The organism is Vibrio sp. Makdt, from assembly GCF_027587015.1.
In the GTDB taxonomy this organism is placed as follows: Bacteria; Pseudomonadota; Gammaproteobacteria; order Enterobacterales; family Vibrionaceae; genus Vibrio; species Vibrio chagasii_B.
In genome coordinates, this window is sequence record NZ_JAPPTH010000029.1 from 1 (window position 1) to 57,671 (window position 57,671).

Below are 57,671 nucleotides of genomic sequence, written 5' to 3' on the forward strand. Positions count from 1 at the left end.
CAAACTCTTCAATTTAAGATTTTGTGACTCAATGAATACTGATTACATTACATAGTAATGTTGAATTGACTGTGCCGAATCTTACGATTCGAATTGGTCACTCAGTTCATTGAAATCAAGTTGAAACCTAAGTTTCACATTTGCCTTTGCTTTTAAAAAGCGAAAACAAACTTGGTGATATTCATCAACGAGTGCCCACACAGATTGATAGGTTTAAATTGTTAAAGAGCTTTGCTTCTCAAAACTTTCTTTTTACAAAGAAACCTTTGAAAGCGGACGTGAATTCTAGCGATTTAATCTTAAGTGTCAAACACTTTTTAAAATTAATTTCTTTCGAACTTTCCGTCTTACTGATTACTGCTCAAGCCTTGTGGCGTCTGCCGTGTCAGTGAGGCGGCATTATAGAGATCATCGAAAACATGGCAACCCCTTTTTTGATAAAAATTCAAAAAACCTTCTTAAGTGGCTACTTTTGCGTCAAAAGGCTCTTTCGTCGCTCAAAGCTCATACAATAATGGGCATATTACTTAAAACTTTGCGATTAGATCTTTCGAAAAAGCCTCTATATCTAGTTCAATACTCCATCTCTCGCTCAATTCTAAGATCTTATCTAGCGATTGCTGAACTGTTTTTATCGTCAATGTGTTGTTGTCTAGGTCGTATACCTGTTTTTGCGTGGTGTAATAGAAGTAAAGTATGGTCAGTGCGTCTCGGTCGCCTTGTTCAGCTTTGGGTTGAATACGCTTGAGCTTACGATAGATTTGATTATGGATTTGTTTAAGGTTCCATACATAAAGCGCTTCTTTGAAGTAATCATGCCCTTTCACACGATTCGCGATAAATGCATTCAATGCAACAGATAAGATCACACCTAATACGTTCAAGTGGAAATTACCTGTCGATTCACCCGCGATTGATTGTCCTGAACCGAATAGTTCAATCAGTATGGTTCCGAATACAATGGCGAACACGGCGAGTGAACCAACCAATGAAACCAATAACAGGTTCATCTTCTTTCTATATTCTTCTTTATTGATCTTCTGTAACTTCATTGACTACTTCCTTTTGCAAGCTACCTAATAATTTGCACATACTATCTACGTTAACATTGGGTCGCTTCAACCTTAACCATCTTGTAATGTGGTCGTTATCTATTTAATAAGCAGAGTTCTTCTTGTTGTCACTATACGCAACTCTATTTGACTTCATTAATAGAAAAGAGTTACATACCGCCACAATTTTGGTTATTCATCAATTCATGTTGATAAGGCCGTTTCGCTTTATCACATACTGACAAGGTACATTCCATGCGTTCATTCGTATTACGCGCTCGCGCAGCCCCTACAGAGAGCAAGCTTATCTTAGAAGGTGTTGGGCAAGATGCTCATACTGAGATTCTGGCTCATACTCTGATGAACACGATCTTCGTTGCTCAATCTCACCGTGAGAATGTCACCGTGCACCTTGTATTAGAAAGTACTAAAGACTTTTCACGTACGATTACATTCGATTCAAACGAGATCACCAACATTGGTGGCTTCCACGAGTCTGCATTGTTATCAGCGGTAGTAAGAGCGGTTGACGCTTCTCAAGGTATGACTAAAGAACAGACGCGTCAGGTTGAGCCGGGCATCACTGTTCGTACTATGAGTTTTGAAAAGCTGGTTAAAGAGCTAGCTGAAGACCACCAGCTGTACATGATGGATAAGAAAGGTGACTTTATCCGTGATGCAGAGATTGCTGAAAACCCATGTTTCCTTCTCACTGACCACATCCCTATGCCGAAGAAAAGCTACAACAGCTTAAAGCGTCTGGGTACAGAGAAAATCAGTTTAGGTCCAAACATGCTGTTCGCTTCTCAGTGCGTCGTGTTGATCAACAATGAGCTTGATATTCGCGGTTTCTAAACCACAGGAATGCTAAAAAAATGGAGCGTTCATAGCTCCATTTTACTATTCAAACTAGTTACTGTCGTGACTAAAAACGAGCTTCAACAGTCATCCCTTCAACCCAATACTCTTCTGGCGGTGCTGTAATAAAGTCCAATACAACTTTCAAATACGCAGGCTGACCTTCAAACGGGCTTACTAACTGGCTTGGTAATTTACTAACAACTTCCACCGAATCGGACACTTCAGCCTCAAAAGAGCTACCGTTAGGAAACTTTACCAACACATTTGCTCCTTTTACCGCGTCTTCTAAATATTTAGGGTCTAAGTAAGCCACGATATGAGGAACGTTATTTTGGGCTATTGTCACAAGCTCATCGCCTTCAAAAACACGCTGCCCCTCGACAACATGTATATCAACAACACGTCCTGCATATGGCGACTTTATTGAAAGCTCTTGCTCTTCAACACGCTTGAGCGCAAGGTCTTTCATTAATGATCGTCTAGCCATACTTACAGGCCCTGCCAACTTTCGCTCCTTTTCGGCCAATTTAGCATTGTGATAATCAAGCTTTTGTTGGTTCAGTTGATTATTTAGCGAATTACCCATCCCTACAATGCTCGCATAGTCAACATCAGATACTTGACCTTTTTTACGATATTCTTCATAGCGTTTCTGAATCTGCTGTACTTTAATTAGATTCCGACGTGTTTCTGCCATACCATTCAAGTGCAATGCTTCCATTTCGCTTGGTAAATCATCATTTAGTCCCAAAAGTTCCGCATGTATAAACTCAATCTGTGCTTCAATTTCCAAATTCGTCAATTGAATTGCAGTCTGTGCTCGATCCACTTGAGTTCCGTCTTCTATCGGAATCGGCCCAACAATGCCTGCAACCTTAGCAGTTAGAGTAACTGGATATGATGTAACAATAGCCGGAGCAATCACGAGAAAGTTTGTCTTCAAGAAAAAATAAGCCACGAATAAAAGCGGACTTATTACCAAGCTCAATATCAAATACCAACGAAAGCGATAGCCCCCTCTTTTGGCTTGTCCGTAAGCAACCTTTACACCGTCATCCGATTGAGGCTTGTTTTTTTTATCCAGATGAAACTTTACTTTCATTGCTAAAACCTTTTGCCTTTTTTCAATACCCACCAAGGAGCCATACTCGACTCTTCGTGACTTCTTCTAAATAATTCATTAATCATGGAGAACGCAGTAATCAAGCGCATAAAAAACTGATAAAAAGGATACAGGGGTAGCCATTTAGCCATTCTTAGATCCTCTTTCTCCCTTTCAGAAACTAAACCAATGTAAACAGTAAAAAATAGAATTACGGTAAACAAATACACGCAGTAAATTAGAATCATCAATGCAGTAACAAAATCAATTGAGTAGACCCAAAATATATAGAACATGAATACTGATACTAGAATCGGCAGCAATACATTTTGCAAGACACCATAAACGAGAGTGAAGATGAAGTTCCCCCAACCCAATAAACGGGGAGTTAGTCCTTCATTGTGTTTCCTCAAAAACAGAAACAATAAATCTCCGTCCCACCTAAGCCTTTGCTGTACCAATCCTTTCAAGGTATGAGGAACATCAGTATGACCGACAGCTCTTGGTGCAAAAGCCAATCTATTATTTGGGTAGCGTTTCTTATATTGCTTAAGCCTCATCGTTAAATCGAGGTCTTCAGCCGTATGCGTATCCCAACCTCCAACTTGTTTTAATACATTTTTTCTAAATGCACCAAAGGCTCCAGAAATATTATTTAGCACTCCCCAATTTGAGAGGCCTGTTTTCCCTGCTTGCATAGACAACATATACTCTAAAGATTGCATACGAGTAAGTAAGTTGTCCTGCCAATTTCTCACACGCAACGCGCCACCCGAAGCAATCACATTCTTGTCAGTAAATTGCTTCATCATTTGCAGTGCCATATCGTTATCAAAAGAAGTATCGCCATCAACATTTATAATAAAATCGCCGGTGGCATTATCTAAACCAGCATTCAACGTTGATACTCTTCCTCCTCTTTGCCACTTGGGTATAACTCGAACATTGCGATTTTTTACTGATTGATGTCTCAGCTCACCTCGAATCGCAGCTTGATAAGTATCTTCATTCTGAGCTGCACCATCAACTACCGCTAACACTTCAATCTTTCCGGGATACAGTTGCTCAACTAGTGTGTCTATCGTAATTCCAATTGCATCCCCTTCGCCATAACAAGTAATAACGAAAGATATGCTCGGGTATTCTGTTATCTCAATATCAATCTCTGAATAAGACCAACGAAATACGCCTGTTAACACGAGTAAAAAAAGTGGCAGTTCAATAATAACCATCATGGGGAACAACATGAGCCATAGCTTCTTTATTTTCGAGTAACATCCCCCAAAAATATTGTTGAAGATTGAGACTATTCGACAGCATAAATCTCGCCGACCTTACTCTCTAACCATACCCCTACGTCCTCTTTAACCATAGGGTCAGGAAGACTCCAAGCGAACACATTCAATGTGAAATCATCGTCTTCAATAAGTAGACAAAGGGCTTCTATTTTTTCACGCAAAACATTGATGTGTTCCATCTTAGCTTTGGGCATAAATACGAAAAGAACATCACTTTTGTACTGACAACAAATATCTGAGTCTCGAAACAAACCGTTAAGGCGTTCAGTAATTTGCTCGATCAATGCAAACATTTTTGCATCACCATTCTTAGATACATATTGAGCTAAATCAGGGAGGTGTAGCCCTAGGAGAAGGTGCTCTTCTTGATGACGGATAGCGATACGATTTACCCAATCAAGGAGATTTGAAAAATACCCACTGTCTACTTTGCCGCGCAACGTAAGTTCCGGTGCAGATAATTTCACTCCGTGACGGAATATATACTCGCCCTGCACACCTAATTTTAATGAATAGATTTTTCTGACAACCAACTGAGCAACATCATTTTTGGCGTCACAACTAAAACAAACAGCCAGAGTCTCTGCTTCAGAAAAGGAATGAGAACAGACGTTACATGAATGAGTCTCCAACGGGCGATCATAATCCACACCGATATGACGAAGTTGAGTTAAACATTTAGGACATTCCAGTTTATGGTTACGTTTAAATTGCCCTTGCTCGGCTACATGACCACAGGTGAAACAATGTAGTGAGACACGCTCGGTAATATCAATGTCTTTACATGAAGGGCACACTTCGATGTAATTCAAGTGAGCGCTAGCACAGTCAGAACATACACGGACTCGGTTGATCAACTCATCATATTCAAACGTATCACGCTTGGTCTCTGACAAAACAAAACGATATGTAGAACTTAACTCTGGATAATATAAGTCGACTAAAGGGTATGAATATATCGATTTCAGAGCAAGGGACCGATGAGGGACCAGTCGTCGATGTTGCTCTAACCCTAACCACCCAATTAAAGGGTCTAAAGCGTCCATCGATTCAGAAACACTGTTCAACGTTCTATTATGTTGGAGCAATTCTTCTTCAATAGTCTCTTGATTTAAAAATCCATCAGATAAACAAGCTGATAATTCGCTAGTTTCAAAGACATAGATCTTCCAAGACCAAAACTTTCTGCAACGATGAAGTTGACTTAATGCATCATCTTGTACACTGGCTTCTGTATTTATAACAACTACACCACCTAACAACTCTGGTAGTTGGTCAATATCACTTACTTGTTCAATATCAAATCGGTCTTCCGTATCAACGATTGGGGCACCAAGACAGTAAATTTTTAATTTATCTCTCATTCATTAACTCCATAATTTTGACACTTCCACCGTCAAATAAACGTAACATTCTGAATATTAATGAATGCTATTGGATTGATCGACCTTATACAAATACTAGATATCAATGTAAAAACAATCCAATTATTAACTTACGGTATAAAATATCGACATCATTACATTGACAATACAAAAACATAACCATCAGTGATGACTTTAAAGTTATAGATAAAAAGTACGCTAGAATTGAATAGTGATATATTTCCCAGGCTAATTACATCAACTTTCGGAACTACGCTTCTCTAACTCATTAAATCTTATAAATTTCTCATATAACATCTATACTGATTCTAATCTCTAATTATTGGTGTTAAAGGCAAAGGATGAGCATATTAACCGTATTCTTCTGTGGAACAGGATCCAACTCAGAAGATAATAACCATAAAAACTATGTGTCTGGCGAGCTGATATCAACATTGGCGAAGAATACTACAGGGCGAGACATGATTGACTATATCCAGGTAGACGGCGTTGGCAGCGGAAACCAAAACGAATGGTTAAAGCAAGGCAAGGACGATACATACTCTGCGATCAGAGGGACTCTGCAAGGCAAAGGTATCGATAGCAACATGCGCCATGTATTGAACATCATACGCGGTAACCAACAAGACAAGAATGATTACCTCAAACGAGCTAAGGGGTTGCTCAGTGAATCCCGTCCAGAGAAATCTGCTTGGCCTTTTGTAACCAACCGCAAATATCAAGATTGGCTCAAAGATTCAAAAGAGTTAGCCGCAGATCTAAAACACGGTATTGCCGCTCGTCAACAAAACATAGCGATCGAGCGCCAGAGTAAACCGATCAGCCAAGTGAACATTGTTGGATGGAGTCGGGGTGGTGTCAGTTGCTTTGAATTGGCAAACCGTATGCTCAAAGACCCGGAACTTAGCCATATCCCAGTCAACATTTTTGCTTGCGATCCTGTGCCAGGTGGAATGAACGCGTTCAAGGATTACAAGTCACTTGGTAAAAACGTAAAACAGATCGTTTGCGTATTTGCGGAAGACGAACGTTCTCTAGCGTTCAAAGCAAGAATGCCCCGCCTATCTCGCTCAACCCAATATTACACAACCTATATGCCAGGTCGACACGGTACCTTAGTTGGTAATGCCAATACTTCTGGCGGAAGCAAAGGTGCAGGGTTACTCACAGGCCCTGGCCTCGTCACACGAGACTTTATGGAAAAGGTATTAACAGGATGGGGAACCAAGCTTAAAGGCAGCTCAACACTGAACTTTTCTAGACAGCGTATTATTGAGTTGTACGAACAGATGCGTAGCCACGAAGAATACTTCAATAAAATGCACGGCATGACTTACACTGCCAAGAATCGACTGCTTTGGACAAGCAAAGACCGAATCGGGCAGCAGAGAGAGCGTCGCTTTGGTATTCCAATGTATCGTTTTCAATTTCCCGGTATCACCAACAACTATGGCGATGCAATTAATCGTCACCACTGCGATGTGTTGGCAACCAATGCTTTCGCGACTCAAGGCACCTCTTCTGCACTGCCAAACCCTGTGTGATATTTCGCTGCTACTTTCCTTTAAAAACAAAAAGAGCTCAACAAGGTGAGCTCTTTTTTATTAGCTATATTTTCGTATCGATGGTGTTATCTAAGATTAACCAAAGATGAAGGTGTATAGGTAACCTGCACCAATCGCCATACTTAGTATTACGAATAGGAAAGCCGCAATCATCTGATTTTTGAAGATAGACTTAAGCAAAATCACTTCCGTCAAACTTGCGCCCGCACTACCAATGATCAATGCCATTACTGAACCCAAGGCCATACCTTTTTGCACTAGGGCTGCACTCAGTGGAATCACAGCTTCAGCACGGATGTACAGTGGAATACCAATTACCGCTGCGATTGGAATCGCGTACCACTTGCCTTCACCTGCATATTCAGCAATCAAGTCAGTTGGAATGAAGCCATAGATGAATGAACCAATTGCGATACCCATCATCAAGTAAGGGAAAACTTGTTTGAAGTCTTTCCAAGTCGAGAACCAGATTCTCATCCAGCGGCTAGGCTCTTTCTTCTCAACGACTGTTGCCGTCGCTGTGCCATCAGCTGAGCAGCATGATACTTCTACTTTCGGCTCTTCTTTCTTAGTACCACAGCATGCACTTTCTTTTGCCATTACTGGTGCAGGTTCACCACATGCGCTTGTACCACAAGAAGATTCCGCTTTTGCTGGTGCTGCTTTCTTAGGAGCAGAGTCTCCACAGCTAGTACCACAGCTTGAAGAAGAGCCCGTTGATTCATACGCTTCAGGTTTAACGTAACGCTCAAAGCCTAGTTTTTCCAATGTGTAACCTGCAACTACTGATACCGTCATTGCCACTAAGAAGTAGAACGCTGCAACTTGCCAGCCGAAGGTAATCACAAACAAACCAATGATCACTGGGTTCAATAGTGGACTACCAAATAGGAACACCATCATTGGACCAAAACCCGCTCGTGCACGCAGTAAACCTTTTAGGAAAGGAATCGTCGAACATGAACAGAAAGGTGTAATCGCACCTAATAGTGCGGCAATCACATAGCCCTTACCGTTGCGTGAGCTCAAGATAGATTGAATCTTCTCAGGCGTAAGGAACTCTTGCAGAATCCCAACAATGTAGCTAATTGCCAAGAAAAGGATGATTAGCTCTACTGCTAAGAAAGCAAACATATCAAGCGCGTCTTTTAGCATTGTTAACATTTCATTGCTCATAATTAACTCCAAACAGGATTGAAGGTCGAACTCTATGAGGAAAGTACCCGACCCTTAATTTCGAATATTCTCGAATTATAGAAATAAATAGTTACAGATCAAGCTTTATTTCGACAAAAATCGAATTAATTTTCAAATCAACAAATTTTCAATGACTTACGTATTCACTGTTTTTGTATTTGAATTCGACAGTCATTTCGACTATTATCGAAATTAAATCTTGAGGAGTTAATATGAACTTAGAAGTCGTAGCAAAAGCACTGAAAGAGCTGGGCCACCCTATTCGCCTTAGTATCTATAAAAGTGTCGTTAAAGCTGGCTACCAAGGCATTGCGGTTGGCGGCCTACAAGAAGAACTCGGTATCCCCGGTTCTACTTTATCTCACCACATATCAAGCCTTGCATCAGCAGGCCTCATAAGCCAAAGACGTGAAGGCAGAACTCTCTTTTGTGTCGCAGAATATGAATGCCTAGAAGGGGTTATTGGTTTCTTACAAGACGAGTGTTGCGTAAATGAACAGTGCAAATAGCACATCTTTAGACTTAGAGCAGGTTTGGGCTGAATATCAGCAGACATTAAAAGCATTCCTTCACTCTAAAGTAAGTAATTCCGCCGATGTAGATGATTTGCTGCAAGAGATCTTAATCAAGACTTTTCAGAACCTACACAAGGTGCAAGATGCGAGCAGTGTTAAATCGTGGTTATTTCAATTAGCCAACAACACAATTATCGACTTCTATCGTAAACACGCTCGCCAACAACGTGATAGTAAAATTGATGCGGACGATTTGTGGTTTGCAGATTTAGACCACAATGAAGAGTTCAAGCAGAAGTTGTCTTTATGCATTGAACCCTTCATCCAAGCGTTACCTGAGCAGAGTGCCTCGCTATTGCTTGCCGTTGATATCAAGGGTCAGAGCCAGAAAGCGCTAGCAGAAGAACAAAACGTCAGTTATTCGACCATTAAATCTCGTGTTCAGAAAAGCCGTGGCGATCTTAAGAATCTATTTGAACAGTGCTGCAACTTGTCGCTAGACAAACAAGGGAATGTGATTGATTGCGAGCTCAAACCGGAATCCGGTTGTGGCAACTGCTAAGTGTTGAATGACTATTTTCATAGAACAAAGCCAGCTATTGATGCTGGCTTTGTTGTTTTCTATTGCTTGTAATATAGGCTTAGACTCAAGTTCGCTAAGCCGCTTCCGCTTTTACAACCGGTTGGTAGCGCCCAGGTTTATGATTCATCGCGAGAATCAGGTTGGTGACTACTGCACCCAATACAGACAAGAGTATTAGTGGGGCATCAACGATAAACAGTGAAAGCACCACAATAGTACAGTCCAATGCCATCTGGACCTTGCCTGCTCGAATCCCAAAACGCTCTTGTAAGAACAGCGCCAGAATATTAAAGCCGCCCAAGCTCATCTTGTGACGGAAAATCACCAACATACCAGTACCAATTAATCCGCCGCCAAGTAATGCTGCATACAGTGCATGAATCTCCGCAATTTGAATCACGTGATATAAGTGGTCCACTGCGAACGAAACTATCGAAACGGCAATAAAGGTGTTAATAGTGAAACGCCAGCCCATACGAGCGACCGATAAAATATAGAAAGGTAAGTTAAGTGCAAAGAACACTTGGCCAAAGCTTAGATCTGTCACTTTGGTGATGAAGATCGCTAGACCAGCGGTTCCTCCGGTGAGCAAACCGACTTGATTGAAAAAGATAACGCCAAGTGAAACCAGTGCGCTTCCTAAGATCAATGCGAGCAAGTTTTCGCGAAAGTTATGATCTTTATCCATGTGAATGACTCTCCCTGAATCTTTTTACATCGTGTTTCAGTCATGTTGAAACGATTTAGGCCCAAATTTACGATGTTTAACAGATAAGTCGAGCGAACAGCCGATCTTCTTAGGTGACTAGTTTGTATATTAGTTTTTACAGTTTTGTGAAAAAGCTCACTAAAGCAGACAGTTACAGACACGATACTAAGTATCCATATTGAATTGCAGGCTTTTACGTCGGATTTAATGAGTGCCGAGTTTTCTCATATTTTTGTCACGTTTTACCCTCAGCCCGGCAACGTATAAGTCTATGCATAAAACGCATAGACTAAATCACAAATAGTCATTTGATACATATCCCACCCATCATTATGATGCGCGACTTCTTACAACATAGAGCGCATGTAAACACCTTATGTTTTCACAATCTCTTTTTGCCCAACTGGCCAGAATGACGTTATTCCTCGTCATTAGTTTGGTTATTGTGCATCACAGTCAGCCACTGATTGATCTTTTGGCTCAGCACGCCGTGAGTAGTGGCTGCCACCAGCAATCAGGACACGAGCATCACCATCATATGACTGAACAAAACATGTCTGCGCAAGACCACTCACATCACCATCATTAAATTAAGAGTATTAGAATGAGCATTTTCCGTTTTCCTTTACTGGTATGGCTTGGGATCGGCACACTTATTATCAGTCTAGGGATCAGACAATCATTCGGCATTTTCATGATGCCAATTTCAGAGCATTTCGGCACGGGTCGAGAGTTTTTCAGCTTCGCTATTGCTCTACAAAACCTATTGTTTGGTGTGTTCCAACCTTTTGTTGGTATGGCCGCTGACAAATGGGGAGCAAGACGCATCATTATTGCAGGCGCATGTGCTTACGGTTTGGGTTTACTTCTTACCTCAATTTCGACCGAATCAAGCATGCTTTACGTTTCATTAGGCGCACTGGTTGGCCTTGGACTAAGTGCAACAAGCTATGTGATTGTATTAGGTGCAGTAGCGAAAGTGGTACCTGCAGAACACGCCGCTAAAGCATTCGGTTTAACCACAGCTGCCGGTTCATTTGGTATGTTCGCGGTAATCCCGGGCGCACAATACATGCTGAACGAGTTTGATTGGCAAAGTGCGATGCAGGTGTTTGGCGTGCTGTGCTGCGTGATGATCTCATTTGCACTGTTCATGCGAGCACCAAAAGTCGCAACGAATAAACAGACGCAAGTTGAAAACAATCAAACATTGAAAGAAGCACTATCAGAAGCCTTCTCTCACAAAGGTTACTGGTTAATTCACGCTGGCTTCTTCGTGTGTGGCTTCCACGTGATGTTCATTGCAACGCATTTACCAAGTTATCTAGCTGACAAAAACTTACCAGCGAGCAGCGCAGCAATGGCATTGGCTTACGTTGGTATCTTCAACATCTTCGGTTCTTACTTCTGGGGTGTGATGGGCGACAAGTTCAGCAAGCGTCATGTGATGTCTGCACTCTACTTAGTTCGAACTGTGGTTATCGGTGCGTTTGTCACTCTGCCAGTCACGGAATCGACCGCAACGATCTTCGGTGCTGCAATTGGCTTCTGTTGGCTTGGTACAGTTCCACTCACTTCTGGTTTAGTTCGTCAGATCTTTGGAGCTCGTTACCTATCGACTCTGTACGGTTTGGTGTTCTTCACTCACCAAGTAGGTAGCTTCTTAGGTGCTTGGGTTGGTGGTCGTATTTACGATTACTACGGATCTTACGAACCAATTTGGTGGTCAACGGTGGTATTGGCATTTGCAGCAGCACTTATCCATTTACCAATCAATGACAAGCCAATTGAGCGCATCAAATTGGCAATGGCTTAACTTTTAATACTGACTCCCCCAATCAGTAACAGAGATAAGCAACCCAATGAGAGAGTGGATATTGAATGGACTAGTTCCTGAGATATCCGCTCTCTTTTTTATTGGACGCAAAAACTGAATACGTAACTAACGAAACTTGCATAAAGCTCACTGAATAATAAGACTATTTCTACCATTTTAATTTATAGTATCCATTCGCCCCTTTTGAACTTATTCGCAGGCTTATGGAATACCTAGATCAGACCGCCCTTATCGCGATGGCACTCATTTTTGTCGGCTCGTTTGTACAAACCGCCATCGGCTTTGGCTTGGCTATTGTGGCTGCCCCGTTGTTGTTTTTGGTCTCGCCTGACTATGTACCCGCGCCTATCTGCCTTGTTGGTCTGTTCATTTCTGTATTCAACGCGTTTAAACATCGAGCAAACATCTCTATTGGCGGATTAAAAATCGCACTGTTAGGCCGTATTCCGGGTTCACTGGCTGGCGGGGCTTTACTAGTGATGGTTTCTACAAGCGTATTATCCCTGTGGTTAGGCTTATTGGTTGTATTCGCCGTGATTGTTAGCTTACTGCCGTTTAGGTTAGAACCGACGCCTGCCAAAATGGGTATCGCGGGATTCTTCTCAGGGTTCTTTGGTACCAGCTCTGGTATTGGTGGGCCGCCAATGGCACTCCTGCTTCAACACCAAGATGCCAATCAACTTCGTGGTAACCTATCTGCGTTTTTTGTGTTTAGTTCTATCATTTCATTACTGGTACAGATCCCAATTGGCTTCTTCACGATGCACCATTTGATCATCACAATCCCGCTACTTCCTGCCGCTTGGTTGGGTTACAAGGTAGCGTTATTGACGACACAAAGCATTCCTAAAGAGAAGATACGTATCGGCTCTTTGTTACTATGTTCTATCAGCGGCTTCACTGCTATTTGGCAAGGCTTAGCTGGCTAGCTAGAAGCAGAAACATCATAAAACAACAAACACACAGATCCACCACCAAACTATGAAAGGGCGTTCTATGACATACGACGAGTTCAATGCATTCTGTGAATCACAAGCAGCCACTAGCTACGTGATGCAGTGGAATAACTCTCACGTTTGGAAAGTGGGTGACAAGGTGTTTGCGATTGGAGGTTGGGGACCAAACGACGAGCCTGCATTTATCTTCAAGGCATCTGATCGGAATTTCGATTTTCTCAAAGAAGAGCCAGGGTATAAACCTGCCCCCTACTTTGCTTCACGCGGAATGAAGTGGATTCAGCTGTTTGAGAGCACACCAGAAAGGGATGACGAGTTGAGATACTACCTGACGGAGTCTCACCGAATCGTCTCTTTGGGACTAACCAAAAAGAAACAAGCAGAACTCGGGCTCAATCAATAGCCAGAGATTCCGCTTGCTAAACGAAAGCCAAATTGCTTTGGGGGAACTAACTTGCTATTAAGAACTAAGTTGCTTTTAAGAACGAAGCTCTTCTTAAATGTTTAATCCGTTCTGAGAAACTTAGGCAACAAAGGTTCTATTTTTTGCATTGGCACCAGTGGCACTAATAGGTAGATTAAGCCTGCAAAAGCGATAGATGCCGCTAAGTCTTCAGGGCGATGCATACCAAGCCAAACGCGGCTATACGCTACACCACCAGCCCAAGCTAACATGCCACCTACAAGGTAAAAACGCTTCGCTTCTAAGAACAACCCACCAAAGAATGCTAAGCAAACACCCACGAAAATCATGTGTCCAGACGGGAATGAATAGTCTGTTTCGCCAAGCCAATGACGTGTTCGCCATTCACTGACCTTATCTTCTACTGACTCAATGGCCACGTTCTTTTCTTCTAGTGGCAGTTCATAAAACAGCTCCGGCATATCAACCACTTCTTGGGTAACTAAGTACTCAGTATATGGGCGTGGACTCTCCGTTGATGATTTAAGGAATGTCTTTGCTGCAAAGCTTAACACCAATAAAATACCAAGCTGCAAACAAAGGCTCACTAGCTTTGCTTTTGAGAACTTTAATGTCAGCACCAACAAAGAGAGAATCGCGAGTGTGATTAGGAACCCTTGATTACCCGCTGAATAAGTCACGAATGTCATCACAGCACCATAGAAAGGCAATACAGCGCTTCCAAGGTCGAAGTGAGATCCAAAGATCAAAAAGGGAACGAGAGAATACAAGCTTAAAACGAGCAGTAATAAGCCTTTGGATTTGTTAGAGAACAGAGAAGTCATGGCTAAGATCTTTTGGATAAAGTGGTCGGATGCTATCGTAGCTTAGCATCGCCAATATCAATTTTATGTAAAAACGAGCGGTTCGCCGTCATGATGTAACAATATTCGATTAGTGCGGAGCCTGAGTATTGATTCGGTGAACCCTCACCTCATCATCAATAATCTTTACCGTCCACTTATACGCTTACCGACAGGAAAACCAACTAAAGACCAGCAGGACCCTGACTAAACACAACGGCATTGTGTTCTGCTGATAAAGTGAACACTCAGGCCAGAATCTAAAAAACTTTGCTGTCAGTCCTTTAAATCCACTATTGAAAGGATTAACATCTGGTCTGCTTTCAAAGCAAAACAGATTATTAATTTTTATTCTCAGGGCGGGGCGAAATTCCCCACCGGCGGTATGTCCTTAGCAAAACCTAAAGATAAGCCCGCGAGCGCTCGATTCGTCGAGGTCAGCAGATCTGGTGAGATGCCAGAGCCGACGGTTATAGTCCGGATGAGAGAGAATGGAAAGACACTCGTTTAAGTTGGAAAGGCGTACCTATTTATTGGGTTCATGCCTCCAACTCAGACGTGTGCATTTCGTTTTGGATAAAACCATGATGAACCGACTTATAATGAGTTGGCTTTGTTGTGCTCGTTGAGATCCCTCATACAGCCCTGATTCTGGTGATATTTTAGGAGTTTAACCATGAATCAGTCTTCACTACTTGCCGAATTTGGCGAACCAATCACTCGCGTTGAAAACGCACTGCAAGCTCTACGCGAAGGTCGTGGCGTACTTTTACTTGACGATGAAGATCGTGAGAACGAAGGCGACATCATCTACTCAGTAGAACACCTAACCAATGCTCAAATGGCGTTAATGATCCGTGAATGCAGCGGCATCGTGTGCTTGTGTCTAACTGACGAACAAGCAAACCAACTTGAACTTCCGCCTATGGTTGTTGATAACAACAGCGCAAACCAAACTGCGTTTACCGTAACTATCGAAGCGAAAGTCGGTGTAACGACCGGTGTTTCTGCTGCTGACCGTGTAACAACGATCAAGACAGCGGCAAACCCAACGGCTAAGCCTTCAGATCTAGCTCGCCCTGGCCACGTATTCCCACTGCGTGCTCGTAAAGGTGGTGTACTTGCTCGCCGCGGCCACACAGAAGGTACTGTGGATCTGATGCAAATGGCAGGTCTTCAATCGGCAGGTGTACTGTGTGAAGTAACCAACCCAGACGGCACAATGGCAAAAGCGCCAGAGATCGTTGCTTTCGGTAAACTGCACAACATGCCAGTACTGACCATTGAAGATATGGTGATGTACCGCAACGAGTTCGACCTTAAGCTTGCATAACGTTTAGCCCTCAATGCTAAACACTTAGTCGTTAAGTCAACTACACTGCGACGTGAACATTGAAAGGCCTCACTCTTACTGCTTTTAGAGTAAAAGCAGTAAGAGTGAGGCCTTTTTAATTTGCGTAGCTTGAAACGAGCCTGAAATGGATCGCCAAAGTGTCTCTACTTACCGAAACCTCCCCAACCTATCGTTAGAAAAGCGTAACCTCTCAAAAAATCCTGCAAAATATGAGAAACATTCACTCGAATGGTGAAGTCATGCACCATGATTGATCATCCATAATTTGAGGGAAATCATAACTCAATGAAATATAACACTTATTTATTTTGGCATGGTGTCTGCACTACCACTAAGTAGGTATACAAATGTTAGGAGTTGAATATGTTTGTAGTTATTTCAGTGGGTTTATCCCTATTAGTACTCGCGGCCCTGTTTCATTTCTCAAGGAAGAGACAAACAGCGCTATCACACAGGTTTGAAACCTTAGTTCTGCTTAGAGAATTATTGTTGTTATCACGCAAACATCGCGCGGCAACGCACTATGCTCTAGCTTATAAGTTGTCTAGCGACTCGATTCGCAAAGTGAACGAGATTTACGACAACATACTTGAAGTATCTGAACTGCTTCAGTCCCACGTGTCGTTTGATAGCCGCCCTATGTATCGCATCTATCACCTTAAGCTCATTGCCATGCACAGCGACTGGCAAAACCGCAGCTTGGTGCGTAACCAATCGATTCATGGCAAAACAATTCGCCATAGCATGTTCTTGATGGATGAAGTGATGATCATCTGGCTGATTCAGTCTGAACGAGAAGACATGAGCCGTGAGTATCACATGAATTGGCAACAAATCTTAGACTGCATGGAAATCCTGACCAAGTTACGCATGTGCATACCTGATATGGAGAAGCCTGAGGAGTATGCGAGATTCAAATTCTACGCATCTCAAACACACCGTAAACTTAACCAATTATCGATTATCTGCCCGATCAGCAGTGGGTCACCCATTTGCACACGTGCGATGCATGCACTCACCGAAATCGCATCAAGCACTGAAGCGACCCAACCAGCAGATAGCATGTACGAATTAACCAGTGATATATCTACTGTGGTATCGCAAGTTTACGACCAAGTATTATCCGACATTACTAGAAACTTGTATCAGCCTTTACCAGACGTAAACGAAAAGGTGATAAATACCCGACTATCCGTACATCATTACATGTAAAGACTTCGTGAGAGGAGAGCGTGCTGGAACTCTGAATTATTGAGTTCAAATCCGATATCACCTTTGATATCGGATTTTTGTATTTATGGGTTGTAGATTTATGTGGGTAAGCATTTATGCCACTTCAAACATCCCCAGACTTGATATCGCTAGACCAAGCTTCTGCGGCAAAATCAATGAACTGACGAACAACCGGCAGCTGATAACTACGAGACAAATACACCGCCCAAAGCACACTACTCGGTGAAACAAAATCATCCAAAATTCGTTTCAATTTGCCATCCGCAATCAGTGGATTGGCTAAATCACAGGGCAATCGAACAACCCCTTTACCATGCTGTGCAGCGCGGGTTAATACCCCAACATCATTGGCTTTGATAGTGCCAGACACCTCAACCGAAAAATGCTGATTATCCTTAACGAAATCCCACTCAGAGACACTCAAATGGCGAAAGCAATTGTGTTGTCGAAGCGCTTCGACCGTTTCAGGTTCACCATGTTTATCTAAATAAGCTTGCGATGCACACACCACCGAATCAATTTCCATTAGCTTACGAGCAATCAAGCTATCGTCAGGTTGATCGGTATAACGCAGCGCAATATCGATTCTGTCATCCACCAGCTGAGCAAAACGGTCAGAAGCAAAAAGTTCTACCGTGATATTGGGATGAAGCTCTGTGAACTGTTCGACCACATCCAACAACATATGCTGAGTTAACCCGATGGGGGCTGCAATTCGAATCGTTCCAGAAAGATCATCGGTTTGATTGAGTGACGTAATTTCTAACTCAGCGGTCTCATGGAGGATTTTCTCACAGCGCTGCAGAGCGATTTCCCCTGCCGCCGTCAAGCTCACCTTTCGAGTCGTCCTATGTAATAGCCTCTGCTTCAGCCACCCTTCTATCTCTTGAACATGACGTGAAACCTGCAACCGACTCATGTCCAAATGCTCAGCTGCTTGGGTGAAGCTGGCACAATTCGCAACTTCGACAAAGCTACGCATTGCCGTCAACCTATCCATCACACTCTCCTTGAACTATTTCGCAGCTAATCGAATCTTATTAGATCACTATATAGATACAATCTACATCATTTTACGATATTTATCGCAACCTAGTGAGCTATTAGACTGCAATGGCTGTCGAGAAAACGACTCAATAAATTAGATAATTGGAGAGACATTATGAAAATTGCAGTATTAGGTGCATCAGGTTGGATTGGTAGTCACATCGCTCAAGAAGCTCAATCTCGTGGTCACGAGGTCGTTGCTGTTGTAAGAGATGCAAGCCGGGTGGAAACCAAAGTCATTGAAGTTCGTTCATTTGATTTACAAGATGAAGCTGCAAGTCTAGCAAACGCACTATCCGGCGTTGATGCAGTCATTACTTCGATTGGCGGACGTGCTCTGGGTAATCACCACATCGTAAAAAACACTGCGACTAAATTGCTGGCAACATTACCGAGCATCGGTATCGATCGCCTACTTTGGGTTGGCGGAGCTGGCTCATTAGAAGTAGCGCCAAACGTACCGCTAGTGACTGTTCCTGACTTCCCTGCGGATTACAAAAACGAAGCGCTAGCACAGGGCGAAGCTCTTGAAGTGTTCAAGCAATCTAATAGCGAAGTTAACTGGACGTTCGTTAGCCCTGCCGCAGAAATATTCCCGGGCGAGAAACTATCGACCTACCGCACTGGTGGCGATCAACTGCTCACCGACGAAGATGGTAACAGCAAAATTTCAGTCAGCGATTACGCTATTGCGATGATTGATGAGCTCGAAGCTGGCAAGTTCCCGCGCCAACGTATTGGTGTTGCTTACTAGTCAGCTCATATATAAAAACTATAAAAGCCGCTTGTTCAAAACAATGCGGCTTTCTCATCTTCGTATTGAGCATTCCTTTAATCCAACGGTAGATGCCCTGTTTTCACTAAGATAACGGTCTCTTCTTCCACATAAGGGAAATGCTCGCTCATGTGAGGGCTGCGCATCCATGTGTGTTTCGGATACTCGCCGTGTTCATCTTTGAAAGTGCCCGACAATACAAAGATCTCTTCACCACCAAAGTGACGATGTGGTTGAAAGCGCTCGCCGACAGGCCACTTCACTAAAGCTACATGTTCGTGCTCAAACTCATGCAATGGCATGACTTGTAAGCCACCAATGCCCGGAAGCCACTCCGTTTCTAGTGTATTGATACGGACTTGAGTTAAGTCTCTCGCATCAAACTGATTAAGCTTAACTAAGATCGTGCAGCCCTCTTTACTCGATGGGGAATGCGCGCTGCCTGGCGGATTACGGATATAAGTGCCAGCGGGGAAATCGCCAGTTTCATCTGAGAACACACCGTCTAATACGAAGATCTCTTCTCCTTTCGGATGTGGGTGTTCAGAGAATGAAGATTGAGGGTCGTATTTCACCACGCTAGTCGTGTGACCTGATTCTTTCTCTTCTCTTTCTAGGGGCTTACGCCACACTCCTTTAGCAGGGCTTGCAACCCAATCTAGTTTATCGGTTTCGATAACCAATCTCTTTGAAAAGTCCATATTGAGCATAATGACGACCTTACTCTAAATATTGTTTTAATTATTATTGTCTTGCTAATGTCTATTCTACGCGAGAAACGAGCGAGGGGGAGACTTCGCTGCTAGTTGCTAATTGCTAATTGCTAATTGCTAACAAAGCATCCCCCATATTGAAAACTCGGCTCGATTAATTGCGGCCTGCGATCACACCACCATCAACATCCCAGATTGCACCCGTTACCCAATCGGCACTGTCAGACAGTAGGAAAGAGATACTGTTTGCGATGTCTTTCGGTTGACCCACTCGACCAATAGGGTGGAATGCGTTGAAGCCTTCTAGCGCTTGATCTACTTCTTCTGGCTTAATGAATGATTCGTAGATCGGCGTTTTAACGACGGCTGGAGACACCGCATTCACGCGAATGTTGTGGTCTGCAAGCTCCATCGCCATATGCTGTGTTAAAGCGTGTAGTCCTGCCTTTGCCATTGAATACGCAGAAGACGGCGTCGCTTTAATAGCTTGTTTCGCCCACATAGAGCCTACATTTACCACGTTTCCGCCACCGTTTTTGATCATCAACTTACTGACAGCTTGAGTGATGAAGAAAGTCGCTTTATTAAGCTGCATGTATTGCTCGTAATCCGACTCCTGATGCTCGATAAACGCTTTAGGGTTAAAGTAGCCAGCCGCATTAACAAGGTAACCAATACCCTCTTCAAGTGACTCTAGATGCGCAATAAGATTCGACACACTTGCATCATCATAAAGATTAGCTTGCCAGCCAGTAGCGTGGCCCAGCGACTGAAGTTCTGATACCGCTTTATCTAACTTAGTTGGGTTATTGCCGACAACCAACACATGGATGTTTTGAGCGACTAACTGCTTCGCTGTTTCAAAGCCCATACCACTAGTGCCACCGATTACTACTGCAATACCATTTTTAGTGAAGTTCATTTTGTTATCTCCTAAGTCATGTGAACGTGGTAATCTTAGGCTTTGAACTAACACTATGAATAGTAAGTACAAATCGGTTAGGTAGGTACTTATTGGTACATCTTTATGAAAAATCAGGAAAACTTTTTTTCAAGAAAATCAGCACCAGAGCGTTCCGCTCGTATGGTTGAAACCATCTACGGCTGTAAATTGTCACTCACGGTTTACCAATTACTGGCAAATGGCATCAATCGTTCCGGTGAAATGGTACGCTCGGTCGAAGGGTTATCGACCAAGGTCTTGAATGAATGTTTAAAGCGAAATGTAGAATTTGGGATTCTAGATAAGCAAATGTTCAACGAACTCCCACCAAGAGTTGAATACCAAGTGACACCCTTTGGTGAGAAGTTTTTACTGATTCTGGATCAACTGGAAAGCCTACAAAACGAAATCGACGAGATGTAAGCCCAAACCAGTCAAATGCGCAGCAGATACAGCAAGCACGCTTAACTCACGGGCATTTGCTCAAAGCGATCTTTTACGAAATCAATGAAGGTTCGAATTCGACTTGGTTGATAGCGATCTCGATGGTAGATCGCTGAAAAGTCCACTTTAGGTACTACCCACTCATCAAACACCTGCTCTAATTGCCCATCATTAAGTTCTTGTAAGCAATAGATAGTCGGTACACGAATAATCCCGTTCCCGGACTTCGCACCCTGCACCAACACTCGGCCATTTTTACATTGCAGCCTACCCGTCACATGCACATCGAGTGTTTTCTTGGTGTCATCAAGCGCTTGAAAACTCCATTTACGCACCGAGCCGGTTAAGCAGTCGTGATGGATCAACTCTTTAGGGTGGTTAGGCTTTCCTTTGCGAGCAAAATACTCAGGGCTCGCCAGTGTTCCCATCTCTATGTCCAATAGCTTCCTCGCAATAAAGCCCGCATCTTCAAGGCTCCCCATACGAAAAGCGATATCGAAAGCGTCTTCAATCAAGTCGACTCGGTTACTGCTGAAATCAAGGCTAATGCTGATATCTGGGTAGAGCTGCATGAACTCATTGACCAGATCCGCGATGATCACCTCCCCCAAATAACCGCCAACACAGTTGACTTTGATGTCACCGCGTAACTCTTCGACATCATCAACCGCAGCAATCAGCGCTTGGTCTATATTATCTAAGGCTTGTTCACATCTCGTGTACAAATCTTGCCCTGCGTGAGTCAGCCTCAAGGTTCGAGTAGTGCGGATAAACAGCGTTACACCCATCTGCTTTTCTAGGCTACTTACTTGGCGTGATACGTGGGAGCGCGACACATCCAACTCCTCCGCCGCTTTGGTGAAATTACCTAAACGAGCGATCAGCACGAAAGAACGAATATCAGACAGGTTAATTTGATTAAGCATAGTCGCCAGCTTACTAATGGAGTTATGAGATAGACGCTTTATTGTTGCACCACAGCAACAGTGTTTCAAGTAAAGCGCTATATATCAACAATGCTATTTTCCTTAATATACCTCCATCGCAACGAAGCAAGGCAACAAGCACTTGATTCGAATGCACTTAAACAATACGTCGTAGCCAACCGACGCAATAAAAGTACAGAGGAAATAAAAATGAAAAAACTAATCGTAATTACAGGTGCAAGCTCTGGTATTGGTGAAGCAATCGCTCGTCGTCTAAGCGATGAAGGTCACCCTCTGCTTCTTTTAGCTCGTCGTGTTGATCGCCTTGAAGCACTGAATCTACCAAACTCACTATCAGTGAAAGTAGACGTAACAGACAAAGCGTCTTTTGACGCAGCTATCGCACAAGGTGAAGAGAAATTCGGCCCTGTAGATGCGCTTATCAACAACGCTGGCGCAATGCTTCTTGGTCAAATCGATACTCAAGACGCACAAGAGTGGAAGACAATGTTCGATGTGAACGTGATTGGTCTTCTAAACGGCATGCAATCTGTACTTGCTCCAATGATGGAACGCAACACAGGTACTATCATCAACATCAGCTCAATCGCGGGTAAGAAAACATTCCCAAGCCACGCAGCTTACTGTGGTACTAAGTTCGCGGTACATGCTATTTCTGAGAACGTTCGTGAAGAAGTGGCCGCTTCAAATGTTCGTGTTACGACTATCGCACCAGGTGCTGTAGAGACTGAACTTCTGTCTCACACAACATCTCAAGAGATCAAAGACGGTTACGATTCTTGGAAAGAAGACATGGGCGGCGTATTGGCAGCTGACGACATTGCTCGCGCTGTATCATTCGCTTACCAACAACCACAGAACGTATGTATCCGTGAGATTGCTCTAGCACCGACTAAGCAACAGCCATAGGCCTTTGCTATCGCGACTAAATAAGCTATGAACTAAAAAAGCGCCACGACTTAACAAGTCGTGGCGCTTTTGTTTTGATTCAATCTGATTGCTAGCAATAAGCGAGATTAGAACTCAACGCGGTAAACTGATGTGCTACCGCTCACTTCATTGCCTACAGCGATAAAGTGGCTACCTGAACGTGTAAAGTACTTAATTGATTCAGGGCCTAAATCACCCGCTTTCGAGTTGTAAGTATCGTTGTCGCAATCACCGTCTTCATCAACCTTAGTGCACACTGTTTGTGTAAAGTCTCGGTTGTTCAAGTAGCTGATGAAACTTGCGTTCTTAGGCTGTGTTACATCGTAAACCATGATGCCACCTTGGCGCTCAAGGCCGATAAAGGCATAGTGCTTACCGTTGATCTCAGCCACTTCGATAGCTTCAGGTTCTACCCCTTTATCATCGCTGCGATCGTCACCACTTTGGTTGTTATCATTGGTGCTGTTGAAGTTTGCAGGATCTTGATCAAGAACGATTCGAGCAAAATCATCGCCGCTATCAAACACTAACTCGCCTGACTCATCCCAGATAGAGAAAGAGCGGCTACCGAATGCTTGAACCTTTTGGTCAGCAGCAAGCGTGCCTTGTGGCTTAATCACCTTTAGGCGAGCCAGTTGCTTATTGTCTTTCAATGCACCAGCCAATGGGTGGTTAGCGTCAACATCTAACTTTTTACCACGTACTTCATCAACATAAGCAATACAAAAGTCTTTCTCTGTGGTGTAGTTTTCGGTGCCTTTATAGTCATCGCCATCCCACTCAAAGCCTTTATCGTCACACTCTTTTTGCGTCGTCTTGATGCCATACTCGCGGCCGTCACCTTCGTTCGCCGTCACGATGTAGGTATTGCCATCGACACTGTAGCTAGTGATGCTGTCTGGCATGTAAAGTCCTTCTAACATCGCGTAGTTTTGTAGGTTGCCGATATTTTTGTCTTTATTCGACGCATCCAATTGCGCGCTATCCCAAGGTTTGCCGCCTAAGCCAAGAATCGCATCCACCTCTGCCGTTGCGACATCAATCGCTGCTAGTGCGTTGTTCTCTTGCAGGGCAACGTAGAGTTTGCCGTTGTCAGCAAACGTTAGGTATTCAGGCTCTAGGTCTTGAGCGACGGTCGCACTAGGCCCTGAAATTCGAACCTTATCGGTTAATTCCTGGTGACGAGGCTGACCTTGGTTAAATGCCTTGAAATCAATTTGAGTAACTGTCGCTTGCAAAGGACCATTGCTTAAATCCACCAGCGTTACTGAACCTTCAGGATCAATGCTGTAATCCGCATTCGGCTCACCTTCATTTGCAGAGGCAATGTAGCGACCATCTTTCGAGAAGCTCACCATGTCTGGTAATGCACCAGCCGTATAAGTAGTGATCAGCTCTAACGTGTCTGAACGATAAAGTGCAATGATGCCGTTGTGTTGCTTGTCGGCATTTTCAATCGCGACAGCAACTAATCCTTGATGAGTCGACACACTGTTCGCTGCACCAATATCAATACCAGAAGCTGCAGCCGCTGATTGAAGATCAATAGAGCCCGCAGATGTTGGTGCGCTGTCAGAATTCATTGATAACACGTCGACTTTCTGAGCTTGAGCGTTCACAACATAAAGCTTGTCGGTACATGAATCGTAGCTGACGATTTCGGCTGCAGAAGTATCAAACGGGGCGTCGGCAATTGAACGACCAACTAGGCTGATTCCAGTTACCTCAGCATTGGAAGCGTTTGGCTGCTCGATGGATTGGCATTGAAGGCTAAAAGCATCAAGTGACGTTTGAGCTGTCGTTGGTGATGTTGATTGAGAACAGCCTACTAGAGCAGAACTTACCGCGATAGGTAGCAATAATGTCAGCTTATTAAATTTACGATTCATATATCCTCCATAATTTGAATCGCGATCATAGAGGGCTGTTATGGCACTTATCTTTCCCTTTTGTTAACAATAGGTGAAGACAATCGGTTTCTTTTACCCATAACAACAGAAGGTTAGAATGAGCATTTAATTAACAAGCACACAAAAAAGGCGCACAAGCTGGCTGGTGCTTGAGCGCCTTAGTAAACTGAATCGTAGGTTAGAAGTTGTAACCACCACCGATCATGAATACCCATGGGTCGATATCAACGTCTGTAGAATAGTTGTTCCCATTAATATCAGAATATTTAGCTGTAGTACCGATGTCAGCATACCAAACCGATGCGTTTAGGAACCAATCTTCATTGATCATGTAATCGATACCTATGTTCGCAGCAAGTCCCCAAGAGTCATCCAAAGAAACATCCGTTAGGCCTGCATTTTTTCCGTTAGCATTCAATCCTTCATCAAAGAACACTGTGTAGTTAAGGCCCGCACCTACGTAAGGACGGAAGTCGCTGTTCGCTTCACCAAAGTAGTATTGAACCATGAACGTTGGCGGGAGGTGTTTCGTGTCGGCAATTTTGCCTAGACCATTAACGGAGATACTGTGAGAAAAAGGGCTCGCTGCCAATACTTCAAAGCTGATGTTGTCAGTGAACATGTAACCGAAAGTCAGGCCAAGCTGAGTATCAGAATCAACTGAGAATTCTAGGTCAGGGTTATTAAGTACAGCGCCACTGCTGTCGTTTGGAGATACTGTTGCTGCTCCTGCACGGATGATGAAATCACCTTCTTTATGAGCAAGAACATTCGTCGACATAAGAGCCGCAATAACCGCAATACCACATACTGTTTTTTTCATTATTATTTCCTTGAGGGCTTCATTTAAATGGTGAATGAGTAATCATTTCTTATTTTGCGTGCAAGTTATCACAGAATACCCCTACTTTATTGATGGAAATCAATTTGTGAAAGGTTATGATTATTTGTGTAAATTTATATCGACCCGATCACTTTATTCCTTCATTTTATTGACAGTTTTGTAATGCGACTTTTCCGTGCATCATTTTGTTAACCCTACCTTTTCACTTTGCTCGGATCTCTTTGGATCAAAATAGAGCAAGCCAATATCTCGTACGCATCAATTTGGTGCAGTCCCGAAAAATTCATTGCCACCTTATTTAATATTCAATGAGTTATATTTGGCTCAGTGCTTGCAGGACCATATGCATAATCATAAATACATTGAGGTTCTGACTATGCAAGACACTCTAACAATCGTTCTGGCCGGCGGTGTTGGCTCTCGGCTTTCTCCCCTAACCGATAACCGCGCAAAGCCTGCGGTGCCTTTTGGTGGCAAATATCGAATCATCGATTTCACGCTCGCGAACTGCCTACACTCTGGGCTTCGCCAAATTTTGGTGCTGACTCAGTACAAGTCTCACTCTTTGCAAAAACACTTACGTGATGGTTGGTCGGTGCTTAACCCCGAGCTCGGCGAATACATCACCAATGTTCCGCCGCAAATGCGCACAGGTGACAGTTGGTATAGCGGCACGGCCGATGCGATTTATCAAAACTTGTATTTGCTGTCTCGCAGTGAAGCTAAGCATGTGGTGGTGTTATCTGGCGACCATATCTATCGTATGGATTACGCCCCAATGCTTAAGCAACATAAGCAGAATGAAGCTGACTTAACGGTAGCCTGCATGGAAGTGTCGATTGATGAGGCCAAGGAATTTGGTGTGATGGAGATAGATGAGTCTCTACAAATCAATAACTTTACCGAGAAACCACGTTACCCCGCGTGTGTACCCGGTAGACCGACCCGAAGCATGGCTTCAATGGGGATTTACATCTTTGATAAAGAAGTACTGACACAGGCATTATTAGCAGACGCAGAAGACCCAGACTCAAGCCACGATTTCGGTAAAGACATCATTCCGAAGTTGGTCGGCAACAACAGTGTTTACGCATATAAGTTTGGTGATGAAGAAGGACGCGTAACTCAAGACGCTTACTGGAGAGATGTGGGTACAATCGACTCTTATTACCAATCGAATATGGACCTGTTAAAGCCAGCCTCACCTATCGATTTATACCAACCTGATTGGGCGATTCGTACTTACGAACCACAACTACCACCCGCACGAACCATTGCTTCGGTAGAGGGGAATCAAGGGATTTTCATCAACTCGATGATAGCGAATGGTGTTGTAATTGAAGGCGGCTCGGCGCAAAACTCTATCTTCTTCCCTAAAGTGAAAGTCAGTAATGCCGCGATTGTGATTGATAGTATTTTGTTTGAAGATGTTGAGATTGGAAAAAATTGCCACATACAAAACTGCATCATCGATAAGAACGTTAAGGTGCCAGATGGAACCCAGATCGGTGTTGATAGCCTTGCCGATGCGAAACGCTTCCACATATCAAAACAAGGCGTGATTGTGGTGCCCTCTTCTTACCAATTTGAAGAGTAATCTTTGACGTTGGCGTAGCTTTTCTTTAAACGAAAAAAGGCAGCGAATTCGCTGCCTTCTTATTTACTCACACGGCTTCAGTTAAGCTTAACTGTCCATGTATTTGATTAAAAAGAAACCTTAGAAAGGCCCTAGCTCAATCATTTGAGCAATCACAACTGAAATCAAAGCGCCTACCGACCAGAACAAGAACAGTGGTAAGAAGAAACGAACCCACTTGGTGTAAGGCACTTTTGCAATAGCCAATACAGCCAGCAAGCCACCATTGGTTGGGTAAATATAGTTAGAGATACCATCACCCAATTGAGAAGCCAGTGCCGCCACTTGGCGAGTCACTTCACCAATATCTGCCAACGGAATAATGATTGGCATGGTGATCACCGCTTGGCCACTGCCAGACGGAATGAATAGGTTGATCGCAGCCTGCGAAAAGTAGATCCCTGCTGCTGCCACAAGTTTAGAGCTACCAGAAATGATCTGTGCAAGATAGAAGATAATAGAATCAACAATCTTCGCGTCTTCCATAATGGTTAGCACTGAACGAGCAAAGAAGATGATCAGTACCGCAACCAATACATCGCTAACACCTTTGGTCCAGTACTCACAAATCTTGTTCGGAGATAAGCCCGCCACCAAACCTGGAATAATCGCCATCGCCACGAATGCACCTGCAATCTCAGTGAAGCCGAAACCCATCGTCAACGTGCCGAAGATCATGTATGCGAACACGCCCAAGAACGCGATGCCCGCAAGCTTTTCACGTGTGGTCAGTGTTTTCGCTTCAACGTTCGATTCGTAGTGGTAACTCGTGCCGTGCAACAAGCCTTTGGTCGGATCTTGCTTAACTTTGCGCGCGTAGTTAAGCACATACCACGCACCCGTTAACAACATGAACATACCAACAATAAAGCGGTACCACATGCCTGAGTACAAAGGCAGTTCAGCGATAGTATGTGCAATACCCGTGAAGAATGGGTTTGCCAACGCCGCAGCAAAACCTGCACAACTTGCCAGTAGAACAACGCCTAACGCTGTAATCGCATCGTATCCAAGCTTGATACAGATCGGAATCATCAATGAGATGAAAATAACATCCAGTTCACGCATACCGGTGAAGGTCACGTTGAAGAAGATCGCCGTCATGATCACTGGCGCGATCACATATAAGCCTTGTTTCTTAAGCTTAGTGGTGAGGGCAACAACCGATGCGTCTAGCAGACCCATGTGTTTGATGATACCGAAAGCACCACCAACAAACACCACAACACCCATCACGCCAGAAGCGGATTTGAAGCCTTTAAAAAATGATTCGAAAAAAGAGGCTAATGTTGTTGGGTTGCTTGCCAATAGTGTATAGCTGTCTGGGTCGATCACCGTGCGGCCATTCATAACCACTCGTTCAAACTCGCCTGCAGGGATAAAGTAGGTTGCGATTGCTGCAACGATTACCATGATGACCAAAGAAAGAAATGGATGGTTTACTTCTTTCTCTGTCGAAGCTGTATTACCAGCTGAAGATGTAGGTACGGATGTAGATACCGTAGACGTCATATAGACTCCTTACTTGTCAGCAACCAAGCAAGACTTGGCGCCAGGGGGATTTTTGGAAAAACGAAACCCTTCACGCAGAACGTAGTTCGCGCTAAATAGGCTGTTTCTAAAAGGCCTTTGATAGATGGTGCTCTCAAATGTACATAGTGAAGTAGTGAGAACTACTCTCTTTGCGTCCGAGCAAAATGCAGATGTTCAGCCAAGTTAGGCCAAACTGAATGAGGTCATTACAAGCAGATAAACAGAAAACTCTGTTTGGGTAATGCGTTTTTTATCAATTACAAAGACAAGCGGCGCATACTAGCATAACGAGCGGTAAAATGTCAGAAAAGTGTGAGTTAAGTCATATTTTGGTGGGAATATAAAAAGCGCCCTGCAAACCAGAGCGCTTTTCGGAAATGGAATAAAACTACTTAGGGGCTAGCTCGTAGTTCTCTTGCATCTCATGAGGGGCAATACCGTACTCATAATCCGCTAAGTAACCGTCCTTATAAACCTTCATCCCTTTTTCATCCCAGCTCACTTTGATCACGGCTGTTTTGCCATCTTCGCTGCCCATTAGCTCAAGCATTTCAGCGTCAATCTTAATGGCTTTAATGGTTTTAATTCGCTTAAACGGCTTGAACTCAGCGGTCGACGTTGGCAGTGAACCATAACTACTGATCCACGTCTCTTTTGGCACCAACCATTGGTTGAAAACATCATCAACAATCGCCTTAGGCATGCTTGCAATAACTACATCATCCGTCATCACGTTGTTGGTTTCTAAGCTGTAACCACCCTTTCCGTCAGAAACGTAGGTAGGGAAATCAGTGCCTATTTCAGATTTAGCAGGCAAACGCCCTAGAGTCACTGACTTTTTGACGTACAGCTCTGCAGTTTCAAATTGCTGCATGATCTCTGGAATTTTCTGAAACTCAACAGGCGCAGCAAAAGCATTAAAAGCGAAAGAAAGTGAAGCTGCGACAGCAGCCAATTTAACAGGCATTTTCATGGTAACGGATCCAAATTTAACGAAGGTGTTATGGTATCCCGTACTAACAGATACCTCAATAAACTACCGCAGCCCTTATTTGTAATTGTGATACTGAGTGACGAATTCATAAATTAATCGTTTTTAAGCTCTCCAAGCTCCCTCCTCTTTTACCGTACTGTCAGCCTTATGTCAGTGGCGCAAAATGGTAAGACCCGAATTTGAACAAACCTAAAATGAGACCTCAATCATCATTTTGAGGCTTTCATGAAGGCTATTTACATCATTACTGCTGCGTTATTGCTGAGCAGTTCTTTAGCACATGCAAACGTGCACAAATGGAAAAATACCGAATTTCAGACCTACTCCGACAAGACTCAGGTGAGGTTTTTACTGGTAAATCGTTACACCAAACAAGCGGATTATTACCTGCGGATTGATGACAAAGAATTCCCAAACAAAATCCAACTCGATGCGAATCAAGAGATAGAGCTGGATATCAATGTTAAGACGCCAGCCGCTCAAACGACCAAGAAAAAGATCTGCACACGCATGGTGACGGACTCTCCGAACAGCTACGAAGTGTGCACCAATCTTAAATTCAAGCGCTATTAACCCAATTCAGACGGTACTGATAATGAACAACATCACTACAACGCTGCGCAGAGCTTTATTGACTGTCGTGGCACTGGCTATCGCTTCATTGAGCAGCCTTGCTCTAACGCTACCCGTTTATGCGAACCCGATACCGAGTGTATCTAACCCATCAGGAACCGACCGAGTTCGTACGTCTGAGGGGGCTTCTTGCGAACAAGCGATCTCTACGGGCAAAACCGTTCAGTTCGGAACTTACGGCTCAACAGGTAATGAGGATAGCGATAGCTATTACAACAATTATTACTACCAAAATCAGGATGAGGCCGGCGTATACGCTGCTGTCACATTTCAGTTTGGTGGTGAGGAACGAGTTGACTGTCGTCGACTGTATGAGTTCGAGCTTCGTGAGCGAGAACGTTTAGAAGAGCTGGCTCAAGCGGAACATGAGCTCAAGCTATTACAAATCGAAGCAGAGAAATATCGACTGCTGAAGATGAAACAAAGCAATACCACTTTTTCGGAGTAAAAAATGCTTAATAAAAAACCATTACTTGGTCTAGCTGTTGTAGCTGCGCTAGCCACCAATATATCTGTCGCGTCCGCAAATGACGATGAAGCGAGCCATCAGCCAGTTTCTGGTGATGTCATATTTTCAGGAAGTGTTGATTCTCAATGCGGAGTTTATGCGACACAAGATAGGGCTGACCTTGCTTTTGGGGAAGATTACAACGAATCTCACGCAACTGTGAAGTTAATTAGTAACACAGATAAAAAGGTCAAACTATCCGCAACGGATATAGATATATCCTCATTTAGTGAGCAAATTGAGAAGAAAGATATCCATATAGAGTCAACCGGTACCATTAATGAAGACAAAAGCTTGGATCATTGGGAAAGAGGATTTGATATCGAACGTGATGAGATCGAAGACGAAGACAATCTGAATTTATATGCTCGAGTAGATGTTGATGAAGGTGATCTTCAGTCAGGCATTGATTATCAAGTTAAAACTACATGGACAGTCGAGTGTAACTAACCATCATCTCTCCCACAGAAAGCCCTCTACTCAAGAGGGCTTACTGACTCAGAGGCTTTATGAAAACCTTACTATTATTCTTATCGATCTTATTTATCGCGCCCTACGCTGTGAGCACCGGCTTCGATAGACAAGAAGTCGAACAGTTCAATCAAATATGTGTCGATGGTTCAGAGAATCATGAGCGTCGAATTTTTGATGCACTTTCAAATTCAGAATACATCGACTGGTCGAGTATCGAACTCATCGACACAGAAAGCCGTGTTAACTACACCGATACCACGACGGCGGTAAAACAAGCCGATCGTGTCACCTGTGATCTCATTGTTGAGTACAAATATCACCATACCGATATCGTACTGAGCTCGAGCTATCAGGTATCCCTCAAAGATAAACAAACCATCAGTAATGTGGCAGTTACTGAACAAGCGGTCACGGATTTTATAGTCCGCGTTATGGTGAACTAACATGCTACGCTTTATTGTCGCGTTTATTTTACTGAGCCTCTCTAGCTGCACGCTTGCATCTAATAATCACTCTACATTGAGCTTTAAGAAACACGTGAGAGAGCGCTGCGGGCTAGAGGTGATAAATAACCAAGGTGAGATGAGCTTTGGCCAAGACTACGATGGCCGGGCAATCACACTAAAGCTGGAATCCAATCGAAAAGACTCTCGATTGTTGCTTAAGTTGCAGCACATTGACCTAGGCTCAATCGATGAGTCTCGCACTTCAGAACTTGTAAGGTTCAAAGTTGAAACACCCGTTAGGTACGAAGGAGACATTAATTACTGGCGTCAAGGCGTGGAGTTTCCGAGTGAACAGCTCTTATCCAATAACGAAGTGTCAATTAAGGCACGTATTACCATCCCAGAGTCGCAGCTTACCGCAGGTGAGTTTCACTTCAATATGGAGTGGGCTGTTGAGTGTCTATAAATTAGAGTCTAGTGGTAACTTATTTATCAAATACGAAAGAAGTTAGCCAAGTGACAAGTTCGGAATTATAAAGCCGATGAAGAGATATTCACTAGAGTGACGCTCATAATTAGAGCAAATCATCAAGGATGGAGTATTTTTGAACATGTCTCGAAAACACGAAACATAATATGCGATCAGTTATTCGGACTTTCAAGGGAGTAAGTAGAGATTATTTGATAACACTGAAGTCAATCACACATGTGTACTTTCTCTATTGGTTAATCTATCCGATGTTTGCTACGTTTAAATGACACAGTCATTGGAAAGGTATGATTTATGAAAATAAACGTTCAAACACATCACGTATCAATTAACGACGACTCACGTAAAGACATCGAAGGTAAATTCGAAAAGATATCTAACCATTTTCCATCACTGATTAGCTGCGACATCATCATTACCAAAGAACATGGTCAACATCAGGTTGAAGTGTTCACCAACTACGAAGGTGTGCGTGTAAACGCAAAAGCGACAGATGACGTAATGTACCCAGCTATTTCTTCAGCAATCAAGAAGCTAGAAGCAGGCCTAAGTAACCGTAAGGGACAATTAAAAGCAGACCTACACGAGAAACCAACAAGTACCAAGCCAGAGATTGCTTCGGACATCATCCAAGAGATGAAACTGGTATAACTCCTCAAGTAGTCAAAGCTTACCGATAAAAGAAGCTTATTAAGAATTTCAAAGCCAGCACATGTTGCTGGCTTTTTCGATCTTGAGACTCCGTCATCCCTTCTCGTTACCAAATCGCGACTTCAGCTCAAATCTATATCGCCGGCCCCTGATAGCTATGACAATCATCAGTAGTCTTTGGTAAAGTAACCCTAGATAACCTACACCAAACGGAATATTTGTTATGAAGAAAGTCGCGTTGATCCTTTTCCTAGCCACTCAATTAATGGCTTGTACAGAAGTGGGCAGTGAAGCTTGGTGTGAAGATATGAAAGAGAAACCAAAAGGTGACTGGACGGCGAATGAAGTGGGTGATTTTGCTAAACACTGTATTTTCTAAGCGCTCGCTCTCCGTTAAATACAGTTTAATACAGAACACACCGCATAAAAAAACGACCGCTAGGTAGACCGAATTACCTAGGGTCGTTTGAGCTTTAAAATGCTAGATAGGCAAGCTCTCAACTTTCACACGAAACACATGTCATAAAAAACAAAGTGAACACAACACACCGATTAAATCAGTTTGTTACGGATGTGGATAACCACCGCTTCTGCAACGATAACCACCGCAAAAATACTCACTAATACCATCGAAACTTTTTGCCATTCAAAAAGGTTTTGAGCATCGTTAAGCACCACGCCAATACCACCAGCGCCCACCAAACCCAATACCGCAGATTCACGAACGTTGATGTCCCAACGGAATAACACGATTGAGTAGAACGCTGGCATCACTTGTGGCCAATACCCTTTCAACAAGATACTCATCCACGAAGCACCCGTTGCGCGTAAGGCTTCAATAGGCCCCATGTTCACTTCGGCAATGGCTTCCGCTAACAGCTTCCCTACAAAGCCGATACTGCGAATTGCAATTGCCATGATGCCGGCGAGAACACCGGGGCCAAACAGTGCGATAAACAGTAATGCCCATACCAGTGAGTTCACCGAACGTGAAGACACAAGGAAAAATTGAGCAAACCAGTTCAACGCTTTATTGGGAGTAATATTTGGTGCATTCAACAACGCCAAAGGAATCGCGAACACCAAAGTAAACAGCGTACCCAAGGTCGCGATGTGCAACGTTTCAATCATCGCGGCATGGATCGTTTGTGGGTAAAAAGCGTAATCCATTGGCACCATACGCTGAAACATATCAGCGAACTGAGCAGGCGCGTCATAAAGAAATTCAGGAATCACTTCCACCGTCTGCCAAGACCAAACAATGGCACACACTAGGCTAAGGTAAACGGCGAATCGAGCCACACGTTCATTAGGTGTAAAACGCTGCCACTCTCTATCGATAGATGCAGTTGTCATTAGAAGATTCTCCTAACAATGTTGGAAAGGAATTCACCGACAAGAATCAGTGCGATAATGGTGAGCAAGATAGCGGCAACGAAGTCATAGTCGAAACGTTGGAATGCAGAGAAAAGTGTTCCGCCAAGGCCGCCTGCCCCCACAATGCCCACCATAGTCGAATTACGCAGATTAGAATCCAACTGATAGCTTGCAAAGCCAATAAATCGCGTGAAAACCTGCGGCATCACGGCATACAGAATGACACTTACAAAGCTAGCGCCAGTCGCTTTAATTGCTTCAACCGGTTTAAAAGAGATCTCTTCAATCGCTTCAGCGAAAAGCTTAGCGATGAAGCCTATCGACGCAAACACCAAGGTCAAGATGCCAGCTAGCGCCCCAAAGCCCACCGCTTTTACAAATAAAATGGCGATGATCACTGGATGAAAAGAGCGACATAAGGCGATAAAAGCACGGACCGGCGTTGAGACGATCGCTGGCATCATATTTCTTGCAGCAAGTAGACCAAGGAATAATGAAATCACAATGCCAAAGAAGCTCGAAATAATCGCAATCTGCAAGCTCTCTGCGAGACCACTCAATAGCAAACTGGTACGTGAAAAATCAGGCGGGAACATTCGAGATAGTAATCGTTCACTTTCACCAAAGCCGATGATCAAACGCTCAAACGTCAGCCCCAATGTCGAAAAGCTAAAGAACAAATAAGCGATAACACCAGCGATGATCGCGCGGTTCGTCCACGACGCTTTAAACGGGTTTTCACGGTTAGCTTGCGAAAGACTTGGCGACGAACTTGGGTTTAATCCAGCCATGACTCACCTCCGTAGATGATTTTCAGATCTTCCTCTGAGATGCCTTCTGGGCTGCCATCGTAATGCACCTTACCATTACACATACCAATGATACGTTTGGCATAGCGCTTGGCTAAGTTCACATCGTGGATATTCACCAACACCGGGATGTTTTTCTGTTCGGCAAAGGTTTCCATCAACTCCATGATCTCAACCGCGGTTTTCGGGTCAAGTGATGAGGTTGGTTCATCAGCAAGAAGGATATAAGGGTCTTGCATTACTGCACGAGCAATACCAACACGCTGCCTTTGACCGCCAGATAAGCTGTCGGCACGTTGGTTTGCAAAATCTTGCAGACCAACAAATTCCAGTAACTCAAACGCTTTTGCTAAGTCTTGTGCTGAGTAGTTACGGCGCCACGCATTCCAAGCGCTCATGTAACCTAAACGCCCACTCAACACGTTTTCGATAACCGTTAAACGCTCTACCAAGTTGTACTCTTGAAAGACCATGCCGATATGGCGGCGCTGTTTACGAAGTGCTTGGCCTTTTAGTTGAGTCAGGTCGGCACCATCAAAAATGATCTCCCCTTGGCTAGGGTCATTAAGACGGTTAATACAACGTAGAAGCGTACTTTTACCGGTACCTGACGGTCCGATAATCGCGATGATACCAGGCTCGTCGATATCAATATTAATGCCTTTAAGGATTGGCTTGCCTGCCACATATTCATGAAATAGGTTGTTGATCTTTATTCCGTCATAGCTTGCTACGGCCATACTACATTTCCTTGTGCGAATTTTAGAATGATCTATGCCCTACCCGCGAGGGCATAGATACTGGTACCAATCGTAGTAAGTAACTGGTATTGGTTGAGGTAAGTGTTCTGAGAACTAAGGGTTAGCCGTTGTTTGCTTGTTTCGCTAACTCAGCGGCTTTTTTCTTTGCGCGTTTAGCAGCGTCTTTTTCAGCCAGTTTTTTCAAACCTGCTTTGGTGTAAGCCGTGCCTGTCGCATGAGCGATATCACGAATTACGCCCCACTCTTCCTTATAGCTGATTGGCGAGAAACGGTCTGCACCTTTGAATGATGCACTCATCTCTGGTGTGAAGCGGTAGCTGAAGAAGGCTTCGTTGATCTTCTCAACTAGCTCTGGTTTTAGGTTGTAAGCGTAACCGAAAGCAGACGTAGGGAATCGTGGGCTGCGGTAGATGATCTTAAGCTCAGAATCATCAACACGACCTGCTGCTACCATACGATCGTACACGTCAGATGCCACTGGTGCTGCATCATAGTCTCCATTGAAGACACCTAGGATAGATTGGTCGTGTTTACCTGAGTACAGCACTTTGTAGTCTTCATCTGGCACTAACCCTTTAGCTGGGAATAACGCACGAGGAGCTAGGTTGCCAGAGTTTGATGATGCAGAAGTGTGTGCAACCTTTTTACCTTTTAGATCAGCCATGGTGTTGATGCCACTGTCTTTGCGCACAATGGTGATCAGATTGTAACCTTGGAAACCAGACTCATCGCCTTTCACTGCAATTGGAACGTAACCCGCTAGGTTAACCGCGTAACCAGTTGGACCCGTAGAGAAACCAGCAACGTGCAAACGACCAGAACGCATCGCTTCTACTTGTGCAGAGTTCGAGTGCACGGTGTAGTAGATCACTCGCTTACCTGTGATTTTACTTAGGTGAGCTTGGAAGTCGGCAAACGCATCTTTGTATAGCGCTGGGTCTTCTACTGGTGTGTAGGTAAACACAAGCGTACTTGGATCATTCCATTCATCTGGGTTCTTTGGTGAGTCTGCCACCAAATCTTGGTTTTCATCACAGTATCGATCGTCTAACACACCACGGCTAGAGCAGTCGCTTGCCATAGCCATTGAAGGAAGTAGTAATGAGCTAGCGATTAACAGTCCTTTAACACTGATTTTCATATTCAAACCTTACTTTTACTTATTGTTGAAAGTCGCCTTCACTATTGCAGCCTTTATGCCATATTTTTATTCTTTCAAATTCAACAACTTAACGAAAAACTCAAATTCAACAATCTATTTTGAGTCATTCATGTCCAACCCAAAAGCTTACATTTGGGTCATTTATGTCCCATCAATTTTAACGGTAAAAAAAGAGCCCGAAGGCTCTTTGGTTCACTACTTTTTCTCTTAGTATTCTTCAATAATCCAGATAACTTAGGCGTCGCTGTCCATGCAGTTTGCGTAGTAAGTTACCGTTGCAGGCCAGTCGCTGAATACGCCCATCACACCTACATCTTGTGCCAACACATCGAGCATTTTCATCATGTCGCCATCATTGTTGATGCCATCTTTCACGCTCTTGTAGTACCAACCGCCGCCTTGCGCTAGTGGGCCTGAACGTTCCAGAGTCCATGCGATAATCTCGAGGTCTGCATCTTTAGCGAGTTTGGCGTAGTTAGACGCAACCAGTTCATTGTTCTCATCTAAATCAACCAGAGCAAACAGGGGCGGCGCGATGATGTTTACACCCGCATCGTGCAGCTCTTTCATGTTCTCAACAGAAGCGACAAAGTCCGCTTGCTCGTAAACACGGTCATCAAGATAAACGGCTTGTTTACCGAATTTGGGTGCTGCTTTGATCCAGTACTTCACATCATCTAGGTCGAACGATTGCAAGTAAGTCTCTGAAGGTGCAAAGCCCGCATCTTTTAGTTCATCCACCAGCTTTTGCGCGTACATCTCTTGGCTGAAGCCATTGAAAGGCATCTCAACCGCTGCCGATTTCAATTCAGGTGTCACTTTCACACCGTGTTCTTTAAACAGCGCCGCACTTTCTGCGTGTGTCATTAACGTCCCGCTCTGGCTGTATAGATCCGTTCGCCAACCCGGAGTGCCGTTCATGTACTCTTCGACTGTGGTTGCTTTCGGGTTCGCTCCATCCATTTTTCCTTTTAACGTCTTAAACTCCGCTAGCGTGAAATCGGAAGTACGACACTCAACCTGAGCATCTTCGCCTGTCGCAGGGTTCGCTGGTTTAAATGGAACTGAACACTTCTTAGCAAGCTCTGGGTGAGCCAATACATCGGTTGTGGTGTGCAGGTCACTTTGAGAATGTCGACACACCAATTCCTTATCTTTAGTGAAAGTAACATCACACTCTACGACACCGGCTCCCATCTGAATCGCCGCTAAGTAAGATTCTTTAGTGTGCTCGGGAAACTGCATTGCAGCTCCACGATGCCCAATAGAAAAATTACTACGATGAAAAGGCCCTTCGCTACAACTGAGCAGCTTGGTTTTCAAAGGGCTCTCGTCCATATTGTTGACTAAAAAGAGGGGACGAGGACCTAGGTTTGCTGACTCTGTCGCCGCCCATGCTGTTATTGAGCTAACGCCGAGTATCAGAGCAATCGAACCTTTCAGTATTTGCTTCATGTTTGTATCTCCTTGCAACAAGCAATTATTTTTCTAATTTCCTTAATCCGGTCATTTCTATTTTTCTGATATGACCTCATGTGGGCTGATGCCACAATGTTGGGATTGCACGCTTTGTGCCAAATGTTAAAACTCTTTTATTACAATTACTTGAAACAGTTAATCATTCGACTAAATGATAAATGGGTCATTATTGTCTTGTGCTTTTTCTTCTACTTTGTCTTTTGGTTTAGGTTTGTTATTTGATAACCAACCTAGCGAGTTAAGCTTTGAAACTCTCTTTATCCAACTGGTGTTTTTTCATTTTTCGATAAAGCGTTTTGCGTGGCAGATTCAGCTTGCTTGAGACTTCATTGATATTGCCCGCGCTCTCTATCAAGGCTTCGGTTATTACATTTCTCTCGTACTGATCCATCTGCTTTTCAAAGGCGAAATCTTCCCCAGTCGATTCACAAATCGGTGATTGAAGATCAAAGCCATCGCCGACAATACCGAGTACAAATCGGTCGGCAACGTTACGCAACTCACGCACATTTCCTGGCCATTCATGTCGGCACAACTGTTGTATCTGTTCGGGATAAATCGTCGAAGGACGCGTCTTGTATTTGTGGCTCGCTTGAATCACAAAGTGGCGGAACAACACCTGAATGTCCTCTTTGCGTTGGCGGAGTGCCGGGAGGTTAAGGCTAGCAATATTTAAGCGATAGAAAAGGTCGGCTCTGAATTCACCAGATTCACTGAGGCTTGCGAGGTCAGCTTTACTCGCGGCAACCACCACAATATCGACAGGTATCAATTCATTACCGCCCACACGCTCGATCACTCGTTCTTGAATCACGCGTAGCAACTTAATCTGCACTGCAATCGGCATACTTTCAATTTCATCAAGAAACAGAGTGCCGCCATTGGCTTGTTCTACTTTTCCGATGCGTTTCTTATTGGCACTGGTAAACGAGCCCGCTTCATGACCAAACAGCTCACTCTCAATAATGCTCTCTGTCATGCCACCACAGTTTATTGCGACAAACGGCTTTGTCTTACGACGACTAAACTGATGCAAGGCGCGAGCAATCACCTCTTTGCCAGTGCCTGTCTCACCGTTAATGATGGTATCGACGCCAGTATGAGAGAGCGCAAGCACTTGCTTACGTATGGTATCCATCGCTTGCGATTGACCGATAACCACAGATTCAATCGGTAGTTCTGTATCCTGATCGTCGTCTAACGTTGCAGGGCTGTTTTGCTGACACTGTGCCAACGCCAAGTCGAGCTTTTCTACCAACTCACTGGCATTGAGAGGTTTCTCCAGAAAATCGAACGCACCCAACTTCATCGCCTCGATTGCCATCGGAATATCACCATGCCCACTCATCAGTAATACAGGAACATTGGCTGCGCGATGTTGGATTGAACTCAACAACGTAAGCCCATCCACTTGTGGCATCCGAACATCACACAACACCACCGACTGACTGTTTGCGTTCAGGGACTTTAGACCAAGGTTTGGGTCGGTAAAGCTCGTGACACGGAAACCCTCGAGTTCCAACATTTCACTCACGGCTTCAACAACGTCGGTTTCATCGTCGATAATAACTATGTGTTTTTCTGAAGTCATGAGTTTGTGCCTTTTGGTAGAGTGACGATAAAGGTGGTGCCTTGGTGTTCAATCGATTCGACGTGAATCGAGCCGCCAAAGTCTTTAATTATGTTGTATGCGATAGACAAACCGAGCCCGAGCCCCTTACCGGTTGTCTTACGGGTATAAAATGGGTCGAACAGATAAGGAATGTCCTCTTCGGGTATTCCTAATCCATTGTCCTTAACTGCAATTTGAATAGTGTTCGGATACTCTTGAGTGGAGATGCTCAGCTGGGGCCGCTCCCTGTGTTCAACGGCATCCAACGCATTGCTGATTAAATTCACCAGCACCTGCTCTAAGCGAATGCTGTTGGCTCGAACCATTTGATAGCTTTGTGGGAAATACTGAATTGACACCCTACTCTGCCGAGTTTCAAAGAGAGCGATCGCGTCATCAATCACCTTATCCAACTCGACATTATCAATTTTGCCATCGCTCTTACGCGAAAATGCCTTCAAGTGACGTGTAATCGCAGCCACTTTATCTAACAAGATCTCAATCTTTTTCAGGTTGTCTTCTGCTCTGTCTGGCCTTTGCTTACCTAACCATAATTGAGCACTTCGAACGTGACTGTTTGCTGCGGTCAGAGGTTGATTGATCTCGTGAGTAATGCCGACACTTAACTGCCCCAACGCGGCCAGTTTTCCAGCTTGAATGAGCTCATCCTGAGTAACACGCAGCTTGGCCTCGGCTAAGGTTCGTTCTTCTACCTCTGCCTCCAATTTGCGGTTGGTTTGCTTGACGACTTTGGCGGTGGTTTGAAATACCTTTAAGTACTTAGCCATTTGCGTCACTTCGTCTTTGCCACGAATCGCGACTTCGGTATCTAAATGGCCCGTAGAAATCGCGAACATGTTGTCTTTAAGCTGTAATAGCCTTTCCAAAATACTCTTGCGCACATAGAACCATGAGATAGCCGCGGCAGCTAACACACTAAAAAGAGAGAGAAAAAGTGACAAACGTTGGTTCGATTGCAAAGAGTGTTGCGCCTGCTGGATCGACTGATCAATATTGCGGTTCACTTGGCTAGTGTTACGTTCGATTTGTACTGTTAACTGATTCAAATGCTCACGGCTGTTTTGTAAGAAATATTGCTCTTGATAGAGATGGTCGAGCGCTTTGTTTTTCAGCCCATACAAGCTGCTATCACTTGAGGCTAGGTTGTAAATCACGGTAAGTTGATTGTCCAATGTTGGAAAATCACTTCTTAGATCTCCACTTACCCATAGCTGCCACCATTCTTCTCCAACCTGCTCAAGTCGTAAACTGGTGTAATCCAGCTCATTAAAACTGGAGTCGTTATACAGTTTTTCTACCAAGCCTAATTGGTAGTACAGCAGGGACTTTAATTGCGTGAATTGAACCTGCTCTTTGGCTGAATCAGGCAAGCTATCGAGTGAATCACTGGCTTGCTGCAATAGCGGGTAAAAGCCTTCGAGTAGATTTCGAAGTTCTTGGTTGAGCTGTTCAGATTCAATCTCACTTTGGTACAACAGACTGAGGCTATTGTTAACTTGAGCAATAAGATCTTTAAAATAAGAGTGATAATCCGGAAATTGCACCATAACGCTATTCATAACTGAAATAGCATCTTCAATTTTAAGCATCGCTTGTTTACGCTCTAAATTGGATTCCGCATCACTGAGTTGAGATGAGGTTGTGATAATGACACGCACCATGTCATTTAAGCGAGCTGCGTTATCTAAAGCGGGGATTTCACTCTCTTTTAGTTCAACAAGGCGTTGATTTAGGTTTTCAAAGGTGAAACTGGAGACTACCGAGAGGAAGATGGTAGTCATCGATAACATGGCTAACGCCAGCACCAAACGTAGCTCTATGCCTTTCCAGCCAAACCACTTACGACGCGGAATCTTTATCGGAAATGGACGTTCAAAACGGTCCTTGTTGTCTATCACCTCTGAGACACGACTACTCACTCGCCCCACCTTCTTCTCATCAAAAACCAACAGTAAAGGTCAATGATTCAATCAGTTAGGTGGTTAGCCCGACTTAAAGCCACTTCAAATAGTTTTAGTGAAACTATGAAAACAAGAGCAATCATTAACATTTCACATAAAACACCATAACAATTATTTTATAAACCCCAGACTGTCTGTTTTGAGAGAGAAGAAAGTGACTTCACCGACAGAAACGTGATTACTCTATCAATATAAAAAATCGCATAGGCTTTCACCTATGCGATTTCATCAATATCACGTAAATTTAATAGCCGAGACTCAACGAGTTAAAGAATGATCATCCCATCTTGATAAATCAGTGCTGGCGTCACGTCTTGACCAAGTAATACAGGGCCGTCGAGGTCGACAATTTCAGACTGCACAGCAATAGGCAGCGCCGCACGCATGGCCAGTGAAGTGCCAAGCATACAGCCAGACATAAGAGTAAAACCAAGCCTTTGCGCTTCTTCGGCAAGGGCTAATGCTTCCGTCAAACCACCGGTTTTATCAAGCTTGATGTTAACCATTTCATACTTGCCCAACAACGATGACAACTGCGAAGTGGTGTGGCAGCTTTCATCAGCACACAATGGGATAGGATGCTTGATATGTGCCAAAGAGGCATCATGCTGTTGCGGCAGAGGCTGTTCTATCATCGCGATATCAAACTCAGTCAGCTGATTGAACAGCTCTTCGAGATTCAATCCAGTCCAAGCTTCATTGGCATCCAGTACAATTTTGACTTCTGGTGCTGCTTCTCGGACAGCGCGCACACGCTCTACCACTTGTTCACCATCAAGCTTCACTTTTAGAAGTTTCGCACCGTTCGCCACATAATCTCGAGCTTGAGTTGCCATCGCTTCTGGTGTGCCAATCGAAACTGTCATTGCGGTAACAATCTGCTTAGGTAACTCGAACAAGCTATTCGGAAAGATCTGTTCGTTTTGCTGCGCTTGATAATCCCAAAGTGCACAATCGATAGCATTACGCGCAGCCCCTCCCGCCAATGAGGACTGAAGATGATCTCGTAATTCTTCAGGGTCGGTCATACCACGCTCAAAAGCCATTTCAAGAGAGCTAGCAGCTTGTTGAATTTGCGCCAACACAGACTCTGATGACTCACCATAACGTGGATAAGGCGTACACTCGCCTTGCGCTTTTTTACCATTATGTTCGATGTAAACGCGAACAACATGACACTCTGTTCGGCTGCCTCGAGAGATGCGAAAAGGCGTTTGCATCGCGATAGTAATAGGTTCTGCAGTAATCTTCATAATTTCACTCGGTTGATGTTCGCTTTAACAAATGGAAACGTAGAAATGATGAAATCGTTAAAGTGAATGTCGCAAATGATCAGTAATATGTTGTACACCAAATCGCACTGGATCCGTCACGGGCACTTGATAAGTCTCAGTCCATTCTTGGCACAATGTTTCAGCCTCTTCAATGCTAATTGCCGAGGTGTTCAGGCAGATACCCACCAGCTTCACATTTGGATTAGTCAGTCTCGCCGCTTGCAAATTAGCGTCAATCGTCTGTTCTATCGTGGGTAATTTGGCATGTGGTAAATTGCGAACATGTGGTCGCCCTACTTCATGACACAGCACCAAAGCACCAGCTTGCGCGCCATGCAACAAACCCAAACTTACACCAGCAAAAGAAGGATTGAACAAAGAACCTTGGCCTTCAATGATGTCCCATTGGTGGTCGGTAAAATCAGGGCTGATCGCTTCTACCGCGCCCGAAATGAAATCCGCAACCACTGCATCAATCGAAATACCGCTGCCTTCAATCAAGATACCTGTCTGCCCTGTTGCTTTAAACTGAGCAGATGTTCCCGCTTCTTTAAGCGATTTTTCAATCGCCAGTGCAGAAAACATTTTGCCTACCGAGCAATCGGTACCGACCGTAAGCAGACGTTTACCTTGACGAGGCTTGCCATTACCAACGTTTAGGACACCATCAAAATGGCGTACATCATGAAGCTTAGTCAATCCTCGCTGTTGCATGTCAGCAAGCGGTGAGAATTCACTCAAGCGCTGGTGCATGCCGGATGCAATCTCAAATCCCATTTCTGCAGCTGCCAGTATGGTTGGTTGCCATGACTCAGGGATCACGCCGCCCGGGTTTGCAGTACCAATAACTAGCGTTTTCGCCCCCTGCGCTTGTGCCTCTTGCAAGGTCAGATCCGTCAAGCCAAGAGAAACGGTCTGTTCTGTTAAACGTAATTGACCAAGGCAGATTTCTGGTCGCCACTGATGAATACCACGAGCTGTTTTTGCAGCCAGAGGGTCAGTTACATCCCCAAGAAAAAGAAGATAAGGTTGAGCGATAGACATGTGTATTCCTAATTAAGAGTCCTTGTATGGATTTACCTTAATTAAGAAGTTAAGCCCTGCCGAATGCCTATTTATCGCGTGCCTATAACATGATGTTATGGGTAGCTGATGTTATGGGTAGTAATCGGAGACGGTAAACTAATCAGCTAACAGCACTTAGCTAATAACATGAGCGCTGCAGTGCTGAAATGAACTGTTTAGCTGCAATCGACTGTGGCGTATGTTCAGCGCATAGAGTCGATACTGAGAAAGTAATAGCTGGTTGAAGCGGCAACACACAGACTGCATCGTCATTTTGATACTGTTCTGCCGTCCACGGATCAACAATCGCAAACCCTGCTTGGTGCTTAACCAGCTCCGCCGCAGCGCTATATCCGCGTACCGATATTGGGTGATGATAATGCTCATCGCGTGCAATCAAGCTTTGATGGAGCAGCAAACCCAGTGGATCACGATTATCAAGCCCGATGATTGGTAACGGATAATTGATTAAGTCATCAAGGGTTAACTCTGTCGGCAGATGCTCTACGGTGTTAGATGGAACTAGAACCTGAAGGGATTTGGTTAATAGCGTTTCTGACAATATCGCTGGCGGTGCTTCGTCGCCAAATGCGATAGCAATATCAAGCTCATGCTTTAATAGCCCAGCACATAGTTCGTCACGGTTGGCAGTCAGCAATTCAAAAGAAAGCTCTTGTTTACTGGAATATTGCTCACGAGACATTTGGGCGACTACCGGAGTCAGCAATTTGGTCGCTAGAATCGGCGGCGCACCAATACGTAAATGCTGATGACCTTGCTTTACTTTGTTGGTCAAAGACCGAAATTGGCCTAATTGTTGGTAGACCTTCTCCGCTTCTGGTAACAAGGTTTTCGCTTCAACCGTTGGCACCAATCGCCCTTTGACACGCTCGAACAAGCCAAACCCCAGCTGCTGCTCAGTGTGCGCCAAAATACGCGTCACATTAGGCTGGGACACATGCAAGCTGCGTGCGGCTCCAGATACGGTTCCGGTCTGCATAATGGCGTAAAAGACTTCCAGTTGTCTTAGGTTCAAATCGATGTCCTTGTGATTCGCGAGCGTAATTAAGCCACTAGACTAACATATACATTGCGATTAGAGGCTGACATTAACGAAGGTTACATAGCCTCCGCGTTGGATGTGTTGGTCATGTAATTCATTGGTGTCATGCCTGTTTTCTGGCGAAAGAAATGAATAAATGCACTGTCACTGGAGAACTCCAACCTATCGGCGACATCCGATATGCGCATGCCACTCGACAGCAATTCAATCGCGCCCAACAAGCGCCACTGCTGCCGCCAACTTTGATATGGCATTCCGGTTTCTCTATTAAAGATCCGAGTGATCGTCTTTTCGCTCGCTCCAACAACCTCACTCAACTGTGCCAACGACGGTGCCATAAAATCTTGATTATCAATATCAGATAACCAAGATTTGAGGCGATGATCTTGAGGTAACGGCAAAGACAGATACACCTCTTGCGAGTCGTTCAGCTCTTCGATAAACAAATTCAACGTATTGATTTGCTCACTATTAGGCTTATCGAATGCCCAAAATGCCATTCGCTCTATCAAGACTCTCATTAACGCCGTGATATCGAAAATCATCACACCTCTTGGTAAGCGCTCTGACAAGGATTGATCAAAGTACAGCGAGCGATACTGAGTAATGTTGGTCATCTGAGCATCGTGCTGAACGCCTTTCGGGATCCATGCCGCCCTCATTGGGGGTAAGACATACTTAACATCTTCCAATGTGATTGTCATGCACCCGTGCTTCGAAAACAGTAACTGGTCTTTTTCATGAAAATGTATGCCAGAAGCGTGATTAGAGACCTCAGCAGCAACGCCAACAACTAACCCGTTATGGTCGTCTGCACAAAAGTCATCTTGTTCTGAAATCAATGCCATTGAGCCGCTTGTCCTTATTTCGATATTTTATGTCCAAATCTCATTATAAGACATTAGCACATCATGCCTAGAATAGTACCTGTTCTGTTATCCCCCTGATTAAGAGGTTCAGGAAATAACTAAATCATTACGATGTTAATTAGAGGTATTTGAAAACAAAAAATGAACAAGATTATTGGAAAAATTTCTATCCCATTGGCGGTTGTGTTGCTGATGTTTCCGCAAATAGTAGAAACCATGTATAGCCCGGCTCTGACTTCTGTAAAAAACCATTTTGGGGTTAGCAGTAGTGAAGCGGCACAAGCGATGTCTATATTCTTCATTGCTTTTGCATTCGGAGTCGTATTCTGGGGGCGCATGTGTGATGTATTAGGAAGACGAGTCTCTACCTTACTGGGGTTAGTCGTCTTTATCATTGCAGCTCTGTTTACCATGTTAGCGCCGACATTCACTTTAATGCTCACGGGCTTTGGCTGCTGTGCTTTTGGTGCCGCTGTTGGTTCTGTTTGCACACAGACTATTATCCGTGATGGTTATCAAGGTAAAGAACTCAGCCACGTCTTCTCGATTGTGGGTACCTCTATTGGTATCAGCCCTGTTGTTGGGATGTTGGCTGGTAGTTGGTTGACATCTATAGGTGGCTATAAATGGGTATTCATGGCGATGGTGGTACTTGTGGCTATCTTACTGATTTGGTCATTAGGTAAACTGCCAGAAACAAAGCCTGCAAATACAAAAAGAGACAGCCTAGTCTCTGTTGCTATAAAAATGCTTACCGATGCACACATCTGGTACGTAACGTTAATGGTTGGGCTATTTAATATAGCGCTATTCTCGTACTACAGTATTGCCCCGTTTATGTTTGAGCAATTAGGGGCAAGTGTGAACTTTTTTGGTAATACCGGTTTTATTCTTGCGATGGGATCAGTATTAGGCTCTGTTATTAATATGAAGCTAATTCGCATGCATTTAAGCCATGACAAAATTGTAGCGTTTGCGTCTTGCCTATTACTTATTGCAGGCATTGGTGTATTTATCATGCAGGAATCCGTTTGGTTCTTCATCCCAATGGTATTTGTATCGTTATCATTCGGGCTTGCGTTACCTAATTTGCTCAGTGGCGCTTTGACTAAATATCACGACCATTTAGGCAGTGCCGGAGCTCTATTAGGCCTGTTTTATTACTTGATTATTGGCTTTGGCTTACACAGAGCAGCCGAGTTCGCCGACTTAGCATTGACGCTTTTGGCTTGCGCTGTTGCCGCCATTGTATTGGTTATCATGCACACACTTCATCAGATGAAACACCAATAGCCTCCACCCTTAAAATAAAAAACCACCTTGTTAGGTGGTTTTTTATTACGGACATACATTAACTAATACAAAGGTAACTCAAATGACAACATTACTTTATATCGTGTTATCTATTGCGACCATCTTCTTCATATTTGTCATCGTCAAATATATTTTAAACCTGTTTACTTTCGACTTTAGCGATATTGAGTTTTAAAAATATCTAACCACGAGAGTCAGACTAGCGCTTCTCTTTGATAACTAGATGGTTGCGATTATCACGGCTTTTCTTAATCAGCTCGTTGCTCTCGTCCATTTCATCTGACTTAGCAAGGCGATCATAAAGCAGCACATTCACGGTTGCAGCCAAGTTCATGCAACCAACTGTTGGAACGTACACAACGTGATCTGCTCTATCGGCAACGTCTTGAGTAATAGAACCATCTTCTGGGCCGAAAATGTAAATCGCATTTTCTGGGTGTTTAAAACGTGGCAGTGGCGTAGCACCTTCGGCAAGTTCCACACAAACAATCTTGGTTTCAGGATCAAGGTTATCTAAAAACGACTCGACACCGGTCAGTGGGATTGTGCGCGTTGCACTCTTGGTATCGGTGTGAAATTTAGCGGCTTTTTCGTAGCGTTGCCCTGTGTATTTAACTTCATCGACCTGATAACAACCAGCCGCACGCATAACAGCACCGACGTTTGTCGGGCTCTTCGGGTTAGTTAAACCAATAGTCACATGGCTTTTGTTCATGAATCTTTCTCACTTAACGAATAGACATAGCAGGGTGCTACAAAGCGTCGCATTCTAGCAAAGCAACGTTGAATTCAAAAGCATCGAAACAAATGAGTCGCATCTCCCTTAAGCCCCTAGTTGCAAGGGATGTCACATCAAAAATTTAACCGCCATCATATTTATAAAACAAAAACACTCTAGGGTAACAATTAAACAACAAGCCCATTTACATTTTGAAACCACATTAATAATGTGTTGAAAATTGCATGAGACAATCACACAGGAAGCGTGACATGACCCTAACCATAAAAAACCGCCTTTATATTCTCTCTTTCATTCCACTGCTGCTGATGGCAATCGGGATGATGAGTGTGACGTATATGAAGAGCACCGAGCTAACCGCACAACAAGTAGAATCGACGCGTAGCAATATGATGGCGATGAAAGAAAAGGAACTCAAAGCGTATCTGCAAATGGCCCAGTCTTCTATCAGCCCGTTCTTAGAAAGAGGTGCAACATTAGAGGAGGCCTTGCCAACCTTAAGAACACTCGAGTATGGCGAATCGGGCTATATCTTTGGTTACGACTCTAAAGGTGTGAGAGTGGTCGTCGGACAGAATACGGATGGCATCGGCAAAAACTACTACGACCTACAAGACAAAAAAGGCAATTACCTGATTCGTGACCTCATCAAGAACTCAAAGCTTGGCGAATTCACGACTTACTATTTTCCGAAACTTGGTCAATCTGAAGCCCTACCAAAACTCAGCTACTCGATATTCATCCCACAATGGGATTTGATGCTAGGCACTGGTTTTTATACTGACGATATTGATGCAGTCATTGCCGAGATGAAAGAGAGTTCAAATACAGCACTTCAAAGTTCACTGACTGCTATCGCCCTTTTCTGTGGCTTGATCGCCCTAGTGGTTGCCGTGTTCGCTGTTGCTGTGAACCGTACCATCATGAAGCCGCTAGAACAGTTTGATCATTCAATTAGCGCATTCGCAAGTGGTGAAGCCGACTTAACGGCACGAATGGAAACCTTCAAAGCACCTGAATTCGCAAAGCTCAGCGAGAACTTCAATGCTTTTGTTGCTAGCCTTCAAACCATCATTCGCAGCGTAAGCGATGTTGGCCAGCAAGTGGTAGCTGAGACAAGCAGCATGTCTTCCCGCGCGGCACAGGTCGACGAAATTGCCACAGGTCAGCGCGAAGAAACAGAGCAAGTCGCTACCGCGATGACTGAGATGACAACAACGGCGCAAGAAATCTCAAGCAACGCTAGCCAAGCCGCAGATTCAGCCAAGCTAGCAGAAAGCAATGCCAAAGAAGCTCAACAGATCGTAAACGCAGCAGCTGATTCAGTAGCCGGCCTAGCGAGTGAAGTATCTGAAGCCAACACCGTGGTATCTCGCTTAGAAGGCGATGTACAAAACATTTCCTCTTCGTTGGCAGTCATTCAAGACATTGCCGAGCAAACTAACTTATTGGCACTTAATGCCGCAATTGAAGCAGCTCGTGCAGGTGAACAAGGTCGTGGTTTTGCAGTGGTCGCCGATGAGGTTCGTAAGCTGGCAAGCCGAACTCAAGAAAGTACGGGCGACATTCACAAAATGATTGAACAGCTAAAAGCCGCTTCAGACGCTGCAGTCAAAGCGATGGATTCAAGCCAAAACCGCAGTGCTCAAACGGTCGAAGAAGCTAATGCTGCAGCGGCTGCACTAGCGAAGATCCAAGAGTCGATCGATACCATCATGGACATGAACTCACTGATTGCTACAGCAACTGAAGAACAGAACATTGTAGGCCAAGAGATATCTCAACGTATTGTCGTAATATCAGACCAAAGCTCTCAATCCGCATCACTAGCCAATCAAAACCGTGCTGGTAGCCAAAACCTCAATAACCGCGCGAATGAGCTTTACCACCTAGTGGATCGTTTCACGGTCTAACCTTTATCCTCTAAAATAAATTCGGGCTTTAGGCTCCCCAATCTGAAGCCCGAATTTCTCAGTCTCAACTCAAACCTTCCCCCGTTCTTTGTTCTTCCTTTTTCATCAGCTTTAAGTGCCAATTTACAAAAGTCAGTTAAACTTATTGGGTTGCAAGGTCATCGACTCGTAGGTAGGCAGATAAGATGTTTAATTCAGATAAGAAGAAGGTTCGTGATTTATTGATCGCCACGCGCTTTGGCGTATCCGCTTCAGAGATGAAAACCATAATTGGTGTTGAACAGAGCAAAGCAATGAAGTGCATTCTTCAACTCAAAGAGGAAGGTGAAGACATTCACACACTTGGCGAAGGCAACAACCCCGAAGAGTTAGTTTTGTATTCCATCGGAGATATTGAGCCTTAAGCGAGTTAAATTTTAGTCTGAGTTCTAGCTTCGATACACATGCTGTTTAGCGGGCAATGTTGACACTTTGGCTTGGGGTTACAAAACTGCTGCCCATGCTCAACCAACAACCCATGGTAGTAGCCGTACCTTTTTGTATCCAAGGGGATCACGCTCTCCATCAAGGCTCGAAACTTCTCATACGATTTAGGCACATCGAGTCCGTTGCGAGTGAAGATTCTTCGCGCGTACGCATCAATAACGAAAGACGGCTTACCTATCGCATAGACCAAAATCGCATCAGCCGTTTCGCCGCCAATCCCTTTCACTTCCAGTAACTCTTTACGCAGTTGCTCCTTGTCTTGCTCACGAACCACAGACATATCGTAGTGGTACTTCGAAAACCATTCCGTCACAGCCTTTAACTTGATGGCTTTCTGATTGTAGTAGCCACTGGAACGAATCTTTTGGGCAAGTTCATCAAGTTCGATGTCAGCAACCGACCTTGGATTGCATTTCTCACCTAAGTTAATGAGTGCTTTCTCTGCGTTCTTCCAGTTGGTGTTTTGAACCAAAATAGCGCCTAAAACAATCTCGTAAGGATCATTCCTTTGCCACCAATCAAAATAGCCATAATGCTGTTCGAGTGTATCGAACACACTGAGTATCAACTCACTTTGACTTGCTGAATGACGCTCACTGTCGGTCATAGGATCAATCCAATTGCTCAGAAAGGAAGTCTACGAGCAAACGAACCTTTGAAGACAGATTACGGTTCTGCGGGTAGAGCGCCCAGATCCCCTCTTTATCGTCTCGGTAATCGGAAAGCACTTCGACCAACTCACCAGAATCAAGATCTTCACTCACGTAGTATTCCGGTAACTGCACCAAGCCTATACTCTGCTTCGCTGCATCTAGCAAGGCTAAACCACTATTGCACTTGATACGTCCATTAACACGGACGGAGCGAGGGCGACCGTTTTCTTTAAAGCGCCAGTGCTCAAAGCCACCGACTAAACATTGATGGTTGGTCAATTCGGAGAGGGTATGAGGCTCACCATAATTCTCAATATATTCAGGGCTTGCGCATACGTAGAGCTGGCGTTGAGAAAGCTTTTTTGCGACGAGACTTGAATCTTCTAATCGACCAAGACGGATTGCGACATCGACACCCGAGTCGATCAAATCGAGCTTTTGGTTGGTCAGCATTAACTCTAGCTCGACTTGCGGGTGAAGCTTTAAAAATTGGTGCAGTATTGGTGCTAGTTGGCGCTCACCATAGGTGACAGGAGCCGTTACTTTCAGAAGCCCCTTCGGTGTCGATTGCATTTGTGTTACCGCCAATTCCGCAATCTCTAAGCCCTCGACCAACAATTTACACTGTTGATAATAGAGTTGCCCGGCTTCTGTAAGAGAAACCTTGCGAGTCGTTCGATTGAGCAGTTTCACCGCGAGACGTTCTTCGAGATTTGCTACTCGGCGACTGATTTGAGCGACCGATGTAGCAAGCTTCTGTGCGGCACCAGTAAAACTCTCACGCTCTGCGACTGCAACAAACTCACTTACCCCTTCCCAATTGGCCATGCCTTTACCTTGTGCTGAACTGTGGATACCCATGCAGTGTATTGAAGTTACCGAATTCTGTCACCTTGCTTGATATGCTTTGCGTATAACTCTCAACGAACAATAACTGCGGGACTAACTTCTTACATAAGTTCGTTTTTGTCCTAACATTATTCTTATCTACTGTTGGTAGGTTGAAAACTCGAATTATTGGTTACACAACAAAGTCAGGTACTCTTATGAAAAAATTAATCATACTTGCATCAACTCTTGTACTCAGCACCACAGCGTTCGCAGCCACTAAAACGACGATCCAAGAAACAACGCTAAAGTCTGATACCTTTGTTACTGAAGCGGAAGCATACGATGCAGGCACGAACCTTATGGATGAGCTAAGCACAAAGACACCGTTTGAGCTTTCAAGAGAACTACCACAGTTCCAGCAAACAACAAAATACGATTCGTTCAAAATTGATGACGCGAATATGGAGGTGAAGAAAATCACCAACATGAACGGCGATGTTCACTACCAAGCAAACGTAAAAGTTGATTACCGTTACACATACCAAGACGGTCGTAGCAGCTAATCACTAGCAGCTCACGGTCAACAACGGATCATGTATCTAAAAAGAAAGCCCGAACTCATGGAGTTCGGGCTTTCTGCTATTTCTTTGCGGCTAACGAGAACAAACCACGTTCATCTCAGCTCTAAATGTTACACCTCGAACTGAGAAACTAGGCTATCCAGCGCCTCACATTGCTCGGCCAAAGCCATACACGCATTTTCAGCGCTGCTCGCCATCTCAACCATTTGCATCGTACTTTCTGCGATACGTTGAACATTTTTGTTCACTTCTTCAGACACTTGAGACTGCTGAGAAGCTGCCGTCGCAATCTGCGTGTTCATGTCATTCATCTTACCGATTGAATTACGAATCTCACTCAAAGAAGACGCTGCAGTCCCGGCTTGAATAATGGTTTTCTCGCCGCTGATTTTGCTCTCGCTCATCACGCCAACAGCATGCTTAGCCCCGACCTCTAAACGCTCAATCATAGCCTCGATTTCACCAGTGCTGTCTTGAGTTTTACTTGCCAATGCACGTACTTCGTCCGCGACTACAGCAAAACCACGACCTTGTTCGCCAGCACGTGCCGCTTCGATCGCTGCATTTAAGGCCAACAAATTAGTTTGTTCAGCAATACCTTTGATCACGCCAAGAATAGAGGCGATGTTTTTCACATCAATATCCAATTCCTGAACCACACCACCCGCGTTCTCAATATCTTGAGCTAGACGTTCAATTGATGTCACGGTTAGACCAAGCGTAGTGTCTGCCGACTCCACTTCGTGATTCGCAACGTTACTTGCGGTAGCCGCATCTAGGGCATTACCACTCACCACTTCGCTAGTCGCCTGCATTTCATGAACAGCAGCCGCAACAACTTCACTCTCTCGCTGTTGGTTTGAAGAGAATTCAGCAACGCTTTGAGTGAGCGACTTAATATTTTCCATCTCAGCTCGAACAGCGTTTGACGTGAAAATTACTTGCTCAACCGTAACGTGGATTTTGCCAACAAACTTATTGAAAGCAGAGCTTAAACGAGCAATCTCGTCGTTCCCTTCCACCTTCATGCGCTGAGATAAGTCACCATCACCTGATGCGATCTCATTCATTGCTTTCTCAACGTTCTGAATTGGTTGAACAATGAAACGGTTCGATAACCACATCGCAAACAATGCGGCAAAAACAGCGACTGCCATTCCAACCTCAATGATCAACTTGCTTGATTCAATTGAGTCGCCCGCTTGCTGACGCAGCTCTTTCTGCTTCAACTCAATCAGGGTACGGATATCACGCAGTTGTTTACGGATAATCGCAAACTCAGCATCTAACGCTGGCGAGTAATCAATGTTGTATTGATGTGCATTCGCAGGGTCAGCAAACATAGGTTCGTGTAGCGCGACCCACTTACTCATCGCATTAACCAGTTTAGACAGTTCACCACGTGAAGAAGGATCTAACACACCAGCTCGATACAAAGTCTCAACACTTTCAAAGCGTGGAACCGCTTTATAAGCGTTGTCTTTGAATTCGAACTTTTGATAGTCAATCGCCGCCTGATCTTTCGCAAGTAACAAGCCTTGCGCTGAAGCGATGATTTGGTAGATATCGCGGTAGCCATCTTCTAGGTTATCTAGAACAGGTTGAACGACATTGTTGAGCTCGTTATTAATCGCAGCTTGAGCATTTGATCTGATAACGTTGAGCACGGTAACGGTAGAAAAAACAATCACAATCACCAACAGCGGGATCGCGATTTTACTCTTAATCGAAAGATTATTGATATTCATTGGGATTAATAACCACACTTCAAATAGGGATGCGCGCGCAATATACAGCACACATATGAAATCCCGCTAAGCTTTTGTGAGCCTCATCCCATAGCAAACGTTACCGCCCATCTACATGATGACAAATTAGCCAAAGGTTAACTTTTCGCCGCTAAGATATTCTCTGATTTAGACTTATTTTCGACGGATACACGCAAATACTGGAGAAGTGTTAGAAATAACACCATAATATAGGGCTCTAAAATAAGTAGGTAAGAACATGAAAATTTGTGGTGTTGAAATCAAAGGTAACGATGCAGTCATCTGTCTTCTTTCTCTGTCAGATGGTGTATTTAACATTCCTGATTGCCGAGTTTCTAAGGTTTCTATCAGCGACGCTAACGACACACAGAATATGAAAGACTTTCAATTCTCTTTTGCAAAGTTAATGGAAGATTACCAAGTAGAAAAAGTAGTGATTCGCCAACGCCAAACTAAAGGCAAATTTGCTGGCGGTGGCTTCGGCTTCAAACTAGAAGCAGCGATCCAATTGATCGACGGCCTAAACGTTGAAGTAGTTTCTCCAGCAGACATCAAAGAAAGCCTGAAGCGTAACCCTCTAATGATGAAGTTCAAAGAGACTGGCCTAAAACAATACCAAGAAGCACCGTTTACAACGGCTTACGCATGCTTGATGAAGCGCTAATCGATAGTCGCTAGAAAGTTATTGATAGAGAAAGAGCCTGAATATTCAGGCTCTTTTTATTTTTAACGGTTTAAAGCTGCTTGTCTTCGGAACCTAATCAATTCGGGCTTCTTCACCACCAGATAAACCGCAGTGGCTGACAACGCAAAACCCATTGCGCCATAGATGTCGAACGACTCGCCGAAGATAAGCCACGCTTGAATTGCGGTTGTCGGCGGTACGAGATAAAACACCGATGCGACACTTGAAGACGCCCCATTCTCCACCATGTAAAGTAACAACAATATTGCGACACAAGATAGAACGACCACCAGCCAAATCAGCGTTAACGTAAATTCTACCGTCCAGTTCACTTGCATGGTTTCGTAGCGCATCGCAAAAGGCAGGAACAACGCTGCAGAAGCCAAGTATTGCACCATTGCACCGCCCACCATGTCTGTCCCCTTACAGAAACGCTTTTGATATAAAGTGCCGCAAGTAATACCTACCAGTGACACTAAGCATAACAGTGTCGCCAAGCCTTTTTGGTCATCCGATTGCCATTCAATATTACCCATTAACACCAAGCTAATGCCCGCAAAGCCAAGCGCTAAACCAAGCCATTGCGCAAAGTTAAAACGCTGTGAGGTGCAGCTGACCATGATCAGCGCGGTAAGAATAGGTTGCAGACCCACCAATAAAGAGCTCAAACCTGCAGGCATCCCCATATCAATCGCCAGATAGGTACCACCGAGGTAAAAACCATGAATCAATATCCCAACCACACACGCATGGAAGAATGCTCGACCACGAGGGATACGACGTTTAAGGATTGCAATCAAGACCAAGAACAGCGCTACGTTGGCTACCATCCTAAGTGAAAGTAACGTCGCGGGTTCAGCGTATTCCACACCAAGACGAGCGCCAACAAAGCCTGACGACCACAATATTACAAACACAAACGGAATCATTTTAATCAGCATTACAAACCTCTGGTCAACTCTTCATCAATGCTGTTACCTTAGTTGGGTACAGATAACTAATAAAGATACAGATATAACACTTTAAATGGTTACAGATTGAGAATCAGTTGAAGGGAGTGCAGTGTGGAAGTAGAAGTCAGCGGTAATAAATATCTCGTCACCGAGCAACATATTAAGACTCAGATCGATAAGGGGCTCTTTCATCCTGACGATCGCTTACCCTCAATCCGACAACTAAGCGAGCAACTGGGTGTAAGCAAAAACACCGTGATTCGTGCCTATCAAGAGTTGGAAGCGACGGGCTGGGTATATTCCGTTCCCAAGTCGGGTTATCGCGTTAAAGCCCCCAACACCACAAGTTGGGATGCACCGAGCCAGCCGCAAAAAGTTGACCTTTTATCTGTCACTAAATCTGTACTCTCCCGCCCCAGTGGGCGTTTAAAGTTACAAGCAGGCTCTGCTCACCCAAACATTAACAACCCCGCCATTCGTAGTCTGTACGCTGAAATTGGTCGCCACAGCCGCTTGCAGACTCAACTTCCTGGCTATTACCAACTGCCGCCCGGCGACGAACAATTAGTAAAACAATTGTTAAAGATCACCCATGATCTGGGCGTACCTGCAGGATCGAAAGAGATTGCGATCACTCACGGCGCGCAGCAAGCGATCAGTTTAGCACTGCGCGCATTAACCAAACCGGGCGATATCGTTGTAGTTGAGTCTCCATGCTACTTTGGTAACTTACTCCTATTGGAATCACTAGGCTTACAAGCACTTGAAATACCAAGCAGTGTGAGCCATGGAATCGATATTCAAGCACTACAAAATGCCTTAGATAAATGGGAAGTGAAAACGCTGCTGCTGACACCAAACTTTACCAACCCGACAGGATCTAGAATGCCACTTGCCAACCGAAAAGCATTATTAGAGATAACCGGATCTTTGCCGATTATTGAAGATGACGTGTTCGGGAGTTTGGCGTTTGATGCTCCGATTGCGAGCTTGAAAGAACTGGATGACCAAGAACGAGTGATCTACGTGAACTCTCTATCCAAGACTTTGGACTCTCGCTTGCGTGTTGGCTGGCTGCTTTCCGGTCGCTATCAACCTTTAATCGAAAAGTACCTACTGTGTGACAACATGGGTAGCTCCAACCTGATGCAATCAGCGGTCGGCCAGTTTCTCACCACTGGCAAATATCGCAATCATTTATCTAAGATGAAGCGACTCTATCAAACCAACCAAAAGCAATTTCAAAGCCTTTTGATTCAAGCCTTAGATAGCTACCCTCATCTTGTAGGACGCTACCATCTTTCCAAACCTGAGGGAGCATTTATAAACTGGATAACGCTCCCCGAATCACTCGACAGCTATGCCGTCTACCAAGATTGTTTGAAGCATAAGTTAGGTATCTTACCCGGCACTGTGTTTGGCACCCACGACCAATACAAACATTGCCTGCGCTTTACTGTCGC

The 57,671-nt window shown here is 44.2% G+C and carries 57 protein-coding genes, 1 pseudogene and 1 riboswitch (1 of these 59 running past the window's edge); of the genes and pseudogenes, 26 read left to right on the top strand and 32 right to left on the bottom strand.

Translation table 11 applies throughout. The features are described from left to right. Positions 1 to 527 precede the first annotated feature (527 nt). Complete coding sequence (locus tag OH460_RS23645) at positions 528 to 1,052, bottom strand: DUF3087 family protein (protein WP_269999745.1); 525 nt, start codon at positions 1,050 to 1,052, stop codon at positions 528 to 530. Between the two features lie 255 nt (positions 1,053 to 1,307). On the opposite strand from OH460_RS23645, the gene trmY reads away from it, so the two are divergent. Next, positions 1,308 to 1,907, top strand: coding sequence for a tRNA (pseudouridine(54)-N(1))-methyltransferase TrmY (trmY, locus tag OH460_RS23650; RefSeq protein WP_004733046.1), 600 nt, complete (start codon positions 1,308 to 1,310; stop codon positions 1,905 to 1,907). A gap of 70 nt (positions 1,908 to 1,977) precedes the next feature. Here trmY and OH460_RS23655 read toward each other — a convergent pair whose 3' ends face one another. The 3 genes and pseudogenes from OH460_RS23655 to OH460_RS23665 form a co-directional block, all read right to left on the bottom strand. Next, positions 1,978 to 3,051 carry an HlyD family secretion protein gene (locus OH460_RS23655; RefSeq protein WP_269999746.1) on the bottom strand — a complete coding sequence of 358 codons (1,074 nt, stop codon included), beginning with the start codon at positions 3,049 to 3,051 and terminating at the stop codon, positions 1,978 to 1,980. Further along, positions 3,018 to 4,335, bottom strand: a pseudogene (locus OH460_RS23660) (glycosyltransferase family 2 protein). Before OH460_RS23660 ends, OH460_RS23655 begins: the two are co-directional and overlap by 34 nt. After that, positions 4,322 to 5,677 (bottom strand): diguanylate cyclase, encoded by a 1,356-nt coding sequence (locus OH460_RS23665; RefSeq protein ID WP_269999748.1) that lies wholly within the window; start codon positions 5,675 to 5,677, stop codon positions 4,322 to 4,324. Before OH460_RS23665 ends, OH460_RS23660 begins: the two are co-directional and overlap by 14 nt. A gap of 362 nt (positions 5,678 to 6,039) precedes the next feature. Between OH460_RS23665 and OH460_RS23670 the strand changes: the two genes are divergently transcribed. Next, complete coding sequence (locus tag OH460_RS23670) at positions 6,040 to 7,242, top strand: hypothetical protein (protein WP_269999749.1); 1,203 nt, start codon at positions 6,040 to 6,042, stop codon at positions 7,240 to 7,242. A gap of 96 nt (positions 7,243 to 7,338) precedes the next feature. On the opposite strand, the gene OH460_RS23675 is transcribed toward OH460_RS23670, so the two are convergent. After that, positions 7,339 to 8,439: a permease gene (locus tag OH460_RS23675; RefSeq protein ID WP_269999750.1), complete on the bottom strand. Its 1,101-nt coding sequence runs from the start codon at positions 8,437 to 8,439 to the stop codon at positions 7,339 to 7,341. A 233-nt stretch (positions 8,440 to 8,672) separates the two neighbouring features. Here OH460_RS23675 and OH460_RS23680 point away from each other — a divergent pair, with 233 nt between their 5' ends. Both OH460_RS23680 and sigZ read left to right on the top strand, forming a co-directional pair. Beyond that, positions 8,673 to 8,969 (top strand): ArsR/SmtB family transcription factor, encoded by a 297-nt coding sequence (locus OH460_RS23680; protein ID WP_004741113.1) that lies wholly within the window; start codon positions 8,673 to 8,675, stop codon positions 8,967 to 8,969. After that, positions 8,953 to 9,537, top strand: a complete 585-nt coding sequence (gene sigZ, locus OH460_RS23685) for an RNA polymerase sigma factor SigZ (RefSeq protein ID WP_171731405.1) — start codon at positions 8,953 to 8,955, stop codon at positions 9,535 to 9,537. The genes OH460_RS23680 and sigZ overlap by 17 nt, the downstream gene beginning before the upstream one ends. A 94-nt stretch (positions 9,538 to 9,631) precedes the next feature. On the opposite strand, the gene OH460_RS23690 is transcribed toward sigZ, so the two are convergent. Beyond that, complete coding sequence (locus OH460_RS23690) at positions 9,632 to 10,246, bottom strand: YitT family protein (RefSeq protein WP_102424879.1); 615 nt, start codon at positions 10,244 to 10,246, stop codon at positions 9,632 to 9,634. A 461-nt stretch (positions 10,247 to 10,707) separates the two neighbouring features. After that, entirely contained in the window at positions 10,708 to 10,842 is a 135-nt protein-coding gene (locus OH460_RS27470) for a hypothetical protein (RefSeq protein ID WP_008216545.1), read from the bottom strand. A gap of 29 nt (positions 10,843 to 10,871) precedes the next feature. Between OH460_RS27470 and OH460_RS23700 the strand changes: the two genes are divergently transcribed. From OH460_RS23700 to OH460_RS23710, 3 genes are all read left to right on the top strand, one after another. Next, a complete protein-coding gene (locus OH460_RS23700) occupies positions 10,872 to 12,083 on the top strand; it encodes an MFS transporter (RefSeq protein ID WP_269999751.1) in 1,212 nt (403 codons plus the stop codon). A 224-nt stretch (positions 12,084 to 12,307) separates the two neighbouring features. Next, positions 12,308 to 13,033, top strand: coding sequence for a sulfite exporter TauE/SafE family protein (locus OH460_RS23705; protein WP_165905208.1), 726 nt, complete (start codon positions 12,308 to 12,310; stop codon positions 13,031 to 13,033). Between the two features lie 67 nt (positions 13,034 to 13,100). Then, a complete protein-coding gene (locus tag OH460_RS23710) occupies positions 13,101 to 13,463 on the top strand; it encodes an MmcQ/YjbR family DNA-binding protein (protein WP_008216552.1) in 363 nt (120 codons plus the stop codon). Positions 13,464 to 13,564: 101 nt separating this feature from the next. On the opposite strand, the gene OH460_RS23715 is transcribed toward OH460_RS23710, so the two are convergent. Continuing rightward, positions 13,565 to 14,308, bottom strand: coding sequence for a phosphatase PAP2 family protein (locus OH460_RS23715; protein WP_269999752.1), 744 nt, complete (start codon positions 14,306 to 14,308; stop codon positions 13,565 to 13,567). A gap of 364 nt (positions 14,309 to 14,672) precedes the next feature. Next, positions 14,673 to 14,823, top strand: a riboswitch (FMN riboswitch). A gap of 179 nt (positions 14,824 to 15,002) precedes the next feature. Here OH460_RS23715 and ribB point away from each other — a divergent pair. Further along, positions 15,003 to 15,659: a 3,4-dihydroxy-2-butanone-4-phosphate synthase gene (gene ribB, locus OH460_RS23720; protein WP_061033831.1), complete on the top strand. Its 657-nt coding sequence runs from the start codon at positions 15,003 to 15,005 to the stop codon at positions 15,657 to 15,659. 384 nt (positions 15,660 to 16,043) lie between these two features. Continuing rightward, positions 16,044 to 16,892 (top strand): hypothetical protein, encoded by an 849-nt coding sequence (locus tag OH460_RS23725; protein ID WP_102398155.1) that lies wholly within the window; start codon positions 16,044 to 16,046, stop codon positions 16,890 to 16,892. A gap of 124 nt (positions 16,893 to 17,016) precedes the next feature. On the opposite strand, the gene OH460_RS23730 is transcribed toward OH460_RS23725, so the two are convergent. After that, complete coding sequence (locus OH460_RS23730; protein WP_269999753.1) at positions 17,017 to 17,913, bottom strand: LysR family transcriptional regulator; 897 nt, start codon at positions 17,911 to 17,913, stop codon at positions 17,017 to 17,019. A 162-nt stretch (positions 17,914 to 18,075) separates the two neighbouring features. On the opposite strand from OH460_RS23730, the gene OH460_RS23735 reads away from it, so the two are divergent. Next, positions 18,076 to 18,714, top strand: coding sequence for an NAD(P)-dependent oxidoreductase (locus tag OH460_RS23735; RefSeq protein WP_269999754.1), 639 nt, complete (start codon positions 18,076 to 18,078; stop codon positions 18,712 to 18,714). A 77-nt stretch (positions 18,715 to 18,791) separates the two neighbouring features. Here OH460_RS23735 and OH460_RS23740 read toward each other — a convergent pair whose 3' ends face one another. Beyond that, positions 18,792 to 19,445 carry a cupin domain-containing protein gene (locus tag OH460_RS23740; protein ID WP_269999755.1) on the bottom strand — a complete coding sequence of 218 codons (654 nt, stop codon included), beginning with the start codon at positions 19,443 to 19,445 and terminating at the stop codon, positions 18,792 to 18,794. A gap of 157 nt (positions 19,446 to 19,602) precedes the next feature. Further along, positions 19,603 to 20,370: an SDR family NAD(P)-dependent oxidoreductase gene (locus tag OH460_RS23745; protein WP_048659026.1), complete on the bottom strand. Its 768-nt coding sequence runs from the start codon at positions 20,368 to 20,370 to the stop codon at positions 19,603 to 19,605. A 105-nt stretch (positions 20,371 to 20,475) separates the two neighbouring features. On the opposite strand from OH460_RS23745, the gene OH460_RS23750 reads away from it, so the two are divergent. Next, positions 20,476 to 20,814, top strand: a complete 339-nt coding sequence (locus OH460_RS23750; protein WP_269999756.1) for a winged helix-turn-helix transcriptional regulator — start codon at positions 20,476 to 20,478, stop codon at positions 20,812 to 20,814. Positions 20,815 to 20,855: 41 nt separating this feature from the next. Here OH460_RS23750 and OH460_RS23755 read toward each other — a convergent pair whose 3' ends face one another. Further along, positions 20,856 to 21,761 carry a LysR family transcriptional regulator gene (locus OH460_RS23755; protein ID WP_269999757.1) on the bottom strand — a complete coding sequence of 302 codons (906 nt, stop codon included), beginning with the start codon at positions 21,759 to 21,761 and terminating at the stop codon, positions 20,856 to 20,858. Between the two features lie 210 nt (positions 21,762 to 21,971). Here OH460_RS23755 and OH460_RS23760 point away from each other — a divergent pair, with 210 nt between their 5' ends. Then, on the top strand, positions 21,972 to 22,691 hold the full coding sequence (locus OH460_RS23760; protein WP_004733012.1) for an SDR family oxidoreductase: 720 nt from the start codon (positions 21,972 to 21,974) through the stop codon (positions 22,689 to 22,691). 107 nt (positions 22,692 to 22,798) lie between these two features. Here the strand turns inward: OH460_RS23760 and OH460_RS23765 are convergent, their stop codons facing one another. Further along, entirely contained in the window at positions 22,799 to 24,601 is a 1,803-nt protein-coding gene (locus OH460_RS23765) for a choice-of-anchor I family protein (protein WP_269999758.1), read from the bottom strand. 199 nt (positions 24,602 to 24,800) lie between these two features. Then, a complete protein-coding gene (gene ompW, locus OH460_RS23770) occupies positions 24,801 to 25,445 on the bottom strand; it encodes an outer membrane protein OmpW (protein ID WP_060981098.1) in 645 nt (214 codons plus the stop codon). Positions 25,446 to 25,842: 397 nt separating this feature from the next. Here ompW and glgC point away from each other — a divergent pair, with 397 nt between their 5' ends. Continuing rightward, positions 25,843 to 27,063: a glucose-1-phosphate adenylyltransferase gene (gene glgC, locus OH460_RS23775; protein ID WP_269999759.1), complete on the top strand. Its 1,221-nt coding sequence runs from the start codon at positions 25,843 to 25,845 to the stop codon at positions 27,061 to 27,063. A 120-nt stretch (positions 27,064 to 27,183) separates the two neighbouring features. Here glgC and OH460_RS23780 read toward each other — a convergent pair whose 3' ends face one another. Together OH460_RS23780 and OH460_RS23785 are read right to left on the bottom strand one after the other, a co-directional pair. After that, entirely contained in the window at positions 27,184 to 28,614 is a 1,431-nt protein-coding gene (locus tag OH460_RS23780) for a YfcC family protein (protein ID WP_269999760.1), read from the bottom strand. Positions 28,615 to 29,023: 409 nt separating this feature from the next. Further along, complete coding sequence (locus OH460_RS23785) at positions 29,024 to 29,608, bottom strand: hypothetical protein (RefSeq protein WP_269999761.1); 585 nt, start codon at positions 29,606 to 29,608, stop codon at positions 29,024 to 29,026. Between the two features lie 246 nt (positions 29,609 to 29,854). On the opposite strand from OH460_RS23785, the gene OH460_RS23790 reads away from it, so the two are divergent. From OH460_RS23790 to OH460_RS23820, 7 genes are all read left to right on the top strand, one after another. Next, complete coding sequence (locus OH460_RS23790) at positions 29,855 to 30,202, top strand: hypothetical protein (RefSeq protein ID WP_086714292.1); 348 nt, start codon at positions 29,855 to 29,857, stop codon at positions 30,200 to 30,202. A 22-nt stretch (positions 30,203 to 30,224) separates the two neighbouring features. Further along, positions 30,225 to 30,710 (top strand): hypothetical protein, encoded by a 486-nt coding sequence (locus OH460_RS23795; protein WP_269999762.1) that lies wholly within the window; start codon positions 30,225 to 30,227, stop codon positions 30,708 to 30,710. Between the two features lie 3 nt (positions 30,711 to 30,713). Next, a complete protein-coding gene (locus OH460_RS23800) occupies positions 30,714 to 31,220 on the top strand; it encodes a hypothetical protein (RefSeq protein WP_269999763.1) in 507 nt (168 codons plus the stop codon). 59 nt (positions 31,221 to 31,279) lie between these two features. After that, entirely contained in the window at positions 31,280 to 31,687 is a 408-nt protein-coding gene (locus tag OH460_RS23805) for a hypothetical protein (protein WP_269999764.1), read from the top strand. Position 31,688: 1 nt separating this feature from the next. Beyond that, positions 31,689 to 32,156 (top strand): hypothetical protein, encoded by a 468-nt coding sequence (locus OH460_RS23810; RefSeq protein WP_269999765.1) that lies wholly within the window; start codon positions 31,689 to 31,691, stop codon positions 32,154 to 32,156. A gap of 318 nt (positions 32,157 to 32,474) precedes the next feature. Next, the gene (hpf, locus tag OH460_RS23815) at positions 32,475 to 32,831 is read left to right on the top strand and encodes a ribosome hibernation-promoting factor, HPF/YfiA family (protein WP_008216582.1); all 357 of its coding nucleotides are present in this window, start codon (positions 32,475 to 32,477) and stop codon (positions 32,829 to 32,831) included. 223 nt (positions 32,832 to 33,054) lie between these two features. Further along, entirely contained in the window at positions 33,055 to 33,210 is a 156-nt protein-coding gene (locus OH460_RS23820; protein ID WP_269999766.1) for a DUF3012 domain-containing protein, read from the top strand. 173 nt (positions 33,211 to 33,383) lie between these two features. Here OH460_RS23820 and phnE (OH460_RS23825) read toward each other — a convergent pair whose 3' ends face one another. The 11 genes from phnE (OH460_RS23825) to OH460_RS23875 form a co-directional block, all read right to left on the bottom strand. Further along, entirely contained in the window at positions 33,384 to 34,187 is an 804-nt protein-coding gene (phnE, locus tag OH460_RS23825) for a phosphonate ABC transporter, permease protein PhnE (protein ID WP_008216584.1), read from the bottom strand. After that, positions 34,187 to 34,999: a phosphonate ABC transporter, permease protein PhnE gene (gene phnE / locus OH460_RS23830; RefSeq protein ID WP_269999767.1), complete on the bottom strand. Its 813-nt coding sequence runs from the start codon at positions 34,997 to 34,999 to the stop codon at positions 34,187 to 34,189. Before phnE (OH460_RS23830) ends, phnE (OH460_RS23825) begins: the two co-directional genes overlap by 1 nt. Further along, positions 34,987 to 35,757: a phosphonate ABC transporter ATP-binding protein gene (gene phnC, locus OH460_RS23835; RefSeq protein WP_171762508.1), complete on the bottom strand. Its 771-nt coding sequence runs from the start codon at positions 35,755 to 35,757 to the stop codon at positions 34,987 to 34,989. The genes phnE (OH460_RS23830) and phnC overlap by 13 nt, the downstream gene beginning before the upstream one ends. A 121-nt stretch (positions 35,758 to 35,878) precedes the next feature. After that, the gene (gene phnD, locus OH460_RS23840; protein ID WP_102425933.1) at positions 35,879 to 36,919 is read right to left on the bottom strand and encodes a phosphate/phosphite/phosphonate ABC transporter substrate-binding protein; all 1,041 of its coding nucleotides are present in this window, start codon (positions 36,917 to 36,919) and stop codon (positions 35,879 to 35,881) included. 255 nt (positions 36,920 to 37,174) lie between these two features. Next, the gene (locus OH460_RS23845) at positions 37,175 to 38,395 is read right to left on the bottom strand and encodes a glycerophosphodiester phosphodiesterase family protein (protein ID WP_269999768.1); all 1,221 of its coding nucleotides are present in this window, start codon (positions 38,393 to 38,395) and stop codon (positions 37,175 to 37,177) included. A 262-nt stretch (positions 38,396 to 38,657) separates the two neighbouring features. Further along, entirely contained in the window at positions 38,658 to 40,010 is a 1,353-nt protein-coding gene (locus OH460_RS23850; RefSeq protein WP_269999769.1) for a sigma-54-dependent transcriptional regulator, read from the bottom strand. Continuing rightward, positions 40,007 to 41,980 (bottom strand): ATP-binding protein, encoded by a 1,974-nt coding sequence (locus OH460_RS23855; RefSeq protein WP_269999770.1) that lies wholly within the window; start codon positions 41,978 to 41,980, stop codon positions 40,007 to 40,009. Before OH460_RS23855 ends, OH460_RS23850 begins: the two co-directional genes overlap by 4 nt. A gap of 299 nt (positions 41,981 to 42,279) precedes the next feature. After that, complete coding sequence (dgcA, locus tag OH460_RS23860) at positions 42,280 to 43,266, bottom strand: N-acetyl-D-Glu racemase DgcA (protein ID WP_269999771.1); 987 nt, start codon at positions 43,264 to 43,266, stop codon at positions 42,280 to 42,282. Positions 43,267 to 43,323: 57 nt separating this feature from the next. Next, positions 43,324 to 44,331, bottom strand: a complete 1,008-nt coding sequence (gene dgcN / locus OH460_RS23865) for an N-acetyltransferase DgcN (protein ID WP_269999772.1) — start codon at positions 44,329 to 44,331, stop codon at positions 43,324 to 43,326. 160 nt (positions 44,332 to 44,491) lie between these two features. After that, positions 44,492 to 45,388: a LysR family transcriptional regulator gene (locus OH460_RS23870; protein ID WP_269999773.1), complete on the bottom strand. Its 897-nt coding sequence runs from the start codon at positions 45,386 to 45,388 to the stop codon at positions 44,492 to 44,494. A gap of 83 nt (positions 45,389 to 45,471) precedes the next feature. Continuing rightward, positions 45,472 to 46,263: an AraC family transcriptional regulator gene (locus OH460_RS23875; protein WP_061033851.1), complete on the bottom strand. Its 792-nt coding sequence runs from the start codon at positions 46,261 to 46,263 to the stop codon at positions 45,472 to 45,474. A 162-nt stretch (positions 46,264 to 46,425) separates the two neighbouring features. Between OH460_RS23875 and OH460_RS23880 the strand changes: the two genes are divergently transcribed. After that, positions 46,426 to 47,577 (top strand): MFS transporter, encoded by a 1,152-nt coding sequence (locus OH460_RS23880; protein ID WP_269999774.1) that lies wholly within the window; start codon positions 46,426 to 46,428, stop codon positions 47,575 to 47,577. Positions 47,578 to 47,797: 220 nt separating this feature from the next. Here the strand turns inward: OH460_RS23880 and OH460_RS23885 are convergent, their stop codons facing one another. Next, complete coding sequence (locus tag OH460_RS23885) at positions 47,798 to 48,313, bottom strand: RNA methyltransferase (RefSeq protein WP_269999775.1); 516 nt, start codon at positions 48,311 to 48,313, stop codon at positions 47,798 to 47,800. A gap of 275 nt (positions 48,314 to 48,588) precedes the next feature. Here OH460_RS23885 and OH460_RS23890 point away from each other — a divergent pair, with 275 nt between their 5' ends. Beyond that, positions 48,589 to 50,250: a methyl-accepting chemotaxis protein gene (locus tag OH460_RS23890; RefSeq protein WP_269999776.1), complete on the top strand. Its 1,662-nt coding sequence runs from the start codon at positions 48,589 to 48,591 to the stop codon at positions 50,248 to 50,250. Between the two features lie 185 nt (positions 50,251 to 50,435). Beyond that, positions 50,436 to 50,654 (top strand): hypothetical protein, encoded by a 219-nt coding sequence (locus tag OH460_RS23895; RefSeq protein WP_008216605.1) that lies wholly within the window; start codon positions 50,436 to 50,438, stop codon positions 50,652 to 50,654. A 5-nt stretch (positions 50,655 to 50,659) separates the two neighbouring features. On the opposite strand, the gene OH460_RS23900 is transcribed toward OH460_RS23895, so the two are convergent. Both OH460_RS23900 and OH460_RS23905 read right to left on the bottom strand, forming a co-directional pair. Continuing rightward, positions 50,660 to 51,343, bottom strand: a complete 684-nt coding sequence (locus OH460_RS23900) for an endonuclease III domain-containing protein (RefSeq protein ID WP_269999777.1) — start codon at positions 51,341 to 51,343, stop codon at positions 50,660 to 50,662. Between the two features lie 4 nt (positions 51,344 to 51,347). Further along, complete coding sequence (locus OH460_RS23905; protein WP_008216609.1) at positions 51,348 to 52,217, bottom strand: LysR family transcriptional regulator; 870 nt, start codon at positions 52,215 to 52,217, stop codon at positions 51,348 to 51,350. Between the two features lie 218 nt (positions 52,218 to 52,435). Between OH460_RS23905 and OH460_RS23910 the strand changes: the two genes are divergently transcribed. Next, entirely contained in the window at positions 52,436 to 52,783 is a 348-nt protein-coding gene (locus OH460_RS23910) for a DUF3316 domain-containing protein (RefSeq protein ID WP_008216610.1), read from the top strand. Positions 52,784 to 52,911: 128 nt separating this feature from the next. Here OH460_RS23910 and OH460_RS23915 read toward each other — a convergent pair whose 3' ends face one another. Next, positions 52,912 to 54,549, bottom strand: a complete 1,638-nt coding sequence (locus OH460_RS23915; protein WP_269999778.1) for a methyl-accepting chemotaxis protein — start codon at positions 54,547 to 54,549, stop codon at positions 52,912 to 52,914. Between the two features lie 259 nt (positions 54,550 to 54,808). On the opposite strand from OH460_RS23915, the gene OH460_RS23920 reads away from it, so the two are divergent. Next, positions 54,809 to 55,234 carry a DUF3010 family protein gene (locus tag OH460_RS23920; protein ID WP_004741147.1) on the top strand — a complete coding sequence of 142 codons (426 nt, stop codon included), beginning with the start codon at positions 54,809 to 54,811 and terminating at the stop codon, positions 55,232 to 55,234. 62 nt (positions 55,235 to 55,296) lie between these two features. Here OH460_RS23920 and OH460_RS23925 read toward each other — a convergent pair whose 3' ends face one another. After that, a complete protein-coding gene (locus OH460_RS23925) occupies positions 55,297 to 56,196 on the bottom strand; it encodes a DMT family transporter (RefSeq protein WP_102425236.1) in 900 nt (299 codons plus the stop codon). Positions 56,197 to 56,319: 123 nt separating this feature from the next. Here OH460_RS23925 and OH460_RS23930 point away from each other — a divergent pair, with 123 nt between their 5' ends. Then, positions 56,320 to 57,671, top strand: the 5' portion of a protein-coding gene (locus tag OH460_RS23930) for an aminotransferase-like domain-containing protein (RefSeq protein WP_269999779.1). 76 nt of this gene lie beyond the right edge of the window; the window shows 1,352 of its 1,428 coding nt (coding positions 1-1,352); its start codon is at positions 56,320 to 56,322; its stop codon lies off the right edge, out of view.

Coding starts and splice junctions, on each gene's coding strand:
- OH460_RS23760 (WP_004733012.1), top strand. CDS start 21,972: ATGAAAAAACTAATCGTAATTACAGGTGCAAGCTCTGGTATTGGTGAA.
- OH460_RS23810 (WP_269999765.1), top strand. CDS start 31,689: ATGCTACGCTTTATTGTCGCGTTTATTTTACTGAGCCTCTCTAGCTGC.
- OH460_RS23925 (WP_102425236.1), bottom strand. CDS start 56,196: ATGCTGATTAAAATGATTCCGTTTGTGTTTGTAATATTGTGGTCGTCA.
- OH460_RS23780 (WP_269999760.1), bottom strand. CDS start 28,614: ATGACGTCTACGGTATCTACATCCGTACCTACATCTTCAGCTGGTAAT.
- OH460_RS23785 (WP_269999761.1), bottom strand. CDS start 29,608: ATGAAAATGCCTGTTAAATTGGCTGCTGTCGCAGCTTCACTTTCTTTC.
- OH460_RS23890 (WP_269999776.1), top strand. CDS start 48,589: ATGACCCTAACCATAAAAAACCGCCTTTATATTCTCTCTTTCATTCCA.
- trmY (WP_004733046.1), top strand. CDS start 1,308: ATGCGTTCATTCGTATTACGCGCTCGCGCAGCCCCTACAGAGAGCAAG.
- glgC (WP_269999759.1), top strand. CDS start 25,843: ATGCAAGACACTCTAACAATCGTTCTGGCCGGCGGTGTTGGCTCTCGG.
- OH460_RS23920 (WP_004741147.1), top strand. CDS start 54,809: ATGAAAATTTGTGGTGTTGAAATCAAAGGTAACGATGCAGTCATCTGT.
- OH460_RS23725 (WP_102398155.1), top strand. CDS start 16,044: ATGTTTGTAGTTATTTCAGTGGGTTTATCCCTATTAGTACTCGCGGCC.
- OH460_RS23745 (WP_048659026.1), bottom strand. CDS start 20,370: ATGAACTTCACTAAAAATGGTATTGCAGTAGTAATCGGTGGCACTAGT.
- OH460_RS23680 (WP_004741113.1), top strand. CDS start 8,673: ATGAACTTAGAAGTCGTAGCAAAAGCACTGAAAGAGCTGGGCCACCCT.
- OH460_RS23880 (WP_269999774.1), top strand. CDS start 46,426: ATGAACAAGATTATTGGAAAAATTTCTATCCCATTGGCGGTTGTGTTG.
- OH460_RS23755 (WP_269999757.1), bottom strand. CDS start 21,761: ATGCTTAATCAAATTAACCTGTCTGATATTCGTTCTTTCGTGCTGATC.
- dgcN (WP_269999772.1), bottom strand. CDS start 44,331: ATGTCTATCGCTCAACCTTATCTTCTTTTTCTTGGGGATGTAACTGAC.
- OH460_RS23715 (WP_269999752.1), bottom strand. CDS start 14,308: ATGACTTCTCTGTTCTCTAACAAATCCAAAGGCTTATTACTGCTCGTT.
- OH460_RS23690 (WP_102424879.1), bottom strand. CDS start 10,246: ATGGATAAAGATCATAACTTTCGCGAAAACTTGCTCGCATTGATCTTA.
- OH460_RS23845 (WP_269999768.1), bottom strand. CDS start 38,395: ATGAAGCAAATACTGAAAGGTTCGATTGCTCTGATACTCGGCGTTAGC.
- OH460_RS23710 (WP_008216552.1), top strand. CDS start 13,101: ATGACATACGACGAGTTCAATGCATTCTGTGAATCACAAGCAGCCACT.
- OH460_RS23800 (WP_269999763.1), top strand. CDS start 30,714: ATGCTTAATAAAAAACCATTACTTGGTCTAGCTGTTGTAGCTGCGCTA.
- OH460_RS23705 (WP_165905208.1), top strand. CDS start 12,308: ATGGAATACCTAGATCAGACCGCCCTTATCGCGATGGCACTCATTTTT.
- OH460_RS23895 (WP_008216605.1), top strand. CDS start 50,436: ATGTTTAATTCAGATAAGAAGAAGGTTCGTGATTTATTGATCGCCACG.
- ribB (WP_061033831.1), top strand. CDS start 15,003: ATGAATCAGTCTTCACTACTTGCCGAATTTGGCGAACCAATCACTCGC.
- OH460_RS23730 (WP_269999753.1), bottom strand. CDS start 17,913: ATGGATAGGTTGACGGCAATGCGTAGCTTTGTCGAAGTTGCGAATTGT.
- OH460_RS23750 (WP_269999756.1), top strand. CDS start 20,476: ATGAAAAATCAGGAAAACTTTTTTTCAAGAAAATCAGCACCAGAGCGT.
- phnE (WP_008216584.1), bottom strand. CDS start 34,187: ATGACAACTGCATCTATCGATAGAGAGTGGCAGCGTTTTACACCTAAT.
- OH460_RS23820 (WP_269999766.1), top strand. CDS start 33,055: ATGAAGAAAGTCGCGTTGATCCTTTTCCTAGCCACTCAATTAATGGCT.
- OH460_RS23665 (WP_269999748.1), bottom strand. CDS start 5,677: ATGAGAGATAAATTAAAAATTTACTGTCTTGGTGCCCCAATCGTTGAT.
- OH460_RS23900 (WP_269999777.1), bottom strand. CDS start 51,343: ATGACCGACAGTGAGCGTCATTCAGCAAGTCAAAGTGAGTTGATACTC.
- OH460_RS23795 (WP_269999762.1), top strand. CDS start 30,225: ATGAACAACATCACTACAACGCTGCGCAGAGCTTTATTGACTGTCGTG.
- OH460_RS23905 (WP_008216609.1), bottom strand. CDS start 52,217: ATGGCCAATTGGGAAGGGGTAAGTGAGTTTGTTGCAGTCGCAGAGCGT.
- OH460_RS23735 (WP_269999754.1), top strand. CDS start 18,076: ATGAAAATTGCAGTATTAGGTGCATCAGGTTGGATTGGTAGTCACATC.
- OH460_RS23790 (WP_086714292.1), top strand. CDS start 29,855: ATGAAGGCTATTTACATCATTACTGCTGCGTTATTGCTGAGCAGTTCT.
- OH460_RS23885 (WP_269999775.1), bottom strand. CDS start 48,313: ATGAACAAAAGCCATGTGACTATTGGTTTAACTAACCCGAAGAGCCCG.
- OH460_RS23875 (WP_061033851.1), bottom strand. CDS start 46,263: ATGGCATTGATTTCAGAACAAGATGACTTTTGTGCAGACGACCATAAC.
- OH460_RS23670 (WP_269999749.1), top strand. CDS start 6,040: ATGAGCATATTAACCGTATTCTTCTGTGGAACAGGATCCAACTCAGAA.
- OH460_RS23910 (WP_008216610.1), top strand. CDS start 52,436: ATGAAAAAATTAATCATACTTGCATCAACTCTTGTACTCAGCACCACA.
- ompW (WP_060981098.1), bottom strand. CDS start 25,445: ATGAAAAAAACAGTATGTGGTATTGCGGTTATTGCGGCTCTTATGTCG.
- phnE (WP_269999767.1), bottom strand. CDS start 34,999: ATGGCTGGATTAAACCCAAGTTCGTCGCCAAGTCTTTCGCAAGCTAAC.
- phnC (WP_171762508.1), bottom strand. CDS start 35,757: ATGGCCGTAGCAAGCTATGACGGAATAAAGATCAACAACCTATTTCAT.
- OH460_RS23740 (WP_269999755.1), bottom strand. CDS start 19,445: ATGCTCAATATGGACTTTTCAAAGAGATTGGTTATCGAAACCGATAAA.
- sigZ (WP_171731405.1), top strand. CDS start 8,953: ATGAACAGTGCAAATAGCACATCTTTAGACTTAGAGCAGGTTTGGGCT.
- OH460_RS23675 (WP_269999750.1), bottom strand. CDS start 8,439: ATGAGCAATGAAATGTTAACAATGCTAAAAGACGCGCTTGATATGTTT.
- phnD (WP_102425933.1), bottom strand. CDS start 36,919: ATGAAAATCAGTGTTAAAGGACTGTTAATCGCTAGCTCATTACTACTT.
- OH460_RS23805 (WP_269999764.1), top strand. CDS start 31,280: ATGAAAACCTTACTATTATTCTTATCGATCTTATTTATCGCGCCCTAC.
- OH460_RS23765 (WP_269999758.1), bottom strand. CDS start 24,601: ATGAATCGTAAATTTAATAAGCTGACATTATTGCTACCTATCGCGGTA.
- dgcA (WP_269999771.1), bottom strand. CDS start 43,266: ATGAAGATTACTGCAGAACCTATTACTATCGCGATGCAAACGCCTTTT.
- OH460_RS23700 (WP_269999751.1), top strand. CDS start 10,872: ATGAGCATTTTCCGTTTTCCTTTACTGGTATGGCTTGGGATCGGCACA.
- OH460_RS23645 (WP_269999745.1), bottom strand. CDS start 1,052: ATGAAGTTACAGAAGATCAATAAAGAAGAATATAGAAAGAAGATGAAC.
- OH460_RS23850 (WP_269999769.1), bottom strand. CDS start 40,010: ATGACTTCAGAAAAACACATAGTTATTATCGACGATGAAACCGACGTT.
- OH460_RS23915 (WP_269999778.1), bottom strand. CDS start 54,549: ATGAATATCAATAATCTTTCGATTAAGAGTAAAATCGCGATCCCGCTG.
- hpf (WP_008216582.1), top strand. CDS start 32,475: ATGAAAATAAACGTTCAAACACATCACGTATCAATTAACGACGACTCA.